The sequence below is a fragment of the Acinetobacter higginsii genome (genome assembly GCF_000369845.1).
GTDB classification, from domain to species: Bacteria; Pseudomonadota; Gammaproteobacteria; order Pseudomonadales; family Moraxellaceae; genus Acinetobacter; species Acinetobacter higginsii.
Genome location: NZ_KB850223.1, coordinates 566,678 through 624,348, shown reverse-complemented (window position 1 = coordinate 624,348; position 57,671 = coordinate 566,678). Strand labels below are relative to the sequence as shown.

The 57,671-nt window shown below is 41.5% G+C and carries 49 protein-coding genes and 1 pseudogene (1 of these 50 cut by a window edge); 21 read left to right on the top strand and 29 right to left on the bottom strand.

What is annotated here, in order from left to right; genetic code table 11:
- On the bottom strand, window positions 1–6 hold the 5' portion of the coding sequence (locus F885_RS21465) for a hypothetical protein (protein ID WP_005323051.1). It extends 1,512 nt beyond the left edge of the window; only the first 6 of its 1,518 coding nucleotides appear in the window; its start codon is at window positions 4–6; its stop codon lies off the left edge, out of view.
- A 50-nt stretch (window positions 7–56) separates the two neighbouring features.
- A pseudogene (locus F885_RS21460) lies at window positions 57–1,379 on the bottom strand (ESPR-type extended signal peptide-containing protein); the annotation flags it as partial.
- A gap of 485 nt (window positions 1,380–1,864) precedes the next feature.
- Between F885_RS21460 and F885_RS00020 the strand changes: the two are divergent.
- The 5 genes from F885_RS00020 (at window position 1,865) to F885_RS00040 (ending at window position 8,001) form a co-directional block, all read left to right on the top strand.
- Entirely contained in the window at window positions 1,865–2,452 is a 588-nt protein-coding gene (locus F885_RS00020; RefSeq protein WP_005202345.1) for a 5-formyltetrahydrofolate cyclo-ligase, read from the top strand.
- Between the two features lie 144 nt (window positions 2,453–2,596).
- Window positions 2,597–5,026: an endopeptidase La gene (gene lon / locus F885_RS00025; protein WP_005202342.1), complete on the top strand. Its 2,430-nt coding sequence runs from the start codon at window positions 2,597–2,599 to the stop codon at window positions 5,024–5,026.
- A 323-nt stretch (window positions 5,027–5,349) separates the two neighbouring features.
- Window positions 5,350–5,829, top strand: a complete 480-nt coding sequence (gene rlmH / locus F885_RS00030) for a 23S rRNA (pseudouridine(1915)-N(3))-methyltransferase RlmH (protein ID WP_004801239.1) — start codon at window positions 5,350–5,352, stop codon at window positions 5,827–5,829.
- A gap of 100 nt (window positions 5,830–5,929) precedes the next feature.
- Complete coding sequence (locus F885_RS00035; protein ID WP_005202340.1) at window positions 5,930–6,703, top strand: DODA-type extradiol aromatic ring-opening family dioxygenase; 774 nt, start codon at window positions 5,930–5,932, stop codon at window positions 6,701–6,703.
- 191 nt (window positions 6,704–6,894) lie between these two features.
- Window positions 6,895–8,001, top strand: a complete 1,107-nt coding sequence (locus F885_RS00040; RefSeq protein ID WP_005202338.1) for an META and DUF4377 domain-containing protein — start codon at window positions 6,895–6,897, stop codon at window positions 7,999–8,001.
- Window positions 8,002–8,091: 90 nt separating this feature from the next.
- Here F885_RS00040 and gdhA read toward each other — a convergent pair whose 3' ends face one another.
- On the bottom strand, window positions 8,092–9,438 hold the full coding sequence (gene gdhA, locus F885_RS00045) for an NADP-specific glutamate dehydrogenase (RefSeq protein ID WP_005202337.1): 1,347 nt from the start codon (window positions 9,436–9,438) through the stop codon (window positions 8,092–8,094).
- Window positions 9,439–9,795: 357 nt separating this feature from the next.
- On the opposite strand from gdhA, the gene F885_RS00050 reads away from it, so the two are divergent.
- A complete protein-coding gene (locus F885_RS00050) occupies window positions 9,796–10,611 on the top strand; it encodes an RnfABCDGE type electron transport complex subunit B (protein ID WP_225761804.1) in 816 nt (271 codons plus the stop codon).
- Window positions 10,612–11,298, top strand: a complete 687-nt coding sequence (gene nth / locus F885_RS00055; RefSeq protein ID WP_005202335.1) for an endonuclease III — start codon at window positions 10,612–10,614, stop codon at window positions 11,296–11,298. It abuts the gene before it with no gap.
- On the opposite strand, the gene F885_RS00060 is transcribed toward nth, so the two are convergent.
- From F885_RS00060 to F885_RS00075, 4 genes are all read right to left on the bottom strand, one after another.
- Window positions 11,295–11,477, bottom strand: a complete 183-nt coding sequence (locus tag F885_RS00060) for a hypothetical protein (RefSeq protein WP_004801249.1) — start codon at window positions 11,475–11,477, stop codon at window positions 11,295–11,297. The two genes, nth and F885_RS00060, sit on opposite strands and share 4 nt — an antisense overlap.
- Before the next feature lie 61 nt (window positions 11,478–11,538).
- Window positions 11,539–12,192 carry an adenylate kinase gene (gene adk, locus F885_RS00065; protein WP_004801251.1) on the bottom strand — a complete coding sequence of 218 codons (654 nt, stop codon included), beginning with the start codon at window positions 12,190–12,192 and terminating at the stop codon, window positions 11,539–11,541.
- A gap of 83 nt (window positions 12,193–12,275) precedes the next feature.
- On the bottom strand, window positions 12,276–13,589 hold the full coding sequence (locus F885_RS00070) for a DUF445 domain-containing protein (protein ID WP_005202334.1): 1,314 nt from the start codon (window positions 13,587–13,589) through the stop codon (window positions 12,276–12,278).
- Window positions 13,590–13,650: 61 nt separating this feature from the next.
- On the bottom strand, window positions 13,651–14,169 hold the full coding sequence (locus F885_RS00075; protein WP_004801255.1) for a hypothetical protein: 519 nt from the start codon (window positions 14,167–14,169) through the stop codon (window positions 13,651–13,653).
- Between the two features lie 239 nt (window positions 14,170–14,408).
- Here F885_RS00075 and mrdA point away from each other — a divergent pair, with 239 nt between their 5' ends.
- A complete protein-coding gene (gene mrdA / locus F885_RS00080) occupies window positions 14,409–16,448 on the top strand; it encodes a penicillin-binding protein 2 (protein WP_005202332.1) in 2,040 nt (679 codons plus the stop codon).
- The gene (gene rsmD, locus F885_RS00085; RefSeq protein WP_005202330.1) at window positions 16,448–16,996 is read left to right on the top strand and encodes a 16S rRNA (guanine(966)-N(2))-methyltransferase RsmD; all 549 of its coding nucleotides are present in this window, start codon (window positions 16,448–16,450) and stop codon (window positions 16,994–16,996) included. Before mrdA ends, rsmD begins: the two co-directional genes overlap by 1 nt.
- Here rsmD and F885_RS00090 read toward each other — a convergent pair.
- Entirely contained in the window at window positions 16,993–17,397 is a 405-nt protein-coding gene (locus F885_RS00090; RefSeq protein WP_005202329.1) for a hypothetical protein, read from the bottom strand. The genes rsmD and F885_RS00090 overlap by 4 nt on opposite strands.
- Window positions 17,398–17,787: 390 nt before the next feature.
- Between F885_RS00090 and F885_RS00095 the strand changes: the two genes are divergently transcribed.
- Entirely contained in the window at window positions 17,788–18,138 is a 351-nt protein-coding gene (locus tag F885_RS00095; protein WP_004801268.1) for a hypothetical protein, read from the top strand.
- Between the two features lie 38 nt (window positions 18,139–18,176).
- Entirely contained in the window at window positions 18,177–18,815 is a 639-nt protein-coding gene (locus F885_RS00100; RefSeq protein WP_005202327.1) for a DUF2238 domain-containing protein, read from the top strand.
- Window positions 18,816–18,840: 25 nt separating this feature from the next.
- Here F885_RS00100 and blp2 read toward each other — a convergent pair whose 3' ends face one another.
- The 6 genes from blp2 to F885_RS00130 all read right to left on the bottom strand — a co-directional run bounded on the left by blp2 (window position 18,841) and on the right by F885_RS00130 (window position 27,181).
- Window positions 18,841–20,988 (bottom strand): Ig-like repeat protein Blp2, encoded by a 2,148-nt coding sequence (gene blp2, locus F885_RS00105; protein WP_005323045.1) that lies wholly within the window; start codon window positions 20,986–20,988, stop codon window positions 18,841–18,843.
- 252 nt (window positions 20,989–21,240) lie between these two features.
- Window positions 21,241–22,203, bottom strand: a complete 963-nt coding sequence (sohB, locus tag F885_RS00110) for a protease SohB (protein WP_005202324.1) — start codon at window positions 22,201–22,203, stop codon at window positions 21,241–21,243.
- A 147-nt stretch (window positions 22,204–22,350) separates the two neighbouring features.
- Window positions 22,351–23,265, bottom strand: a complete 915-nt coding sequence (gene pstB, locus F885_RS00115) for a phosphate ABC transporter ATP-binding protein PstB (protein WP_005202323.1) — start codon at window positions 23,263–23,265, stop codon at window positions 22,351–22,353.
- A gap of 14 nt (window positions 23,266–23,279) precedes the next feature.
- Window positions 23,280–24,674, bottom strand: a complete 1,395-nt coding sequence (gene pstA / locus F885_RS00120; RefSeq protein WP_004801280.1) for a phosphate ABC transporter permease PstA — start codon at window positions 24,672–24,674, stop codon at window positions 23,280–23,282.
- Window positions 24,671–26,050: a phosphate ABC transporter permease subunit PstC gene (pstC, locus tag F885_RS00125; protein ID WP_004652128.1), complete on the bottom strand. Its 1,380-nt coding sequence runs from the start codon at window positions 26,048–26,050 to the stop codon at window positions 24,671–24,673. The genes pstA and pstC overlap by 4 nt, the downstream gene beginning before the upstream one ends.
- Before the next feature lie 99 nt (window positions 26,051–26,149).
- A complete protein-coding gene (locus tag F885_RS00130) occupies window positions 26,150–27,181 on the bottom strand; it encodes a substrate-binding domain-containing protein (protein WP_004801282.1) in 1,032 nt (343 codons plus the stop codon).
- 356 nt (window positions 27,182–27,537) lie between these two features.
- On the opposite strand from F885_RS00130, the gene F885_RS00135 reads away from it, so the two are divergent.
- Window positions 27,538–27,987 (top strand): SRPBCC family protein, encoded by a 450-nt coding sequence (locus tag F885_RS00135; protein WP_005323043.1) that lies wholly within the window; start codon window positions 27,538–27,540, stop codon window positions 27,985–27,987.
- A gap of 53 nt (window positions 27,988–28,040) precedes the next feature.
- On the opposite strand, the gene F885_RS00140 is transcribed toward F885_RS00135, so the two are convergent.
- Window positions 28,041–29,423, bottom strand: coding sequence for an amino acid permease (locus F885_RS00140; RefSeq protein WP_032859851.1), 1,383 nt, complete (start codon window positions 29,421–29,423; stop codon window positions 28,041–28,043).
- Window positions 29,424–29,561: 138 nt separating this feature from the next.
- Window positions 29,562–31,283, bottom strand: coding sequence for an alpha-keto acid decarboxylase family protein (locus F885_RS00145; protein WP_005323041.1), 1,722 nt, complete (start codon window positions 31,281–31,283; stop codon window positions 29,562–29,564).
- A gap of 135 nt (window positions 31,284–31,418) precedes the next feature.
- Between F885_RS00145 and F885_RS00150 the strand changes: the two genes are divergently transcribed.
- Complete coding sequence (locus F885_RS00150; RefSeq protein WP_004652123.1) at window positions 31,419–31,904, top strand: Lrp/AsnC family transcriptional regulator; 486 nt, start codon at window positions 31,419–31,421, stop codon at window positions 31,902–31,904.
- Window positions 31,905–31,976: 72 nt separating this feature from the next.
- Here F885_RS00150 and F885_RS00155 read toward each other — a convergent pair whose 3' ends face one another.
- Window positions 31,977–33,407, bottom strand: coding sequence for an aldehyde dehydrogenase family protein (locus F885_RS00155; RefSeq protein ID WP_005323040.1), 1,431 nt, complete (start codon window positions 33,405–33,407; stop codon window positions 31,977–31,979).
- 403 nt (window positions 33,408–33,810) lie between these two features.
- Between F885_RS00155 and F885_RS00160 the strand changes: the two genes are divergently transcribed.
- Window positions 33,811–34,866: an aromatic ring-hydroxylating oxygenase subunit alpha gene (locus F885_RS00160; RefSeq protein WP_005323039.1), complete on the top strand. Its 1,056-nt coding sequence runs from the start codon at window positions 33,811–33,813 to the stop codon at window positions 34,864–34,866.
- Window positions 34,867–34,953: 87 nt separating this feature from the next.
- Here F885_RS00160 and F885_RS00165 read toward each other — a convergent pair whose 3' ends face one another.
- Both F885_RS00165 and F885_RS00170 read right to left on the bottom strand, forming a co-directional pair.
- Window positions 34,954–36,486: a pyridoxal phosphate-dependent decarboxylase family protein gene (locus F885_RS00165; protein ID WP_005323037.1), complete on the bottom strand. Its 1,533-nt coding sequence runs from the start codon at window positions 36,484–36,486 to the stop codon at window positions 34,954–34,956.
- Between the two features lie 3 nt (window positions 36,487–36,489).
- Complete coding sequence (locus F885_RS00170; protein ID WP_004652118.1) at window positions 36,490–37,860, bottom strand: diaminobutyrate--2-oxoglutarate transaminase; 1,371 nt, start codon at window positions 37,858–37,860, stop codon at window positions 36,490–36,492.
- Between the two features lie 464 nt (window positions 37,861–38,324).
- Here F885_RS00170 and F885_RS00175 point away from each other — a divergent pair, with 464 nt between their 5' ends.
- From F885_RS00175 to F885_RS00185, 3 genes are all read left to right on the top strand, one after another.
- The gene (locus F885_RS00175; protein ID WP_005323035.1) at window positions 38,325–39,026 is read left to right on the top strand and encodes an SIMPL domain-containing protein; all 702 of its coding nucleotides are present in this window, start codon (window positions 38,325–38,327) and stop codon (window positions 39,024–39,026) included.
- Between the two features lie 184 nt (window positions 39,027–39,210).
- Entirely contained in the window at window positions 39,211–41,424 is a 2,214-nt protein-coding gene (locus tag F885_RS00180; RefSeq protein ID WP_005323033.1) for a TonB-dependent receptor family protein, read from the top strand.
- A gap of 240 nt (window positions 41,425–41,664) precedes the next feature.
- Complete coding sequence (locus tag F885_RS00185) at window positions 41,665–43,842, top strand: TonB-dependent receptor family protein (RefSeq protein ID WP_005323031.1); 2,178 nt, start codon at window positions 41,665–41,667, stop codon at window positions 43,840–43,842.
- A gap of 32 nt (window positions 43,843–43,874) precedes the next feature.
- Here the strand turns inward: F885_RS00185 and F885_RS00190 are convergent, their stop codons facing one another.
- Both F885_RS00190 and F885_RS00195 read right to left on the bottom strand, forming a co-directional pair.
- Window positions 43,875–44,336, bottom strand: coding sequence for a GFA family protein (locus F885_RS00190; RefSeq protein ID WP_005323029.1), 462 nt, complete (start codon window positions 44,334–44,336; stop codon window positions 43,875–43,877).
- Window positions 44,337–44,365: 29 nt separating this feature from the next.
- Entirely contained in the window at window positions 44,366–44,995 is a 630-nt protein-coding gene (locus F885_RS00195) for a TetR/AcrR family transcriptional regulator (protein WP_032859848.1), read from the bottom strand.
- Between the two features lie 111 nt (window positions 44,996–45,106).
- Here F885_RS00195 and F885_RS00200 point away from each other — a divergent pair, with 111 nt between their 5' ends.
- The gene (locus F885_RS00200; RefSeq protein WP_005323026.1) at window positions 45,107–45,574 is read left to right on the top strand and encodes a hotdog fold domain-containing protein; all 468 of its coding nucleotides are present in this window, start codon (window positions 45,107–45,109) and stop codon (window positions 45,572–45,574) included.
- 52 nt (window positions 45,575–45,626) lie between these two features.
- Here F885_RS00200 and F885_RS00205 read toward each other — a convergent pair whose 3' ends face one another.
- Both F885_RS00205 and F885_RS00210 read right to left on the bottom strand, forming a co-directional pair.
- On the bottom strand, window positions 45,627–46,721 hold the full coding sequence (locus F885_RS00205; RefSeq protein WP_004801310.1) for a fatty acid desaturase family protein: 1,095 nt from the start codon (window positions 46,719–46,721) through the stop codon (window positions 45,627–45,629).
- Between the two features lie 14 nt (window positions 46,722–46,735).
- Window positions 46,736–47,803, bottom strand: coding sequence for a ferredoxin reductase (locus tag F885_RS00210; protein WP_005323025.1), 1,068 nt, complete (start codon window positions 47,801–47,803; stop codon window positions 46,736–46,738).
- Window positions 47,804–47,943: 140 nt separating this feature from the next.
- On the opposite strand from F885_RS00210, the gene fabR reads away from it, so the two are divergent.
- From fabR to dps, 3 genes are all read left to right on the top strand, one after another.
- Window positions 47,944–48,639 carry an HTH-type transcriptional repressor FabR gene (gene fabR / locus F885_RS00215; protein WP_005202301.1) on the top strand — a complete coding sequence of 232 codons (696 nt, stop codon included), beginning with the start codon at window positions 47,944–47,946 and terminating at the stop codon, window positions 48,637–48,639.
- An 86-nt stretch (window positions 48,640–48,725) separates the two neighbouring features.
- Window positions 48,726–49,742: an AI-2E family transporter gene (locus F885_RS00220; protein WP_005323024.1), complete on the top strand. Its 1,017-nt coding sequence runs from the start codon at window positions 48,726–48,728 to the stop codon at window positions 49,740–49,742.
- A gap of 217 nt (window positions 49,743–49,959) precedes the next feature.
- Window positions 49,960–50,454, top strand: a complete 495-nt coding sequence (gene dps / locus F885_RS00225) for a DNA starvation/stationary phase protection protein Dps (RefSeq protein WP_004801316.1) — start codon at window positions 49,960–49,962, stop codon at window positions 50,452–50,454.
- Window positions 50,455–50,511: 57 nt separating this feature from the next.
- On the opposite strand, the gene rapA is transcribed toward dps, so the two are convergent.
- From rapA to F885_RS21445, 6 genes are all read right to left on the bottom strand, one after another.
- Window positions 50,512–53,349 (bottom strand): RNA polymerase-associated protein RapA, encoded by a 2,838-nt coding sequence (rapA, locus tag F885_RS00230; RefSeq protein ID WP_005323023.1) that lies wholly within the window; start codon window positions 53,347–53,349, stop codon window positions 50,512–50,514.
- A gap of 144 nt (window positions 53,350–53,493) precedes the next feature.
- Window positions 53,494–54,138 (bottom strand): RluA family pseudouridine synthase, encoded by a 645-nt coding sequence (locus F885_RS00235; RefSeq protein ID WP_171068239.1) that lies wholly within the window; start codon window positions 54,136–54,138, stop codon window positions 53,494–53,496.
- 142 nt (window positions 54,139–54,280) lie between these two features.
- Window positions 54,281–54,697 (bottom strand): GlcG/HbpS family heme-binding protein, encoded by a 417-nt coding sequence (locus F885_RS00240; protein WP_005323021.1) that lies wholly within the window; start codon window positions 54,695–54,697, stop codon window positions 54,281–54,283.
- Window positions 54,698–55,026: 329 nt separating this feature from the next.
- Complete coding sequence (hemL, locus tag F885_RS00245; protein WP_005202293.1) at window positions 55,027–56,325, bottom strand: glutamate-1-semialdehyde 2,1-aminomutase; 1,299 nt, start codon at window positions 56,323–56,325, stop codon at window positions 55,027–55,029.
- Window positions 56,326–56,407: 82 nt separating this feature from the next.
- A complete protein-coding gene (thiE, locus tag F885_RS00250; RefSeq protein WP_005323019.1) occupies window positions 56,408–57,019 on the bottom strand; it encodes a thiamine phosphate synthase in 612 nt (203 codons plus the stop codon).
- A 385-nt stretch (window positions 57,020–57,404) separates the two neighbouring features.
- Window positions 57,405–57,542, bottom strand: a complete 138-nt coding sequence (locus F885_RS21445) for a hypothetical protein (protein WP_407636633.1) — start codon at window positions 57,540–57,542, stop codon at window positions 57,405–57,407.
- Window positions 57,543–57,671: the final 129 nt, after the last annotated feature.

Genomic DNA, 57,671 nt, shown 5'->3' with positions numbered 1-57,671 from the left:
TTCCAACTCAGTCTTAGTGTTGTCAATTTTGGTGTTAAATTCAGTTTTGGTGTTATTGATCGTGTTGTTGAGCTCAGTCTTAGTATCTGTGATCTGATTGCTGAGGCACCATCACCCGTTGCTTGTGCAACAGCACCAAATGCAGAAGCACCTTTGCCCGCAGCATTTGACATCACACCAAAAGCAGATGAAGCATCACCTGTCGCCTTAGAGGTCATACCGAAAGCCGAAGCAAATGCTCCTGTTCCTACAGCTTGAACACCAACTGCAGTAGAGCCATGATTTGCTTCAGTTGTTGGGTATTTACCAGCTTGTAACTTTCCGCCTGTGATTTCGGTGTATTTTTGGCTTAATTCAGTATCACGAGCAATTTTATCAACATCATCACCACCAATTGCAACAGATGAGTTACCGCGTGCAATTACATCTGCGCCAATTGCAATGGATTGATCACCGATTGCTTTAGTTTGATCACCAATTGCAATCGACTGATTACTATATCCAGACGCGCTACCCGTCGCACCTTTTGTTGATGCATTACGACCGATCGATACATCACCACTACCAACTGTCTCGCTTGCACTACCTACAGCAATTGCACCAGTACCTACGCCTTTTGCATTTGAGCCAACCGCGACTGCCTCTATGCCATTAGAAGTTGTATTTACACCGACAGCAATTGAGTTACGACCTTTAGCGCCATCATTCTCATAATTGCTACCTTTCGTGCCATTATCATTAATACTAACGTAATGTGTTTTTGCTTCTGCTACGGCACTTTTAAGTTGAGATACATTCACCGCATCATTATCTTTGACACCTTCTGCGATATTTGTAACTCTTAAAAATCTATCGTCTTCCCAAGCACCTTGTTCTTTACCTTGATAGTACTTAGGATCACCTTTTTTATGCCCAAAAGACACTGTAAAGTCTTCTGTTGTACTCGCTTGACCACCAATTGCAACTGAATTATCCCCATAAGCAATTGCATCATTACCAATTGCGATAGCCCCTTTACCATCAAGATTCGGTTGTCTTGACTCAGCTCTTGAGCCACTACCAATCGCAATTGAACCTCTACCTGTTGACTGCACATCATTACCCACTGCAATAGCAAAATCACTATTTGCACAAGATTGGGTATTGCCCCCACCTACAATTACAGAGCCAGAATTATTACATTTATTCGGTGTGCTACTTCCATTCCCCAGTACTGTCCCTGCAAGTGCATTTGAAGAGAAAGTAACAGCCCCAACTAAAACTGCAGCAGATAAATTGAGAACTTTTGATTTGGTTTTTGTTTTGCTTTTTGCGAGTTCTGATGTTGCAACCCATGCGCCAATCGATGCATTCCAAACCACTTTATATACTTTATTCATAAAAATTCTCAGATAATTACTACAGTTATTGATGGTCTAAAAATGCCAATGAGCATTTTTAGTTCGGTGCTAAAAAAAGAGTCGCGGATGCTAATAAAACCAAGGAAATTGGTAAAGTATGAATAAACATTTTTATCTATAAAGTGAGATATATTTCTCATATTCACAAAACAAACAATTGATTAAATATTTGATTAAAATAATAAAAATAATTATTTGTTTCATTTTGTTTTTATTGTGTTTTATTTTATAAAGAACATGAAAAATAGAGTAATTACTCTTTAATGTATTAATAAATAATATTCAATACCTCAAACACCCATTAATTATTGGAATAAATAATTAAAACCATATTTGTTAGAATAAATACAGATTGATATATAAGTTGTTAATTTTACTTAAAAGTATAAAAAGCTTTGATTTTAGAATTCAGACAGTAAATCAGGTATGATTGCCTTTACCTCAAAACAGTTTTTTTAAACCTTATGAGTCAGACATTAAACACATTAAGAAAACAACTCCGTTCAAAAAGAAGACAACTCTCTCATTACGAACAAAAGAAAGCTGAACAACGTGTTTTGGTTCAACTTAGACAATTTACTCGATTTAAATCCGCATCAAAAATTGGACTTTATTTACATGCCTTTGGTGAAGTACATACCGATCAACTGTTAAAGCTTTGTTTTAGGCAAAATAAACAAGTTTATTTGCCCATGATTTGTAATATGAATCAGCATTTAGTTTGGGTAAAAGTGAGCTCGAGACAATATTTAAATAAGAGATTTTCCCATCACCCCCTGGGAATGAAAGAGCCGATGGCAAGTCGTGGCAAACATGTTTCATATTTAGACTTACTCATTATGCCTTTACTGGCTTGTGATCAGTTTGGAACACGTATTGGCATGGGCGGCGGCTATTATGATCGAACCTTGGCATCAGCCAAACATCGTCCTTACCGTCTTGGCCTTGCTCACACATTTCAATATGTTGACACCCCACTATTAAGGCAGAAATGGGACCAACCATTAAATGCCTTACTTTGCCCTAAAAAGTTTTATTATTTCATGCCTTAGCATGCTTTTTTTCTTATTTCCGCAATGAATCTTGAGTAATTTAGTCTTTTTTTTATATTTTCTAATCCTACCCCCTTGTATTTTTTCAAATGCACATCACTATAAAAAACATGGCAACACCGTTGTCACTCATTAGGAGTGCCCATGTCTGAATATATCTTAAACAATGAAACTAGCTTAGAGCCACAGGTTCCAAGTGTATTACCACTATTAGCGTTACGTGATGTTGTGGTGTATCCACACATGCAAATCGCGCTATTCGTGGGTCGTGAAAAATCGATCAATGCAGTGGATGTGGCTCGTAACAGTGACAATTTAGTATTTGTAGTTGCGCAAAAAGATTCGCTCACAGAAGAAATTGATCACGATAATCTCTATCAATATGGAACCGTGGCTAAGATCGTACAAGTAGTCAATCATGAAAATGATGAAAACTGCATTAAAGTACTTATTGAAGGTCTACATCGTTCTAAGTTAGAACGCATTATTGACGGAGAAGAATACTTAACAGCTGAACATCATTTAAGCCCAATGACATTACCTTTGGACGAAGAGACCCAAGAGACTCGCTTAAATGAATTACGTACCCTATTCGCTCAATATGCAGAAGCGAAACTACGTAATGCACGTGAACTCGTTGCAGCAGCAAACAAAATCGAAGACTTATTGCAATTGATGTTCTTCGTTGCAACTCGTGTACCTTTAAATATTGAAGTGAAACAAAAATTTTTAGAGCACGACGAGTTTGAAGATCACTTACAAGAGTTAATGAGCTATTTGATGAATCAATCTGCTGAACAGCAAATTGAGCAAACGCTGCATGACAGTGTAAAACGCCAAATGGAAAAGAACCAACGTGAATACTTTCTAAATGAAAAAATGAAGGTCATTCAACGTGAACTTTCCGATATGAATGGCGGTGCGGAAGATGACGTTGCAGAAATTGAAAAACGTCTTGCGGAAGCAGATTTACCTGAGCACGTACGTAAAAAAGCTGAAGCTGAGTTTCGTAAGCTGAAAGCGATGCAACCTGCTTCAAGCGAAGCTGCTGTTGTTCGCAACTATCTAGAAGTTATTTTAGATACGCCTTGGAATAAAGCCAGCAAGGTCAGTATTAACCTTGCGAAAGCACAGGAAATTCTTGATACAGATCATTACGGCTTAGATGACGTAAAAGATCGTATTGTTGAATACTTGGCAGTTCAGTCTCGTGTTAAAAAACTCAAAGGTCCGATCCTATGTTTGGTTGGTCCTCCAGGTGTTGGTAAGACTTCACTCGGTGAATCAGTTGCAAAAGCAACAGGTCGTGAGTTTGTCCGTATGGCACTCGGTGGTGTACGTGATGAAGCCGAGATTCGTGGTCACCGTCGTACTTATATTGGTGCGATGCCAGGTAAGATCGTGCAGTCATTGACGAAAGTCGGTGTCAAGAACCCATTGTTCTTACTCGATGAAATCGACAAGATGGCACAAGATTACCGTGGTGATCCTGCTTCAGCGTTGCTTGAAGTACTTGATCCATCACAAAACAGCAAGTTCAATGACCATTATTTAGATCTTGACCTTGACCTTTCAGAAGTGATGTTCATCTGTACTGCAAACAGCATGAATATTCCTGAGGCCTTGCTGGATCGTATGGAAGTCATTCGTCTTCCGGGTTATACCGAAGATGAAAAAGTGAATATTGCTGAACGTTACCTTGTTCCAAAAGCGATCAAGAACAATGGTTTACGTGCAAAAGAATTGACTGTTCACGAAGAGGCAATCCGCGACATCGTACAACGTTATACACGTGAAGCGGGTGTTCGTAGTTTAGAGCGTGAAGTGTCTAAAATTGCCCGTAAAGTCGTGAAAGAAGCGGTGAGCAAGAAGTCTAAAAACTTACAGATTGACGTGACTTCAGCCAATCTTCCTGAATACTTAGGTCCACATAAGTTTGACTTCGGTATTGCAGAAGATGAAGCACAAGTGGGTCGTGTTAATGGCTTGGCTTGGACCTCTGTCGGTGGTGAATTACTTACCATTGAAGTTGCAGCAGTCAAAGGTAAAGGTAAATTCATTACTACTGGTTCACTTGGTGATGTAATGAAGGAATCAATTACCGCTGCGATGACTGTAGTACGTACGCGTGCTGATGAATTGGGAATTGAAGCATCACGTTTTGAAGAAACAGATGTGCATGTTCACTTGCCTGAAGGCGCAACGCCAAAAGATGGTCCATCTGCTGGTTTAGCCCTGACCACTGCCCTTGTGTCGGCATTTACAGGTATTCCGATTCGTCCAGATATCGCGATGACAGGTGAAACCAGTTTAGGTGGTCGCGCGATGCGTATTGGTGGCTTAAAAGAGAAACTTCTTGCGGCTCACCGTGGTGGAATCAAACTGGTGTTTATTCCACAAGATAACGTCCGTGATTTGGCTGAAATTCCTGACAATGTCAAAGAAGGATTAGAAATCAAAGCAGTGAAAAGCATTGATGAAATTCTACCTTTAGCACTGACAGATACACCAAAGCCTTTGCCAAAGACACCGATTGTAAAACCAGTCGAAGAAGCAAAAGCAGCACGTCACTAATCAGTAAATGATTGGACATAAAAGAGAGCTTCGGCTCTCTTTTTTTGTTACACAATATGGTTGAAAAATAACCAACATGCGGCATAATAAAATAGAGTCGATAAAAACAAAGGCTAAATTTGACTCATGAACTCATTTTAGCGCCATCCGAACTCCAGACGGATGGCACTTTGATCGCAGCTCATACGCGTTTTGAGCTGCGTTTTTTATGACTATGCTACAACTGCTTTTTGTATTTTTTATGACTAGATAAACCATACTTACCTGCATGTAACAAAGAACAGCGTTTATAATAGGGCTCATTTCCTCAAGCACACACGCCTATGAAAATCCGCATTCTCACCATTGGTCAAAAAATGCCTGCTTGGGTGTTAACTGGATTTGAAGACTATTTCAAACGTATCCAGCCCTTTGTACAAACACAGGTGATTGAGCTTCCAATGGCAAAGCGTGGCAAAAATGACTCTGAGGCAGATATTTTGAAATACTGTCAAATTGAAGGTGAAAGTATTCTAAATGCACTCAAATCCAATGAAACCTTGATTGCTTTAGAAGTAAATGGTCGTGAGCTGAGTACGGAAAAGTTAGCTGATACGATGAAACAATGGATGCTTGAAGGCAATGATATTGCGATTGCAATTGGTGGTCCTGATGGGCATTCCGATGCTGTTCGTAAAGCTGCTGCTTGGCATTGGTCATTGTCAAAACTGACCATGCCGCACCCAATGGTACGTATTCTACTGATTGAGCAACTTTATCGTGCCATGAGTATTAATCATAACCACCCGTACCATCGTGCTTAAAACTGTTCTAATTTTAGAACAACATGTTGAAATTTAAGGGCTATCACTGCAGTACTGAATTTGTCAGGATAATGGTGTATTCCCTTTCAGGTGTTTATTTATGGATCTGCAAACTTTACCCGGATTATTTATTTCTCATGGTTCGCCCATGCTGGCACTTGATCCAGAGCAAGTGGGTCCTGCACTGCATCGTCTGGGCAGTAACTTGCCGAAACCACAGGCCATTGTGGTGATGTCAGCGCACTGGGAAAGCCAAGCCTTAGAAGTCAACACTTCAACACGCCCAGAAACGTGGCATGACTTCCGTGGCTTTCCGCCTGAATTATATGACATTCGTTACCCTGCGGCAGGCGCACCAAAACTGGCAGAAGAAATCCTCTCGCGCTTTGCAACAGCGGGTATTTCTGCACATGCCAATAGTACCCGTCCACGCGATCATGGCGTCTGGATGCCGCTTTTGCACATGTATCCAGATGCAGATATCCCAGTGATTGAGATTTCACTCCCCCTTTATATGAGTGCTGATGACATTTACCATGTTGGAGAAGTACTCTCACCTTTACGAGAGCAACAAATTCTGTTGATCGGTTCAGGTAGTATTACTCACAATCTGGCTGAATTGTCATGGCATGCTGATGCCGATGTACCCGCATGGGCCAGTACTTTCCGTAATACAGTGGTCAGTAAACTCAGTCATCAAGATTACGATGCGGTACTAGATTGGCCATCTTTGCCTTATATTGAGCGTAATCACCCGAGCCTTGAGCACCTTGCGCCACTATTCTTTGCAATGGGTACAGGTCATCGTTTCAATATTGTACATAGCAGCTTCTCGATGGGCTCGTTGGGTATGGATATTTATCGTTTTGATTAAATAACCAACTACATCACATAAAAATAAAATGGGCTTGCTCAAAATAACGGCAAGCCTATAAATCTGCTATATTTTTCCAAAATTTTACAAATAGAAACATTTAACAAACTTAATTGCTAAAAGGATGACATGTTCTCTTTTTAAGAATCCTTTAAGCTTATGTCTGTTATTTATTTATCGTTGTTTTGAATATGAAAATCAAATATTTAGTTCTTGCATTACTTCCGCTTTCTTTAATGGCGTGCCAAACTGTGCAAAATGTAACTGATAATGTAATTTCTCAAATTAATACAACTGCTGCAAAAAACCTAACTGAATATAATTGGACCTACCAAGGTTCTAAAGCATCTAAACCTTTAGTGTTATCTTTTAACGCTGACCAAAAACTTGCAATCCAAACTGGCTGTAACAACCAAGGCGGTACTTGGGCTGTTGAAAACAACAAGATTGTAACGTCCCCGCTTGTATCAACAATGATGGCTTGTGCTGATGATTTAATGCAGCAAGAGCGCTTATCTGCTGACATCTTCAGCGAGAAAAAAGTACCATTTGAAATCAGCACAGTAAATGGTCAAGCAATTTTGACTGTTACTGATGCCAAAGGTCAAAAGCATGTATTTACAGGTGCAAAAGTGGCAAATAGCAACGTATTAACTAACTACACTTGGTCATATCAACCTGCTAATACTAAACGTCCAATCGTATTAAGCTTCTTAGCCAATGATCGCTTATCTGTAGACACAGGTTGCAACCGTTTAAATACATCATGGAAAATTGAAAATGGTTTAATCGCTACAGGTGATGGTGCATCAACCATGATGGCATGTGAACCAGCATTGATGGCGCAAGAAAAATTCGCGGGTGATCTTCTACAAAAACGTCAAATCGCGTTTGAAGTAAATACAGCCAACCCAGAGCAACCAACATTGGTAATCGCGGATGCTAAAGGTCAAAAATATACTTTCGTTGGTAAAATGACCCCAGAAGCAAAATACCAGTCTGAAGGTAAAACAGTTTTCTTAGAAATTTCACCTGAAACTAAATCTTGCACAGGCGTGGCACCACAAACTTGTATGCAAGTTCGTGAAATCAAATATGATGACAAAGGTTTAAAAACTTACGCAGATAAAAACTGGTCATTGTACTACGGTCAAATCGAAGGTTTTGAACACAACCCACAACAACGTGTGATTGTACGTGTTAAACGTTTTGACATTAAAAACCCTGCTGCTGACCAATCAAGCATTGCAGACGTACTCGATATGGTTGTTGAGCAAGAGATTGTGAAAAAACCATAATTTCATTCAGAAATAAAAAAATCCGATGCTTTGTCATCGGATTTTTTATGGGAAGCCCCCTCTTTATTAAAGAGGGATTTCGTACGATTTTTAATAAATACCCTGCGCTAAAATTGCATCAGCAACTTTTACAAAACCTGCAATATTCGCCCCATCAACATAGTTAATTGAGCCATCTTCCTGAGTCCCGTATTTGACACAGTTACGATGGATCTCTTTCATAATCGCATGTAAGCGCTCATCAACCTGTTCAAATGACCAACCCAAGCGATTGGCATTCTGCGACATTTCCAAACCTGAAGTTGCTACCCCACCTGCATTCGATGCTTTACCTGGTGCATACAGGATTTTCGCTGCAATAAATTTTTCAACCGCTTCAAGTGTAGATGGCATATTCGCGCCTTCTGCTACGCAAATCACGCCATTCGACAATAACGTTACTGCATCTTCAGCATTCAGCTCATTTTGTGTTGCACAAGGTAGAGCAATATCGATTGGGATATGCCACGGCGTTTTGCCTTCGAAATATTCAAAACCATGCTTTGATGCAAATTCTGACATCCGACCACGTTGAACATTTTTCAATTCCATCACTTCATCGAGCAAAGCCTTAGTGAAGCCATTCTTTAAATAGACCGTACCATTTGAATCAGACAAAGTCACAACTTTAGCGCCTAAGAACATCGCTTTTTCTGCGGCATATTGCGCCACATTGCCTGAACCTGAAATCGATACGGTTTTATTGGAAAAACTATCGCCACGAGTTTTCAGCATTTCCTCTGCAAAATACACTGTGCCATAGCCTGTTGCTTCAGGGCGAGCCAATGAACCGCCAAATGAAATCCCTTTACCTGTAAATACGCAAGATGTGTCGTTACTTAACTTTTTCATCATGCCTGTCATATAGCCAACTTCTCGACCACCCACCCCAATATCCCCAGCAGGAATATCGGTATTTGAGCCTAGATGACGGTATAGCTCCAGCATCAAAGCTTGGCAGAAGCGCATGATTTCTGCTTCAGATTTACCTTTAGGGTCAAAATCCGAACCGCCTTTACCACCGCCCATTGGCAGAGTAGTTAGCGCATTTTTAAAGGTTTGCTCAAAGCCTAAAAACTTTAAAATGGACAAATTCACAGAAGGATGGAAACGCATTCCCCCTTTGTATGGACCAATTGCAGAGTTGTATTGAACGCGGAAACCACGATTGACATGGGTCTGACCTTGGTCATCCATCCACGATACACGGAATTGAATCGCTCGCTCAGGTTCAACCAGTCTTTCTAGCAAGCCATATTGAGCATATTTCGGATTTTTCTCAATGAATGGCCACAAGCTGGTCATCACTTCTTCGACCGCTTGCAAAAATTCAGGTTGATATGGATCTCTAGCTTTAACATAATCCAGAAAGTCATTTAAGCTATTGTATTTCAACATTCACCCCCGAGCTTGTGATTTATCTTGGTGCTAAAAATGCACCAAAATAGAGTTTCCATCTATTAAATACAGATTACTATTTCATCACAATATTATTTTTAAGCTTAACTATTTTTATTAATTAAAATCATTTACTTATGTTAATAAATATTCATTATTTATATAATAAATGAAGGTCAAAAATGTAGAAAAAGTCACATTCCAACAGGAAAGCAGATTTATCTGAAAACTTAATTGCACTAAAAAACATCAATAAAAGCACTATTTATAAGCACAACCTATTTTCAACGCTACGGATATTTTTCGATTGCTTCGCCGCGATAAATCATTATTTGCTATACTAAGCTCCCTGTTTTTTTGCTTCATCTTCGATACATGTCCCCAACTGCACAACATGCGCTTATTGTCCAAATTGACCAACTGTTACCACAAACACAATGTGGTTTATGCGGGCATCGTGATGGCTGCTTACCTTATGCAAAATCGATTGCAGAGGGTGAGGAAGCCAATAAATGTGTGCCTGGTGGACAACCTGTTGCAGATGCACTGGCAGCCTTGTTAGAACGCCCGCAACTCAAAGCTGAACCCAGCGTTTGGGATATTCAACTGGATGGTCGACCACAACGGATCAAAGCTGTGATTCGTGAAGATGAATGTATTGGCTGTACCAAATGTATTAGTGCCTGCCCTGTCGATGCGATTATTGGTAGTGGAAAATTAATGCACAGTATTTTGACTGACCTGTGTACGGGTTGTGAGTTATGCATTCCACCTTGTCCAGTCGACTGCATTGATCTGGTTGAAGATACCCAACCTTTACCCACCACAACGCAACGTACGGCTGAACAGGATGATTTAAGACATCGTTATTACGCGCATATCCAACGTGAAGAAAAACGTCGCTTGAGCCGTAAAGGGCCAATTGTACGTGCTGAAATTGATGTGGAGTTTTTCGCCCAATTTTCTCAGGCGCTCAATAATGTCCCCGTGATAACCTTGGCGGATAAGCCGAAAGAAAACACCACACTCGATGCGAAAACAACAATCGAACTTGCAAAAGTACGCACCCAGATTAAAAAACTTGAAAAACAACTCAGTGTTCGTGCTGATGAATCAAAGCAAGCCCAATTAATTGCTTTACAACAACGTCTAACTGAGTTGCAGGAGGTCTAAATGTCCGTAAAAAATATGACTAAAAAGCAGATCCAGACCTTTTTTGAACGTTTACGTGAACAGAGACCACATCCTCAGACCGAGCTGAACTATTCCTCTCCTTTTGAGCTACTGATTGCAGTATTGCTGTCTGCTCAAGCAACTGATGTCAGCGTCAACAAAGCCACGGATAAACTCTATCCTGATGCCAATACCGCTCAAGCCATTTTAGACCTCGGAATTGATGGTTTAAAATCATATATCAAGACCATTGGCTTATATAATTCTAAAGCTGAAAACGTGATTAAAACCTGCCGAATTTTGGTGGATCAATATCAAGGTCAAATTCCAGAAACACGTAAAGAATTGGAAGCCCTCCCCGGTGTAGGACGTAAAACGGCGAACGTGGTACTGAATACTGCTTTTGGTCAGCCGACCATGGCCGTTGATACGCACATTTTTCGTGTCGGTAACCGCACTGGTTTAGCTGTTGGAAAAAATGTTTTAGAAGTAGAAGATCGCTTGATTAAAGTAATTCCGAAAGAATTTATTATTGATGCCCATCACTGGCTGATCTTACATGGTCGTTATTGCTGTATCGCACGTAAACCGAAATGTGGTGAATGTATCGTTGCAGATGTCTGTAACTGGCCAGATCGGTTTGAATTTGGTGCAAGCAAACCAATCGCAATAAAAAACCTCAGTTAATCCTGAGGTTTTTTTTGCTGTTGCAGTTTTGGATGTAATTGGCGAGCTTTACCATTTTTTCTATTTTCCAAGGCTTGTTGCTGTTGCACATGACGCAGCATTTTCTGACTTTGGTACAAAAGAAATAACAGTAAAACGATGCTGAAAATGACCACTAAAATCAAAACAACTTTTAGCATGAGCTTCCTCCAAATAAAAAGAGCTCTGTATTCAGAGCTCTTTTAAAATCTGCAACTTAAATTATTTATCTAAGATTGCAAATAAATCAGCTTGAACGTTTTCGATGGCACGTAAACCATCTAGCTTGTCATAAGTTGGTGCATTTTCACCAGAAGCAGCACGACCTTGATAGAAACCAACCAATTGCTCAGTTTCGCTATGGTAAGACCCAAGACGCTTACGAATCGTTTCTTCTTGGTCATCTGGGCGTTGCACTAGGTCTTCACCTGTTTCATCATCTTTACCTTCCACTTTTGGTGGATTGTAAACAATGTGATAAACACGACCCGATGCAGGGTGCTGACGACGACCAGAAAGACGTTGCACGATTTCTTCGTCAGGTACAGCAATCTCAATCACGTGATCAATGCTAATTCCAGCTGTTTCTAATGCTTCAGCTTGTGGAATTGTGCGCGGGAAACCGTCAAAGATACAACCATTTTCACAGTCAGGCTGAGCAATACGTTCTTTAACCAAGCCAATAATCAGTTCATCAGAGACTAAACCGCCTGATTCCATGACGCTTTTCGCTTTTAAGCCAAGTTCAGTACCTTCACGAATTGCAGCACGGAGCATATCACCGGTTGAAATTTGTGGGATATTGTAGCGCTTACAGATCAACTGAGCTTGAGTACCTTTGCCTGCCCCAGGTGGTCCGAGTAAAATAATGCGCATAAAAGAACATCCTCATTTAAAAACAATAAATCTTAAATTGAGCAATATCATACAGACTTATCACTCAACCAACATCAAATTAATTATAAGAAAGCAACAAATAAGTGAATTAAACCAGCAAAGAAACCAGTCACCCCACCGAGTACAATTAAGATCCACTCATCTTCTTGGAACGCAGGACGCAATAAGTTTTGGAACTCTTTCGGTGTTAGTTCACGGATGCGGTCTCTAAACATTTGAAAGATCTTCTGCGCACGACTTGCATTCAAAGCTGGGTCACATACTGGTCCCATGGTAATTTCAATTGAGCGATCAATCAAGTCGGTCTTGAGTCTAGCATATTCTCTTGGCCCTAATGAAAGCTGCAATGAGGTTCTGACCAGTGGAGTTTCCATAATTTCATTGATATGACGCTTGACAATACGACGAGTTTTGTCTTTTCTACTACCATACATCATTTCAGTCATGATGGACTTTAAGGTAATTAAATCTTCAGTCACTACACTGGCAAATACATCGGAAACCTCTTCCTGACGCTTCATAAATGCGCCTTGAACGTTGTAAGTACCAATCTTTAACACAGGCACAATCCAAGGAAATTTGCGGTCTTTGGTCAGACGAAAAATCTGCGGATAACGAATATAGTGTGGTTCAATCGGATTGAAGACCATCCAGATCGCAATCCAGTTGGTTAAAAAGCCCCAGATTGCTGCCCAAAACGGAACCGTCCAGTGCCATGGCACTACAAACCAAACGATCATTTGGAATATACCAAAGAACATCCCTATTAATGCACTGATATGCCAAATAAAATTAATTTCTTTCTGACCCACTTTCAGGAACATGCGTACCATTAAACGGCGGTCACCTTCCATTTGGCTCACCACCATTTCACGCATGTCCACCAGTGACTCAACGTTCATGGTCAGCTCAGTCACAAGTTCCCTAAGTGTCGTGGGTAACTGTTTATGTGCTTGCGCGTAGATACGACGCTTAATCGAATAAGGTAGGTTTTCCCAAAGTACAGCATTACGATCAATCATCACTTCATCAATCAGATGCTCAAGCTCAAACCCTACCTGCTCACCGATGATCATCGCCATATCTTCTGGATCCATTGCTTCTAAAAACTCTCGCAATGAACCCAATTTAGATAGCGTGTTATCAGTGATGATGCCTGAAATACGTCCAGCTTTACGTGGCACAATTCCTTGCCAACCGACAGGTAATGGTCCTAAATGGAAGCCCCAAAAGTTGATTGGGTAAAATACCATTTTCAATGCCATCCATACGTGTGCCCATGTTACAAAGGCGGTCACAGGGATGATACTCAAGACTGCCAGATGGTCAGGTCGATTTAGGAAAATCTGCCACAATTCATTGACGTAATCAAACATGCATGACTCTCTGAATTATTGATACATGATGGCCTATAAAAGGATGAACGTTAATTTCCTCTTACAAACCAAAACTTAAGGTATAAGAAAACTGAAGGACAGGTTCTGATTTTTTCACAGTATTGCCATTCCCATCTTCTATTTTTTCGCGTACTCCTGCGCCTACACTGAATGTGCTGATACGCTCACTATTCAACCAGACATAAGCAAGATCGGCACCAACACCCAAGTTGCCCTTTTGTTTACCCCCATAGTTCTTACTGTCTAAATGTCCTGCATAGACACCAAGGTAATAACCATTTTTATCGGTACCAGTTAAGTAGTACGGGTAACGGAATCCAATTTGTCCACCGGGTTCATTGTCATCATTTAAAAATGCACCCGCTTTGGCGTAGGCAATCCCATACGGATTTACCCATTCAAGGTTGGCATGTAATAATTTCTTAGTAAAACCTGCACCTACATTCCACGTTGAAACGTTTGCATCTTTTAATTTAGGCTCAGGCTTAAACGGATTTTCGTCAGCATGGGCAAAACCAGTAAGTGTTAAAACCGATAATAAAAGGCAAATTTTTCTCATTATTTTCTCCATTTTCCCTAAGAGTGTATTGGAAAATCCTATTTCAAACTGTTTGTGACTTTAACAGAATTATTTTGCTTCTAATATACAAGACCATACAATTTTAATGTCTGCAAAGTCAAAAGCTGTCGCAGCATCATTTGCATGATTTGTTGAAAATTCTACAGTATGATCATGCAACTTACGTTAAAATGCGTAGCCTTTGTATTCTCTCCATCTTGTAATTAAGTCGACACCCTATGAAACAGCACTTTCCTTTAAAAAATATGCAACAAGAAAAGCGCATTTATAAGGGTCGAATCTTTTTTGCAATCTTTGTCGTGGCGATTTTTCTACTTTTATTGATCTGTCGTTATGCATATTTACAGATCGTTCATTACGATGATTTTACAACGGCATCAGATAAGAACCGTATTCGCTTACAGCCATTAGCACCCGCTCGTGGCTACATCTACGATCGTAACGGCGTGCTATTAGCAGATAACTATCCAGTTTTCACTGCAACACTGAGTCGTGCCGATGTCAGCGATATTGATGACACCATTACCCGTCTCATTCCAATTCTGGGCTTGACCCAAGATGATGTTGACCGCTTTAAAAGCCGTGTCAAAACTGCACGTAAAACTGAACGCCTTGCGATCAAATTGAATTTGACTGAAACCGATATTGCCAAATTCAGTGAAGTGAAATATGCCTTTCCTGGGGTCAAAATTGAAACCCAAATGACCCGCTACTATCCACATGGTGAATTGTTTGCGCATGTGATTGGTTATGTGGGGCGTATCAATGATAAAGAACTTAAGTCTATTGATAAGGATTTATATGCGGGTACCAACCTGATTGGTAAAATTGGGGTCGAAAAAAGCTATGAAGACCTGTTGCATGGTATTCCTGGCTATGAATCTGTTGAAGCCGATGCACACGGCAATGTACTACGTAATTTAGGTCGCCAAAATCCAGCGCGTGGTAATGATCTGTATTTATCACTTGATTACGGTTTACAAACTATTGCCGCAAAACAATTGGCAGATCGCCGTGGTGCAATTGTAGCCATGGACCCACGTACAGGTGAAATCCTCGCATTGGTCTCCAGCCCAAGTTTTAATCCAAACCTCTTCGTGACAGGAATTAGTTCCAAAGACTATAGTGGACTGCGTGACAACCTCGATCAACCGCTTTATAACCGTGCGGTTCAGGGGGCATATCCACCAGGTTCAACCATTAAACCAATGTTTGGTTTAGGTGGTATTCATTATGGTCTCGTCGATTGGAGCACTGCAATTTCCGATCCAGGTTATTTCTCATTGCCTGGTGACAGTCACCGCTTCCGTGACCATAAAAAAACGGGTCATGGTTCAGTGAACATGCATAAAGCTCAAATTGTGTCCTGCGATACCTATTTCTATGTCCTGTCCTATCGCATGGGCATTGAGAAAATGAATGACTGGATGCGCCAATTTGGCTTTGGTGAAAAAACTGGAGTTGATTTACCAAGTGAAAGCACAGGTCTCTACCCGAGTCCTGAATGGAAAATGCGAACGCGTAAATCCAAATGGCTAAAAGGTGAAACCATTTCAGTCAGTATCGGGCAAGGGGCATTTACCTCTACACCTTTACAACTTGCTATGGCAACTGCGATCACAGCCAATAAAGGTTCACATGTCACACCACATGTACTCAGAGAAACCAAAGGTGCCAAAAAATTTAGTGTCCATAACGCGCCTGATGGCAAAATTAATTTCAATGGTACAGAACAAGATTGGATCAACATGCATGATGCAATGGTGGATGTGATTCAATCTGGTACAGGTCGTGGTATTAAAGGTGGTTTGCAATATTCAATCGCAGGTAAAACAGGGACAGCCCAAGTCAAGAGTATTGCTCAAGGTAAACGTTATAACGAAGCAGCACTTTCATCTCGACAATGGGACCATGGCTTATTCGTTGGTTTTGCGCCTGCCGATAATCCTGAAATTGCCATTGCCGTGGTTTGGGAAAATGGTAAACATGGCGGTTCAGCTGCCCAACTAGCACGTCCAATCTTTGACTATTGGCTGGTGACACGTAAAAAGAATCCACTTCGTCCAGCTAGCCATCAAGTCAGTGGAGGCTTAATGACTGCGGGAATTAAACCAGGTGAACTACCAAGCAGCAGTGTTGCAACCACGGCAACACAGAATGGCCAAGCAGCATCTACACCCGTCGCTTCATCCGCTCCAGCTTCTACACCTGTTGCACCAGCAACAGGTGCTCAACCTACGGATGGAGTGACTGAATAATGAAAAATCAATTACGTATCATCGGTGGTAACTGGAAACGCCGTACTTTACCCTTTGCCAGTATTGATGGTTTACGTCCAACACCAGATCGTGTCCGTGAAACACTATTCAACTGGTTGATGTGGGATATTCAAAACGCACAGGTTTTAGACTTGTGCAGTGGCTCTGGTGCATTAGGTTTCGAAGCGCTTTCTCGTGGAGCTGCAAAAGTCGTAATGATTGAACCGAATCCAACACAAGCCAAAGTCTTAAAAGACAATATTCAACTGCTAAAAGCGGAAAATTGCCAACTGCATGTTGCAACGGCACAGCAAGCTTTAAAAAAATTAAACGCAAGTTTTGATGTGGTGTTTCTTGATCCGCCCTATAGTCTAGATTTATGGCAAGAGTTAGCTGAGCTGGCTAACCCAATGATTGCAAACCATGCTTATATTTATGTAGAAGCAGATCGAGATTTAGCTCAACTCACCCTACCGCCTACTTGGCAGAAAATAAAAGAAACCAAAGCAGGTATGGTCAGAGCCGGTTTATATCAAAAAGTCAGTTAAAAAATCCGTAACCAGAAAAATCGAATCAATTGCCCTCGGTCAAAGGGAAAACTGGAAAGATATTCATAGCCAATTCGATTGGTCTGGTTCAACTGATACATCATGCCATAACCGACTGAAATCGAAAAATCATCCAGTGACAGGCTAGTGGTATCGCCTGTCAACATCTTATGGTTAAACTGATTGGTTTGATAAGCCGTATAGTTATAGACACGCCAACGTTCATTTTGAAAAAATTGGTTATGCAAAACTGAATATGCTGTTTTCATTTCAGGATAAGCAGCATCAAACATATGTTCTGTATCTTCGCTCGGCTCTGCAAAAAAATCATAATCATCCGCATAAGCTCCAGCAGAGAGACCAATCAAAAAACAGAATAAAAAAGGGTGCTTAATGTACATAACAAGATGTGTTGATGACTTTCCTATTTAGCATACCGCTAAAAATCATTTTTTATCAATCAATTGAATGTTTTTATCTACTATTTACAAACTGCTGTTTAAAATAACCACTCCATACGGCGACCATCTGGAATTATATGGGGACTCCCCCTTCAAAGCTCGTTTCCTTGATTACCTGCAGCGCTATAAATTATAGGGTACACAGGCATCAACAATCACACAGCCGCGCTTTTCTTATTTTCATTTTACATCCAGTCTATTTAACTTTTGTACAATTAGATATGCAGAGTAAAAAAATATTAATTTTTATCGTGTTAGACATAAATAATTAATTTATAAAATTCACCTTATATACAATAATAGCACCTTTAAAATTCTACTCTATCGATCATGAAGCTTTTGTACTTGCTCATTGCCACCGTGAGCTTAACCGGTTGTATCTTTGGGAAATCAAGCGAAGTAAAACGCGCTGAAAAAGTCCTACAGAGTTTTCAATGTAACAATATTGAATCCAATGAGTTAGCAACTTCTTCTATTTCAAATTTTTATCAACAATCACTGGCGGCGAATAAAGACAAAGCAGCATCTTATATTGAACAATATAAGAATGGTGAAGATCTCTTTGACATTCCGCTCGATGAAGTTGTACAACAAAAATATCAATTATATAAGCAAGCATGTCAGGCACTCGGTGGCGTCTCTACAGCCAAAGGAACAATTGCAGTAAAGGCCACTGAGTAACAGCAATAAAACTTGCCTGACTGTATTTAGGATACAGTATGATCGAACAACAACTGAGTTTAAAACATTATATTGCACTGGCGATTGTGCTTCTGGTGGTTGCAATTGCAAGTATTCAACCGCTTGAGTTTGAGGCTTATCTACTACACCAAGCGGGTACCGTGTTGATGCTCATCGCCCTCATCGTCACGATGAAAAAGATTGGCATCAGTTTTTATAGTTTTTGCCTCTATCTGGGCTTTCTTTTGATCCATATCTTAGGGGCACACTACCTCTACTCTTATGTGCCTTATAATGAATGGATTGAAAGCCTTTTTCACTTTGACTTAAATCAAACCATGGGTTGGTCACGTAATATGTATGATCGACTGGTGCATTTTGCTTACGGTCTATTACTCTATCCTTTTTTCTATCGCTGTTTTCAAGTCTGGTTACCAACTGCCAAACCTTTGACCCTATTTCTGCTGGTTATCCAGTTTGTCATGGCATCGAGCATGTTTTATGAACTGATCGAATGGTGGATCGCCATTGGTTTATCACCTGAAGATGCTGAAAACTATAATGGCCAACAAGGCGACGTGTGGGATGCCCACAAAGATATGTTCCTTGCAACCATCGGAGCACTGCTAATCGGTATTATTCAACTGCTCAAACAAAAAACGCCTATTCAAAAATAGGCGCTATTCTCAATATGAATACCAATTAAATAATAGAATGTTGCAATACCGTAAGCTGGTCTAAAGGATCGGCTTTAATGGTCTGAGCATAATCCAGATTTGTTAAATCAGCGTTTGCTGAATGACTGATTGTAGGAGATGAGTTTTGCCCTGTAAGCAATTGGTTCAAAACCTCATCCAACTGATTTGATGTTGGTTCTGGAGAAGATAATAAGCTGCTTAAGCCCAATTTTTCAGTGTTGGTCGATTCAGAAACAGGTTCAGCTTGCTGGGTTTGCAAGGCTTCCAAATCAACCGTATCTGCCAAAGATGCTTTCGCTACAGCAGGTGCAAGCACATTAAAACTAAATGCATCACTCGTCTCACTAATATTCCCTGCTGCATCAGTCAGGGTTAAGGTGATTTTATGCGCCCCTACACTCAAATCCTGCTTAACTTCAAAACTCCATCTGCCATTATCCCCGACTGTTACCGTACCAATCGGTTGACCATTGTCATAAATCGTCAGGACGGCTTTTGCTTCGCCCACACCTGCCAAAGTCGGTTTGCTATCATCGGTATCACCTCCCGCAGCGATCGCCCCTTTTACTGCACCGACATCATCCATGACCGTTTGCAAAATAGGTTTATTGGGCGCAATGGTATCTTTTGTCCCGACCACATCGGAAGCTTCGGAACGGTTCCCTGCAGCATCAATGATATAGACTTTACCTACATTTTTATCGGTTAAAGCTGATGAAAGTGTAATGCTAAATTTTCCATCCGCACCAACAGTACCTGAACCATACAGCGTTTTCCCATCTGCACTTCTAATTTCAATTTTACTATTTGCTTCCGCTGTCCCTACCACCGAATCACCTGCTGCATTGATTTCAGCAACCGCTTTATCTGGCGCAATAGTGTCCTTTCCAGCAGTAATCTCAAGTGGCTTGGACTGGTTGCCAGCAGCATCTTCTACAATGATGGTTGCCTTTTTATCTGTGGCTAATGCGGGTGAAAGTGTAATCTGAAATTTACCCTGCGCATCTGTGACTCCACTGCCAATGATTTTTCCATCCGCATCTTTGATCTGTACCTTGCTATTCGCCTCTGCTCGACCTTGAATTGAGGAACCTTCCTTATTTACATCCACAAAAGGTTGATCAGGAGGCAAAGTATCTTTTCCGGCAATCACTTTAGAAGGTGTCGATTTGTTTCCTGCAGCATCTTCGGCAACCACTGTTCCGCCTTTGTCACTGGTTAATACAGGTGAAACTTTTATCGAATACAGTCCTTCTTTATTCGCAATCACGGTACCTAATAGTTTTCCATCAGCATCATAAATCGAGACTTTTGCATTGGCTTCTGCCTTGCCAGTAACAATTGTGCCATCTGCATTAAGTTGTGCTGTCGGCGCATCTGGTGCAATGGTATCTTTATTTCCCGTCACGACAGCTGCTTTAGAGGCATTGCCAGAACTATCGATCGCGGTCACGTTGACCTTGCCACCATTCACCAAAGGCTGATCCAGCTTAATCGTGTAATTTCCTTCGGCATCGGCTTGAGTCGTAGCAATCACTTTCCCCGCAGCATCCTTAATTTCGATTTTGGCCTTAGCTTCGGTTTTACCCGTAATGGTTTGTGTATCTGTACCCAAATTCGCTGTCGGTGTCCCTGGTGGTGTTATATCAATCGGTTGGTTACTACTTTTATTTTTATCGTCATCATCATCTTTTACTGCCCATAAATACACACCTTCTGCGACTAAAGCAGCCAAACCCACTTTCCATAATTGGGATTTACTAATCGCAGAATCATGATCAACATTTTGAGGCTGAGAAACTGGTGTAGTAACTGCATCAGTATATGCAAATTGGGTCAATGAGGTCGCTGGGGCATAACGAACAAATTTACCCGAATCATCAAACTCTGCGACCGCATAAGTACCATCCACTTTTGCGAGTGCTAGGCTGTGTTCGGTTAGATTTTCATTACTATAAAAACCACTAACAACAATCTTTTCACCATTTTTTAGTGTAATGACAAGATCATTACCTTGCTTGATAATTGATTTAATATCTGCTTGATTTACACCAATCTGTACGATCGAAGGCTGGTCTAAAACCACACTTTTTAGTTGTGCATCTTGTAGGATATTCGAGTTTTTCTTTGAAAAAACAACAACTCTTGTCATTATTATGCTCACTTATCAATTATATTTTTAAATAATTCTTCGATTAATGAATAATTAAGTAATTCATCTTGCAAATAAAATATCAAATGATTGATATGACTACAATCTCTTCGATCAGAAGTTTTGTCATGTTTGTTTAATTCACCAAATATTCAAATCTAGCCAAGTATTTTCATAGAAATCAGCAGTAAGGCACATAAAAAAACCAGCCCTATAGACTGGTTTTTCAAGATCATTTTACAGTTCCAATCATTAAAATTTTGGATCACGCATTTGTACCAATGTGCTATTTGCCTTTGCCAGACTATCGGTAATTTTACTGAGCACAGTCGGAATTAAACTCTCAGCCATTTGTGCAGCTTGCAAACCTAATTTCTCACCAAAAGTTGGACGTTTACGGGTATTAATCACATAAATATCATGCTTTGGTAATAGACTTAATAAATACTCATCTGAAGTTTGCAACTTATCTACCAAGTTCAGTTCACGGGCATCCTCACCATACCAGTGCTCGCCTGTTGCCACTTTTGTAATATCCAGTTGAGGACGATATTTCTCAACAAAATGTTTAAATAAAGAATGGGTTTGCTGCAATTCTTCTTCAAACTTCGCCTTACCTTCTGGTGTATTTTCACCAAACATAGTCACGGTACGCTTGTATTCACCTGCGGTATATAATTCAAAATCAACATTATGTTGTTTTAACAAACGATTGAAGTTTGGCACTTGTGCGACCACACCAATCGAACCAACCACAGCAAACGGCGCAGAGATAATTTCGCTGGCAATACATGCCATCATATAACCACCACTGGCTGCAACCTTATCTACACAGATGGTGACGTGAAAGCCTGCATCACGTAAACGCACCAATTGAGCTGCTGCAAGACCATAGCCATGCACCATTCCACCAGGACTTTCCAAGCGAACAACAACACGGTCATGCCCTGCTTTGGCAGTCGCTAAAATCAGGGTAATTTCTTCACGAATAGTATCTACGGCAGAAGCTTGGACATCCCCTTTAAAGTCGAGGACATAGATTTTTTGATCATTCTTTTTGCGGATCTTGGCTTCTTTGGAAAGTTGTTGAACAAGTTGTAATAACTCCAAACGAGATGCTGTCGTTTGCGCAATTCTTTTTCTTTGTTCATTCACACGCGCATTTAAATGACTAATACGAATTTCAGCAGGAAACTTAGGTAAATGGAATAACATGAAGTATGTGCTCTATAAGTTCGGCGTTATTGTTCTAAGATGTGGTCTGCTCAATAAAAATTCAATAGCGATTTTGCAAAATAGATTCATTTTCATTTATATATAAAAAAAGAGTCCGAAGACCCTTTTTTATATAACCCTAAAAAATTAACCAAAACGCCCTGTAATATAAGCTTCAGTCAATTGATGATCAGGCTGAGTAAACACTTTTTCAGTCGAGTTCACTTCAATCAGGTCACCCAAATGGAAGTAAGCTGTACGGTCAGAGACACGCGCCGCTTGTTGCATAGAGTGGGTGACGATCGCAATGGTGAATTGTTCTGACAATTCTGAGATCAATTCTTCAATTTTTGCGGTCGCAATTGGATCGAGTGCCGAACATGGTTCATCCATCAAAATCACTTCTGGACTCACCGCAATGGTACGTGCAATACATAAACGCTGTTGCTGACCACCTGATAAACCAGTGCCTGGCTGACTCAAACGATCTTTGACTTCATCCCATAAGCCCGCTTTACGTAAACTGTTTTCCACGATTTCTTCTAAATCATATTTATCACGTGCCAGACCATGTAGTTTCGGGCCATAAGCAACATTGTCAAAAATTGATTTTGGGAATGGGTTTGGCTTTTGGAACACCATGCCTACTTGCGCACGCAATAACACCACATCAAGGTTTGGATCATAGATATCTTGATCATCCAAAGTCACCTTACCTGTCACACGGCAGCTATCAATCGTGTCATTCATACGGTTTAAAGTCCGTAAGAACGTTGATTTACCACAACCCGATGGGCCAATAAATGCAATCACCTCATTCTGGTAAACATCAAGGTCGATGCCTTTGATCGCCTCAGCGTCACCATAATAAACATGAACATCTTTGGTACTGATTTTCACTTCGCTCGTTTTTGGCTTTTTATTTGAAGAAGCCGTTTCAAACTGAGAGACAAATGCAGTATTTGATTGCTGAACTTGCGCTTCAGGTGACGTAAATTCTTTTTGCTGTGGATTCACTGATTTATCCTTTTCTACGGCGTTCATAATATCAATCGTATTCATTGTACTCTCCTCAATTACCAACGCACTTCAAATTTCTTACGGAGCCAAATGGCAAGGCTATTCAAACCAATCATTAACGCTAGTAAAACAATAATCGCTGCTGCAGTACGTCCTTCGAAGAAGTTACGTAATTCATTACCTTGCCATAAATACACTTGTACTGGCAATGCGGTTGCTTGATCGAGTGGTGTTGTCGGCACGCTTGCAACGAAAGCACTCATTCCGATTAAAAGTAATGGCGCAGTTTCACCCAGTGCATGTGCAACCCCAATGATCGCACCTGTCATAATGCCCGGTAAGGCCAACGGTAATACATGATGAAAAATGGTTTGTACTTTCGATGCCCCTAGCCCCAACGCGGCTTGACGAATCGAAGGCGGCACTGCTTTTAACGATGCACGTGTCGTGATAATCACGGTTGGCAAAGTCATTAGACTCAGAACCAAACCACCGACCAGTGGTGCTGATAATGGCAATTGCATCCAGCCAATAAAGATAGCTGCACCCAGTAAACCAAACACAATTGAAGGAACCGCAGCCAAGTTGTTGATGTTGACCTCAATAATATCCGTCATCATGTTCTTTGGTGCAAACTCTTCAAGATAAATTGCACTCGCAACACCGATTGGAATCGAGATCACAATCACGATCATCATCATGAATAATGAACCCATGAATGCGCCAGCTAAACCACTTGTTGCAGGTGAACTACGAGAATCCGGACTAAAGAACAAGTTGGTGTTGAAGGTACTTTTAATAATTCCTTCCGCTTTTAACTGATCTGCAAGTTGACGAACTTCTGGTTCGAGTTGTTGCTGATCATCTGGCAAACTACGGTCAATATTACCTGCTAACCATACATCTATATTGGCATCCGCTAAGAATTTGATCTCTTCTTTGCTTCCAATCAGTGCAGGGTTTTTAAGCACCATATCACGCAAACGATATGCTTCAGAACTGGTATATAAACTGCTTAGATAATCACGTTGAGACTCTAATGCTTTATTTTTAGCAACAATCCCATTTACGATCAAGGCATCCCAATCCACCATACCCATTTCAGTTTGCCAAGCGACCATGCGTTCTTCAAAGTGAGCTGGAGTTTCACCTGCTGTTTGTTTTGGCTTCGCTCCAACATTGATGATCGCTGGATCAAAATAAACAGGAACTGTAATACTGCTTTGCCAAAAAGAAGGCAGACCTTTCGCCAAGATGCTACCAAATAGTAAAGCAACAAATGCCAGCGCGATCACGACCGCCGAGATACCTGCAAAGCGAAAGGTTTTTTCCTTACGATGTCGCTTAGCCAAAGAACTTTGGATCTTTCTTTTACGCTGCTCACGTTGTTCAGCAGCTACTTGAGGATCCAATAGGTTCGGATCCAGAGGAGATGTATTTGATGAACTCATTCGTATTGCTCACGATATTTACGCACGATATACAGTGCAATAATGTTTAGACCCAAAGTAATCACAAACAGCGTTAAACCAAGGGCAAATGCCACCAGTGCTTGCGGGCTGGCAAAGTCAGTATCCCCCGTTAATTGCTTCACAATCGTGACGGTTACTGTTGAAACTGCTTCAAATGGATTTGCATGCAACAATGGACTGTTCCCTGCTGCAAGCACCACAATCATGGTCTCACCCACTGCACGGGATACGGCGAGCAAAAACGCACCTGTAATCCCTGGTAAGGCAGCAGGCAATACAACTTGACGAATGGTTTCTGATTTGGTTGCACCTAGGCCCAAAGAACCATCGCGTAATGCGCGAGGCACCTGAGTAATGATGTCATCGGATAATGAAGAAACGAATGGGATAATCATAATCCCCATCACAAAACCTGCGGTGAGTGCACTGGTCGCATTAATATTGATACCAACACTTTCACCCACCATTTTAAAGAATGGGCCAATCACCATTAAGGCAAATACACCATAAACGATCGTTGGAATCCCTGCCAAAACCTCAATTGCAGGTTTTGCCCAAGAACGCAACCTTGGCGATGCATATTCAGCCAGATAAATCGCAACCAACAAGCCAATCGGTACCGCAACCAATAATGCGATACCACTGACCATTAAGGTTCCCCAAATCAGCGGTAAGATGCCGTAACTACCTTCTGCATTTCCTGATGTACTAAAGCCTGGATTCCATTCAGTACCAAAGAAGAAGTCAACTGGACTAACAAAATGGAAAAAGTGCAACGCTTCTCTTAACATCGATAAAACAATACCGATTGTTGTCAAGATTGCGACACCAGAACACAAGATCAAAGCAACATTAATGGTTTTTTCGACTTGGTTACGTGCACGGAATTGTTGGCTCACATGACGCTTTGCCCACACTAAACCAGCCAGTCCAGCACTAATCACCACTGCAAGTTTTGCAAATGAGCCAATGGTCTGGAATTTAGCAAGTTGTTGTGCTGCTGCAACTTCATATGCTGCTGGCTGATCTGTTACCCCGAAACCAGAAGCAATTGCTTGTACTCGACTGGTTAAAACATCACGGCCTGCCGCATCTAAAGTCGAACTTACAGATGCAGGAATATTATTGAAAATAATATGTTGTAAAATACTTGGTTCAACCAAGTTCCAAATAATCAAAATTAAAAAAGCAGGAATACCACACCACAAAGCAACCAACGCCCCATAATATCCTGGACGAGAATGTAGTGTTGCTGAGTTATTTCCCTTACCTGCTAGGTTACGGCTTTTACTCAGCCCGATTTGATATGCAATTGCCACAAGGGCTAATAACACACCGATAAGTAGCAGATTCATGTAATCTCCACTGTTTTCTCAATTTTCATGATTTGAAAAAACTTAGCTAGACAAAAAGGCTGATGATCCAACGTCTCACCAGCCTCCCTTTTAACAATATTACTTAACTGATTTACCAGCTTTGAAATCAGCTAGGATTTTTGCGCGCTCTTTGTCGCTTAAAGGAATCAAGCCCGCTTTTTCTAATTTAGAACCTTTACCAGAAATTTTCTTGTTTAAGAAGAATTCTGTGTATTGCGGTAAGCCTTTGATTGATTTCAAGTGCTCGCCTTTCACGTAGAAGAACAATGGGCGCGAAACAAGGTAGCTACCATCTAGTACAGTTTTCTCAGATGGAGTCACGCCATTTACAGTCGCTACACGTAATTTATCACGGTTTGAATCATAGAAACCTAGACCAAATACACCGACTGCATTTGGAGACGTTTTCAAGCGAGCTAGAGTTTCAGTATAGTCACCCGCAATTTCAATCACACGACCATCTTTACGGAAAGTTGAACATGCTTTCTTTTGATCGTCTTTACTTAAAGCTTTGTAGTAATCAAATGCTTCACAACCAGCATCAACCATTTTCTCTTGGAAAACTTCACGCGTACCGTGGTTAGATGCAGGAATAACTAAAGTGATCGGCTCATTTGGTAATGATTTATCAATTTGGTTCCAAGTTGTATATGGGTTTGGAACTAATTTACCATTTGAAGGAAGCTGTGCAGATAATGCAGTGAATACATGGATTGGTTTTAATTTATACGCTGCTTTTTTAACATTTGATGCAAATACGATACCGTCGTAACCCACTTTAATTTCTTGTACTTGGTTTACGCCAGATTTTTTACATGCATCAAGCTCTGTGTCTTTAATTTGACGAGAAGCATTTGCGATGTCGATAGTGTTATCACCTACACCTTGACAGAATTGCTTCAAACCACCGCCCGTACCACCTGAACCAACAACCGGTGCTTTGAACTGTGGGAATGTGTTGCCAAACTCTTCAGCAACAATACTTGCAAACGGTAATACAGTAGATGAACCAGCAATTTGAATCGTATCACGAGCTGCATTCGCAGTCGTTGCTACAGTTGCCCCAGATACAGCTAATGCAATTGCGATGTGACGTGGATTTAAGCGCATTCTGTTTTCTCTCATTTATGCAATTTGGTTTACAACTCTTTTTAAGTTAAGTGTTGTACTTTGGTTAACTGCATTTTGAGCAGATAATATGACAATTAAGTGACAACTTTATGACGCTTTTGTGATAGCCATTTCTTAAGCTCATTTTTTAGAAAATTATTGGTCATAAAGTCATATTTTCTGCTTTATTTTTTGCAGCTCAGAACTCGATTACACTCAGAAAATAGCGTTTAGATATTGAATTTTATGGGATTTAAAAGAACACTCGCGCATTCAGCTTAACAAAAAGCATCTTGGGCAGAGCAACCAGTTTATATATGTTTTATGACAATTCCCTATCAAAAAGAACAGATACAATGCTAAATCCTGTCATAATTGAAACACAAATGCTGATTCGTAAACCGGCCCACAGCGTTTTTGAAGCATTTATTGATCCAGAAATCACCTCAAAATTTTGGTTTAGTTCGGCAACATCACCACTTGAACAAGGAAAAACGGTTGAATGGACTTGGGAAAAATACCAAGTTTCGGCAAACGTAAAGGTGACAAAAATCATTACCAATGAATTGATTCAGATTCAATGGGGCGAGCCGAGCAGTACGGTTGATTTTATCTTTGAAGCGATCAATGACGATCAAACCTATCTCAGAATTCAAAATTATAATATCCCCTTACAAGGTGATGAGCTGATTGCCTTTATTATTGATAATACGGGTGGCTTCACTACCGTTGTCGATAGTCTGAAAGCCTATTTAGAACATGGGATTCAACTCAATCTGGTTCAGGACAAGTTTCCACCCTTCTAGATCAATACAACATCGATGCAATAAAAAAGGCACATTGCTGTGCCTTTTTTGATTTAAAGATTGGACTGCGCTTCGGGCAGAACCAGCATTTTTTTACGATATTTAAAGATATACATCGCCGCTAAAATCGCCAACCAGATCGGTCCGAGAATAACAGCCAAACGCATATCAGGGGTCATCGCCATAATAATCAAAATAAAGCAGACAAAGCTGATGGTGAGATAATTACTCCATGGGCTCCAGATGCTTTTAAATTTGGTTTGATGTTGTTTCAGGCACATTGCTTTATTAAATTTCAAATGGGTGACGGAAATCATTAACCAGTTAATCACCAGTGCCGCAACCACCAGCATCATGAATAACTGAAAGGCTTCACCTGGAATTAAATAGTTGACCAACACACATACCGCCGTGACCGAAGCAGAGACAATCGCTGCAGGTACTGGAATTCCTCGCGCATTCACTTTTTTCAATATCGCAGGTGCATTGCCCTGTTCGGCCAAGCCATGCAACATACGGCTATTACAATAGATACAACTGTTATAAACAGAAACCGCTGCAATCAACACCACAAAATTGAGGACATTGGCAACCCCATTACTATTCAAGGACTGGAAGATCAATACAAAAGGGCTGCCCCCTTCCGCCACCATATTCCACGGATAAAGACAGAGTAAAATCCCGATTGCACCGATATAGAAAATCAAAATACGGTACACAATCTGATTCACCGCCTTAGGAATGGTGGTTTCAGAATTTTTGGTTTCTGCTGCGGCAATTCCGATCAGTTCAAGTCCACCAAAAGCAAACATGATCACGGCAAGCGCCATAATAAAGCCATGCGTGCCATGTGGAAAAAAGCCACCGTGCTGCCATAAATTGGCAATACCCGCCTGTGGACCCGCAGAACCAGAAAGCAATAAATAAGCACCGAAGCCAATCATACTTAAAATCGCAACAATCTTAATGCAGGAGAACAGAAATTCGGACTCACCAAAGAATCTGACATTGACCAGATTAATGGCATTAATCAGTACAAAGAACACCAAGGCTGTCAGCCATGTGGGCACGTCTGGCCACCAAAATTGAATAAAAGTCCCGATGGCGCTCAGTTCAGCCATACTGACCAACACATACAGTACCCAATAATTCCAGCCCGACATAAAGCCTGCCATGCGGCCCCAGTATTTATTGGCAAAATAACTAAATGAACCGCTCACGGGTTCTTCAACCACCATTTCTCCTAAATGGCGCATAATTAAAAACGCAATCACCCCTGCAATCGCATAACCTAATAAAATAGAGGGCCCTGCCAGCTTGATGGTTTGCGAAAGACCCAGAAATAATCCTGTCCCAATTGCCCCGCCTAGCGCAATCAGCTGGATATGTCGATTGGACAATCCTTGCTTTAACTCATGTTTATTGTTTACATCCATCATGTTATCTCCAATGTGTGTGTCACATCCTGTACACCTTTTTATACAGCGCATGATTCGAAGCTCAGCATGAAGCTCCGAATCTGATTCGCTCTCTTATCAATTTATAAAGTTGAAGATTTTCCAATTTCCTTCTGATCAGGAGGAAATTGCTTTTTTACTGGGTAATGCTTGGGAGCGTTGTTTTAAGATTTCATAGCCTCGATCGCCATAATCAAAGCGCGCAATCACTGACGCAAATTTTTTCAAACTGGATGGTGCATCCATAGCTGGGAGTTTTAACTCGATAAAGGTCAGACCATCGAACTGGTCGATACCATCCAAGGTTTGTTTAAGTTGACCTACGGTTTCTACCACACAACTTTGATAGGCTTTCGTACCATTGAAGACATTTGGAATTTCGGCATATTTCCAATTTTGCACATCATTATAGGCGGCATTTTCGCCCATGATCAGACGTTCAATGGTATAGCCACCATTATTGAGTAAGAAAATAATCGGCTTAAGGCCTTGACGAATAATGGTCGAAAGCTCCTGTACGGTAAGCTGAAATGAACCATCACCAATAAACAGGATTTGGCGGCGTTCTGGTGCAGCCAACAAACTACCTAATAAAGCAGGCAAGGTATAACCAATCGAACCCCACAATGGTTGAGCAATATATTTCGCCGTTGCCGGTAGCTTGAGCCCTGCCAAGGCTGAGTTAGAAGTCCCGACTTCACCGATAATCACATCATCATCTTTAAGAAAGCCCGCAATATAACGCCACAAAACATCCTGACTAAGCTTTTGCTGTTCAGGCACCTCAAGTGTCTGTTGTGCTTGCTGCTCCAACATCGGCTGGCTTAACTTCCGTGGTGCAACCTTCTTATTCAGCTCCACCAGAAGTTGTCCAATTTCGATGCCGGGGAAATCCTGTCCAAAAATCGTCAAACCATAAGGTTTGATTTCAATGTAATTTTCAGTGGCAATTTGATGGGTAAACACCCCAGTTCCGACATCAGTAAAACGTACCCCGATGCCCATCAAGCAATCAGACTGCTCAATGGTCTGACGCACATGCGCTTGGCTTGCGCCACCAACATAGGTTCCCACATAACGCGGTGAACCCTCATCCATAATATTTTTAGCGGTCAGCATACTTGCAAAAGGAATCGAGCATTTTTTGGATAAATCATCCAGTAGTGAGGTAATCCCAAATACAGAGGCTTCATTATCAATCAGCAACGCTGGTCGCTTGGCTTGCGCAATCACCTCACACAGTTTAGTGACTGCGCTTTGTAACAGCTCAGGCTCAACCCTCGGGTAAGATAAATCGAGTGAACGATCTGTCACTTCAATTTTGACGTGAGTAATATCCGATGCCAACTGGATATGTACAGGTCGACGTTCAAGGAAACATTGACGTAACACACGGTCAATTTCAGAGACGGCATTGGCTGGGGTTAGACGGGTCTGTGCAACCGTGAACTCTTTCATGCAGTTCATGATGTTGTCGTAGTTACCATCCACCAGAGTGTGATGAACCAGAGTTCCTTTCTGAACCACATGTAAAGGCGGAATCCCTGAAATATGCACCACTGGCACATTCTCAGCATAAGCACCTGCAATACCATTAATCGCACTTAAATCACCGACCCCATAGGTCGTTGTCAAAGCAGCAAAACCGTTGATGCGTGCATAACCGTCAGCAGCATATGCCGCATTTAATTCATTACAATTACCAATAAATTCGAGTTGGGCATCCGCCTCAACTTGTTCGAGATAAGAAAGGTTAAAATCACCAGGTACACCAAACAGATGTTGGATACCCATTTGTTTTAGACGAAGATTTAAAAAATCACCGATTTCTATGAACATTGCTCTACATCCTTTCAAGTCAATTTTTTATTCCATAGAAAAATAATATTTCATCTACCTGTTAAATTTCGTGCATAATAAAAACGCATTTTAATAAAAATACAATATTTGTGTATCATAAAAGGATTTTATGCAATGGATAAGTTCGACTGGCAAATCATTCAGGCCCTACAAAAGAATGGACGGCTCACCAATCAGGAAGTTGGAGATTTAATCGGTTTATCGGCTTCACAATGTTCCAGACGAAGACAGTTACTGGAGCAAAAAGGCGTGATCTTGGGTTATGCCGCCCGCATCCACCAACAGGCTTTAGGCTTGGAGGTTACCGCGATGATCCACATTAACTTACGCATTCACGAGGCCAAGTCACAACAGGCTTTTCAGGACTTAATTGAAGCTGAGGACAATATTCAAGATGCTTTTTCAATCAGCGGCGATGCTGATTTTATTTTAAAAGTCGTCGCAGAAAATCTGGAACAGCTGTCCCAATTCGTGACAGAGCGACTACTGTCTTATGGTTTTATTGGCCATATAAAATCTTACATTGTGTTAAAAAAAATCAAAGAACAGAATCACTTTCTCAGCAAATCCAAAGGCCACAGCTACCATCCAGCCACTTAAACCCCATTTTAAGCAGCCTCATGCATAAAAACAAAAAGGCGGATATTAGATCCGCCTTAAAAATATGAAGGTTTAAATTTTATTGATATGCACAGTTTGTCCTACTGTATTTTCCAGCAAACCTTCCATGCCAAACTCAGCACCCACACCCGACATTTTCCAACCACCAAACGGCGCATGCGGAACAATCTCTGCATGGGTATTCACCCATGCAGTGCCGCATTGTAGTTGTGAAGCGTAGAACTGTGCAGCTTTTAAATCAGAAGACCAGATTGAGCCACCTAATCCAAATTCACTGGCATTGGCTCGTGCAATTGCATCATCAATATCACGATATTTTAGAATCGGTAACACGGGGCCAAACTGCTCCTCTTGTACCACTCGGCAGCTTTCATCCAGTCCAGTTAAAATCGTTGGCGCAATAAAATAGCCTTGCTCAGGTATCGTCTGATCACCCGACAACGCCTTGGCACCTTGCTCAAGCGCATCGGCAATTAAGGCTTTTACTTTTTGATATTGCAGCTGATTTTGCACAGGTCCAAAGGTAGTCTCTGCAGCCATGCCATCTCCAACATTTTGGGCATTGGCAATATCAGCCAGTTTTTGTGCTAGCGCGTCATATTGGCTTTCGTGCACATATAAACGTTTTAAAGCAGCACAGGTCTGCCCAGCATTTAAAAATGCCACGTTAAAAATGCGCTTGGCTATTTGATCAAGATCGGCATCAGGTAAAACAATCCCCGCATCATTGCCACCCAGCTCTAGAGTCAGGTGTTTTAAGGTTTTTACTGCACCAGACATAATATGTTGGCCAGTTTTAGTTGAACCTGTAAAAACCACCTTGGCGATATCAGGGTGACTCGATAACGCCTCACCAACGTCGCCTTTACCCAGCAAGATTGAGATCACACCCGCAGGTACTTCTTGTTGAATAATTTCACAGAGTTTTAACGTCGCTAAGGGGGTAAATTCAGATGGTTTATTAATCACCACATTGCCCGCACGCAAGGCAGGCATGATATGCCACACCGCAATCATCAACGGCCAGTTCCACGGCGTAATCGAAGCCACCACACCTAAGGGCTGATAATGACGTTCAATTCGTTTCTGTTCACTGTCTTCAATAATATCAACCGGCATTTCTAAACTTGCAGTATAACGTGTCCAGCCAATCGCACCCTGCACTTCCATTTGTGCCAATGCCAAAGGTTTGCCTTGCTCAACTACAATCAACTCTGCCAGAGTTTCGGCATGTTGTTCAATTCCATCCGCAATCTTATTGAGTATGCTTTTGCGTTCCTCATGAGAACTGCGTTGCCAGCTTCCAAAAGCTTGCTTTGCCGCCTCAATCGCTTGATTCACCTGTGCAATCGAAGCCTGCGCACACTTTGCTGCAACAGCAGCTGTTGCAGGATTGATAATCTCAAGTTCGCCTGCTTCACCGAGACAAGATTGACCATTAATAATGAGTTTAAATTGGTTTTGCATATTCAAGTGTTGCATGCCTTGTTCCTTCTATTCATTGTAATCATGATGTTTTGCCTGATCCGACCTCAGCTCTAGGTCTCAAGTGCAAAAGTGATGACATCTATCCATCAAAATATTGAGCATCTCTCACTACAATATGGAATTTGTGCATCACAGTTTATGCATAATTATTTCTGATTTAGATTAAAAATGCACAATTTGTGCAGAACAGCGACAATTTTCTACCTTGTCATTATAAAAAACCATCGTAGAGATGCTGGACAGAATGCAACTAAACAGCAAACCAACTACATGCCTTTATGTAATTTCATCTCAACTTCTGTGTTCTAAAAGTTACGACACTTCATTCAATTAATTGAAATTTCTTAGAACAGCTGGCTTCGCTATATTCAATACCAATGAGCCAGAAGATAAGAAGATGAACAGCAAAGTGATTACAACGTTTAAGCATACGGATTTACCTGTACACATGACCTTTTCAGAGCATGATTGGCAACTGCTTGCTCAGCACTGGTATCCGATTGCGCTCGCCCGTGATATTTCAGAGCAACCAACAGCAGCCATGTTGCTGGATATGCCATTGGTTATTTACAAAATGGGAGATGAACTGATTGTTGCAAAAGATGTTTGCCCACATCGTGGAGTTCCTCTTAGCTTAGGCCGTCATGACGGACAAGGCATTGTGTGTCGCTATCACGGATTACGCTTTGGAAATGCGGGCAAATGCAACCGTATTCCAGCACATCCGCAGCATAAAATTTCGGAGCGCTTTCATCTAAGCACCTATGCTGCCACTGAAAAGTATGGACTGATCTGGTGTTGCTTAGCAGCTCGCCAAGATGATAAACCTGTTATTCCTGACATGCCCTACTGGAATGATGCAGACTATCAGCAACTGGTATGTCCTTTTGTAGATTTGAATTGCTTTGCCGGTCGACAACTGGAAGGATTTATTGATGTCGCCCATTTTGCGTGGGTACATCCTGATACTTTTGGTGATCCTGATAATGTTGAAGTACCAGACTATATAACCACAGAAACCAGTTATGGCTTTGATGCAGATTATATCAGCAGTGTTGGACGCTATCCGATCGGGACAGCGCAACGCGGACAAGATAATTTTAACTGGCTCAGACATTTTGAAATCAGCCTACCTTTTACTGCAACGCTCACCATCCATTTCCCCAATCAAAGCAAACAGGTGATCATGAATGCAGCCTCTCCTGTAAGCGCGCGACAAACTCGCCTGTTTGCACCAATCTGCCGTAATTATGATAAAGATTTACCTGTTGAGGATGCTTATGCATTCAATTTACAGATTTTTGAAGAAGATCGACTGATTGTCGAAACCCAGAAACCTGAATATCTCCCCCTAGATTTATCGATGGAAGCGCATTTTCCAGCAGACCGTAGCTCAAGTATGTATCGTCGACTTTTAAGAAAAATGGGATTCAATGCTATTTTTGCGGCCTAGCTGATTTATAGATTCAGTTCCAAGACGCAATAAAAAAGAGGTCTGTTCAGACCTCTTTTTTATTTTGATGGATGTGCCAGATTGAAATTAATCAATCGCTGGAACGTAAGTTCCTGCAGCGATTGCATCTTTAATACGATCAGCTTCTGCCAACACAAGTGCAAGCAAGTTTTGAACGTTTTCAAGCGTTGCAACTGGGCTTAAAGTGGTCATCTTCAATGATTGAACATTACCCACTTTGGTTACACCAATATTCGCTTCACCACGAGCAAACAATTCATCTGCCACGTTTTGGTTTAAGCTATCGATAAATTCAGCAGGATAAGCTTCTGGTACGACACGGAACAGGACTGAAGCGAATTGTGGTTCAACCAACAATTCAAGACCCGCTGTTGCTTTAATATAATCTGCAACTTCACGTGTTAATTTCACACCATGATCAATCATTGAACCATAAAGCTCTTCGCCTAATGCTTCAACCGTCATCCATAATTTCAATGCATCAAAACGACGTGTCGTTTGTAATGATTTAGACACAAGGTTAGGTACACCATGTTCTTCATCATAAGCAGAGTTTAAATATTCTGCTTCATAATGCATAAAGCGATAGTTTGCTTCGTCTTTCAACAAGAAAGCGCCACAGCTAATGCTTTGGAAATAATGCTTATGGAAATCAAGCGTGATTGAGTCTGATAATTCAATTCCATCCAACATTGAACGATGGTCATTTGAAAGAATCAGTGCACCGCCCCAAGCTGCATCAATATGCATCCATGAACCATACTTCGTGGTAATTTCACGGATTTTCTTGAGTGGATCAATCGCACCAGCATCTGTCGTACCTGCAGTTGCAACAACACAAGCTACGATTTTGCCTTCAGACTGAAGATGCGCCATGGTTTTTTCCAGTGCATCAACATCCATCTGTGCATTTTCATTCACAGGAACAGTGACAACAGACTGGAAACCCATACCCATCATCGCCATGTTCTTTTGCACAGAGAAATGTGCATTTTCAGAACAGATGACTTTGACGTTTTTCATTGCTTCTGCTGGAATACCATCACGCTGAACCGACCATGGCTTACCATTTTCGTCTTTCCAATTTTTCGAGATGCACCAGTCACGTGCCAGCAATACACCCATCAAGTTTGACTGTGTACCACCAGACGTGAACACACCAGCTTGACCTGCACCATAGCCCACTTTTTGGCGAAGCCAATCAATGAGTTGAACTTCCATCAAAGAGCCCGCTGGGCTTTGATCCCATGAGTCCATCGATTGGTTGGTTGCATTGATCAACACTTCCGCAATTTGGCTCATCACCATGGTTGGGCAGTGTAAGTGTGCAAGTGAATGTGGGTGATGTACTTTTAAGCTTTTGTTGAGAAAAAGCTCAACCATACGTTGTAACGATTGCTGTACACCTAAACCTTGTTTTGATGGATTAAAAGAAATTGCTTCACGCAAATCTTTAATGCTACCACCCGTGTACATCTTATCATTTTGCAACCATGCTGAAACGGCAGTTACCGCCTCGCCCATTGCTGACTGATAGTCAGCAATGGATTGAGCATCATTGCAGAGTAACGCTTTACGATGTTCTGCAAAATCAACCATGAATTAGCCTCGTACTGCTTTTAATGCTTCAGCAACAGCTTTCTTGAAGCGAGCAACCGCTTCTACGCACTCTTCTTGATTGATAATCAACGGGCAAAGTAAACGGATAACTGTACCGTTACGACCGCCTTTTTCAAGCAATAATTTATTGTTGAAACAAGCAGTTTGAATTGCAGCAGCCAATTGAGCATCAGCAGGTAATGAACCCATATGATCCGCAGGTTTACGCTCGTCAACGATCTCAACACCGATCATCAAACCACGACCACGCACGTTACCAATACATGGGAATTCTTGGGCAAGTTTCTTGAACTCTGCTTGTAAGAAATCACCACGCTCTTGCGCATTTTGAGCAAGGTTTTGTTCTTTGATCACTTGAAGTGATGCCAAACCTGTACCCATCGCAAGTTGGTTACCACGGAAAGTCCCCGTGTGACCCGCAGGCTGCCAAGCATCAAACTTACGTTTAATACCCAATACTGCAAGTGGTAAGCTACCACCTACCGCTTTAGACATCACCACAACATCAGGCTCGATTCCAGCATGTTCAAAGGCAAACATTTTACCTGAACGTGCAAAACCAGCTTGAACTTCGTCCAAGATTAAAACGATGTTGTGCTTTTCAGTCACTTCACGGATTTTTTGCAACCATTTTACTGGCGCAGTAACAACACCACCTTCACCTTGAATCGCTTCAAGGATTACAGCTGCAGGCTTGGTTACACCACTTTCAACATCTTCAATGAAGTTTTCAAAGAAGTAAGTTAAAGCGTCAACACCTGCTTCCCCACCTAAACCAAGTGGGCAACGATATTCATGTGGGTATGGCATAAATTGCACGCCTGGCATTAAGCCATTCACCGCATTCTTCGCTGACAGGTTACCTGTCATTGCAAGCGCGCCGTGCGTCATACCATGGTAGCCACCAGAGAAACTAATCACTGTGCTACGACCCGTATAAGTTTTCGCTAATTTAATCGCTGCTTCTGTACCATCTGCACCAGATGGACCACAGAATTGTAGGCAATATTCTTCTTGACCGCCTGGCAAATAAGCCAAAAGCGCTTCAGTAAACGCATCTTTTAAAGGAGTCGTTAAGTCTAAAGTATGCAATGGCAAACCGCTTGCCAATGTGTCTTGAATACTTTGAATCACCGCAGGATGATTATGGCCCAAAGCCAATGTTCCTGCCCCAGCTAAACAATCAAGGTACTCTGTACCTTCAACATCAGTAACCCAACAGCCTTGTGCTTTTGCTATCGCTAACGGTAATTTACGTGGATAACTACGAACATTCGATTCCATCTGACTTTGGCGAGTCAGATAATATTCGTTAGTTGCATTAGCGGCAGGATTTACGGAAGTAACGCTCATATCGAATTACCATCTCTGATATGGGTAAAAGAAATAAGTCTGGTGACTTGCGGTCGTTTGACTCGGTGCTTTTTAGAATCTAGTGCAGACACTTGTTTATATCTTTCAACTAGGAGCGAGATGATACCTAATTTTGAAATAAAATAAACACTTTTTGTGTCTTACATGCATCTAAATTATTGAAAAAATATTTCATTCCAATAACTATGATGGATTATCATCATACTATGTGACAAGCTAAAGAAAGTAAGCTTTTTTTAATCCCACCTGCGTTTTTAGATAAATGGTCAAATTAATAGGCTTAATAAACTGATTTTAAATATTTTTTGTTTTATTTTTCTGTTGCAAAACACTGCTAATCTCTTACAAAGTCACCACAAAATATGCAGAAGTTCGACATCAGTTCTTTTTAATATCGAACTGGTAAAAATAAATTTTCGATACCAAATTCTAAGGACATTTTTATGCGTACTTTAGCACTTGCTACATTAATGATCGGGGCAGCATTGAGCCCAAGCCTTTTTGCTCACGAGACTGATAACTTGAACTACAACATTGTGAATATCCAAGCGGATGCATCACGTCAGGTTGCCAATGATGAAATGCGTGCCGTACTTTATGTCGAGAAAAGCAATAAACAACCTGCAGAACTCTCAAATCAAATCAACCAACTGATGAATCAAGCACAAGCGATTGCACGTAAATATTCACAGGTCAAAGTCGAAACAGGCGCACAAAGTACCTATCCTGTATATGACAATGACAGCAATAAGTTGAAAGAATGGCGTGCACGCGCGGAAATCCAACTGGAAAGTAAAGATTTTAAAGCCGCAAGTCAGCTCATTAGTGAATTACAGCAGAGCTTCCAGACCCAATCGATTAACTTCACCGTGTCAGATGAACAGCGTAAAAAAGTTGAAAATGAGCTGATGATTGAAGCATCGAAGAACTTCCAGCAACGTGCACAAGCCATCACCCAAGCATGGAATAAAGGCCAATACAACCTTGTGAGTTTAAACCTGAATACCAGCAACTACTTCCCGCAACCGATGATGCGCGGTGGCATGGCCAAGTTTGCCATGGCTGAAGCGGCACCTGCACAGGACATGGCAGCAGGTGAATCAAAAATTACGGTCAGTGCCAATGGTTCAATCCAATTTAAATAATAGTTCTGACAACAAAAAGCCGTGCTTAAGCACGGTTTTTTGTTGTTTGAAATAGCCAAAAATATCTTTAGCAAAAAAACAATTAACTTAACTCATTCCATAGTTATAAGTGATAATCGTTCTTATTTCATTCGATGCAATAACTGATTAATATTCGGGAAATTTACAGCATTTGCCTCCTGATATGAAAATTGCATCCTGCTCCGCTGCGTCTTTGATTAAATTCCAACCCTCTTCTCTGAGTCTCGCCATTGCCATTTCATTGAGTGGCATATCTCATGTCGCTTTTGCTGATGAAGGACAACCCGCCGAAACGCAGACACTTGCAACAATTTCAATTCAGGCACAAGGCAATTGGCTGGACAATGCCAATGCAGAAAAAGTACAGCAACATGCAGGCGCACGCAGCATTATTGACCGCAAACGTTTGGATGAAATTGCCACCACCTCAATCCGTGATGCTTTAAAACAAATTCCCGGCGTACAAGTTCAAGACAGCAATGGTACGGGTGGCAGTGATGTTTCTTTAAATATTGGCGTACGAGGTCTTACCTCACGCTTATCACCGCGCTCTACTGTACTTATGGATGGTGTACCGCTCTCATTCGCTCCTTATGGTCAGCCGCAATTATCTTTAGCCCCAGTTTCTATGGGTAATATTGAATCGGTCGATGTGGTTCGCGGTGCGGGTTCCGTTCGCTTTGGGCCACAAAACGTGGGTGGGATTATCAACTTTACAACACGGGCAATCCCCAAAGAATTTTCAGGTTCAGTCGGTTTAACCACAGAATTTGCAACAGGTACGGACCAACTTAAGTACACACCGAATCTGTTTATTGGTGGCACACTCGACAATGGCTTGGGTATGGCTCTGCTTTATTCAGGCAGCAAAGGTGATGCTTATCGAGAAGCCAATAATAAAATTGATATTGATGATGTCATGTTAAAAACCGCCTACCAATGGACTGATCAGGATGCCATTGCATTCAATCTGCATCATTATGAAGGCCGTGGCGAGATGCCTGAAGGTTTAACAGCGGCACAATTTGCAGACAATGCCTATCAATCCAATCAAAGTCGCAACTATTTCGCAGGCCGTCGTTCTGATGTTTCTGTGAAATATAGCCATAAAGATGAATTGAATAACTTTGAAGTACTGGGTTATTACGTTGATTCTTTCCGGACCAGTGACTTAGAGTCCGTTGCCAATAATGGTACCAGCCGTATTAGTAACTCTCCTCGCGATTATAAATATTTTGGGATTGAACCACGTTATTCACGTGCTTACAGTTGGGCGGGTATGGATAATGAAGTGACTGTTGGGTATCGTTATTTACAAGAAGAAAGCTCTGAATTCTCAGGACGCACGGCTTCTTACAACACCCTCACAGGGACACCCAGTGAACGTATCGCCAATACCACCAGTGAGGGCGGTACCAAAGCGCACGCCATTTATATCGACAACCGTTTTGGCCTCGCGAATTGGGTGATTACGCCTGGGGTTCGTTTTGAATCGATTGATACTCACAACGATTTTACGGCGTATCAAAATGGTGTCGCCACCAATACCGTTTATCCAAAAATCAAATCTGACGAGTTTTTACCAAGCTTATCGGTGCTGTATAAAGCCAATGAGAACTGGAATATTTTTGCCAATGCTGGTGTTTCATTTGGTCCACAGCAATACAACCAACTCGTTACGACTAAGTCTGTTGGTGGTGTGAATACTGCTGCAACGACGCTGGATGGATTACATCCTGAAAAATCTAAAAACTATGAAATTGGAACTAAATATTTAAGCAATGGTCTAAGCGCTGAATTAACAGTTTTCTATTTAGATTTTGATAAAGAATTGATGTTAGAACGTCCAGATAATATCGGTACAGGGATTTGGACCGATTTGGGTGCAACCAGTCATAAAGGCGTTGAAACAGGAATCAGCTATGATTTCGGTCAACTTGCTGATGCGCTAGAAGGTCTCAAAGTTTACGGGAATTACACCTTTACCAAAGCAACATCTGAAGCAGGTAAGTTTGAAGGCAAAGACCTCCCCTTTTACTCACGTCATGTAGGTAATCTAGGTCTGGCTTATCATGTAGATCAATGGTCTGTGAATGCGGACATGTTTGCGCAGTCCAAACAACATGCACCAGGTTCTGGGGATGTTTATCAGACTGAAGAAACAGCAGATGGCCGCACGGGTGATATCCCGGGTTATTCAACCTTTGCCGTACGCACAGGCTATGACTTTAGCAATCAACTCAAAGGCTTAAAAATAGCGGGTGGGATAAAGAACGTGTTTGACAAGCAATACTATACCCGCTCATCTGACTCCACAGGCGGTAAATATGTGGGCCAACCACGAACCTTTTTCCTGCAAACATCCTATGATTTTTAAATATAAAACGCCGAACCTTTAAGTTCGGCGTTTTATCTCTTTCACAGTGAATATCACCCATAAGCTACAATCTAAATTAAATCAGAATCTTGATTCAGTTTATCTGACAACATTTCACCCCTTAACAAAAAAAATTATATATTTTATGTGAAACTTTAATTAATTTTAGCTAAACAATAGCTATAAATGAGAATTATAATCAATTAATATAACGGCGCAAAAATAACTCCTCCAATTCAGATGCTCGGCAATCAACTTATGAAGTGTTCGTTTTCTCATCCTGTTTCTTTTTCAAAATTTAAACCCTCTACCCTAAGCTGTGCCATCACAGCACTGATCAGTTGCGTTGCAACGACAACATTTGCAGATGACAGCCAAAGCAATACCACACAAACACTGGCAACCATTTCCATCCAAGCTGAGGGCAACTGGTTAGAACAAGCCAATGCCAAAAAAGTGCTCAACCATCCCGGCGCCCGTACTGTGGTTGATCAACAAAGTTTAGAAGCACGCGGCACAACCTCAGTGAAAGAAGCGTTGCGTACAGTTCCCGGTGTTCAGGTCTCTGAAAACTCAGGCACCTCTGGCAGCGATGCCTCTTTAAGTATTGGTGTCCGTGGCCTAACCTCAAGATTTTCACCTCGTTCGCAACTGATGATCGATGGTGTCCCTTTAGCCGTAGCACCCTATGGACAGCCTCAGCTTTCATTGGCCCCAACCACCTTGGGCAATATGGAATCGATTGATGTGGTTCGTGGTGCTGGCTCCGTCCGCTTTGGGCCACAAAACGTCGGTGGGATTATCAATTTTAATACACGCAGCATTCCAGAGAATTTTGCTGCCAGTGTCGGTATGACCACAGAAGTGGCTGAAAATGGCAATTTAAAAGTCAATCCAAACCTGTTTGTAGGAACCACTTTAGACAATGGCCTTGGTCTGGCTTTGCTCTATTCTGGGGTGAATGGCGATGGTTATCGTGATCAAAATGATTATTCAAACATCAATGATCTGCGTTTGAAAGCCAGCTATGCCCTAGATGATTATTCAAGCATTGAAGCGAATCTACATCGTTATGAAGCAAAGGTGGATATGCCTGGTGGTTTAACGCCTGCACAGTATGCGCAAAATCCATATCAGTCTTTACGTAACCATGACTATATGGAAGGCAATCGTAATGATATCTCGCTCAAATATAATTATAAAAAAGACAACAATGCCTTTGAGGTGCTCACTTACCACCTCGATAGTTATCGTGATGCAGGTGTAGAGCGCAGCGGTTCCAGCCTCTATCAGATTGCCCCACGTGATTATAAAGTGACTGCCATTGAACCACGTTATTCACATGCATTTCAGCTCGGCGATACGCTGAATGAAGTGTCTGTTGGTTACCGTTATTTAAAGGAAACGAGCAGTGAATCCGTTGATCGCGCCAATTATAACCGTGACACAGGCCCAAGTGATTTTTATGGCTGGACCAAAGCGGATGGCGACACTGAAGCGCATGCCGTCTATGTCGATAACCGTACTGATTTAGGCGCATGGTCCTTCACGCCTGGGATTCGTTTCGAGCGAATTAAAACCAATGAGAACATGTATAAGTTAAACCGTGATTATTCAGTTCTGAATGGCGTCAATGCCAGCAAGTCCTATGACGCTGTACTGCCAAGCTTTGCGGTGATGTACAAAGCCAATGATCAATGGAATATTTTTGCCAACTACGGTAAATCATTTGCTCCACTGCAATATAGTCAAATGGCCAATACCAATGCCAGAGGTGCTTATTTGACTATGGATGGTTTAAATCCTGAAAAAGCGGATAATTATGAAATCGGCACACATTATCTGGACGATTATTTATCGCTTGAATTTACCCTGTTCTATATTGATTTCGCCGATCAGCTCAAGCGTGATGATGCCACACAAACTTATTCAAATCTGGGGGCGACCAAGCATAAAGGCGCTGAACTCGGCTTTAAATATAATCTAGGCGCAATCAATGATGACCTAGCCAATGTCTCGATGTATGCCAATACCACCTATACCAAAGCAACCGCATCGGCAGGCCAAGACTCAGGCAATGAACTGGATTTCTATTCAAACTGGGTTGGCAATGCGGGTGTGGACTACAAACGTGATCAATGGACCTTCAACACCAATGTCTATGCACAGTCGCGTCAAACTGCCTCTGGAAATAACAATGATGGTACGGGTCGTTATGGCAATATTCCGGGCTACGGTATTGTTGGTGTTCGCGCCGCTTATGACTTTGCCGATACTTCACTGTCAGGCTTAAAAGTTGGATTAGGTGTGAAAAACCTATTTAATCAAGACTATTACACCCGTTCCGCAGATCAGGTTGGTGGCATCTACGCAGGCCCTTCTCGGACCTACTATTTACAGACCTCGTTTGATTTCTAATACCCTAAATCCGAATGTCCGCATTCGGCTTTTTATTGATTGATTTCAAAATAATGTGTCAATTCAATCATATTCGGCAACTCATCAAATTCAGTAAGTTTTTGATGCGTTGCCGCCCAACTCACTTTAGAGTTGACACAAAAATTTAGCTCGAGCTCTGGGCTAAAATCTTCCTGAATCAATCCCAAAGGAATCCACATCACCTTTGGGTTGATCGTTAGCGTATTCGGTACAGGTGATCCACATTGTCTACAGAAACTACTATTAAAACCGGTATCTTTAATATAAGTCTGAATCAACTGCTCGCCTTGCTGCCATTGAAATGATTCCGTCTGCACAAAGGTGGAGGCATTCGATGCAGCACCACTCTGCTTGCGGCATAGGCTGCAATAACAACGATACATCATTTTGATTTTTGCCAGATGGAACTGAAAGCTGATCGCCCCACACAAACAAGCCCCTGTAAATTGTATCTTCTGATGATTTGCTCTCATCAATAATGATCCTGATTGTTGTTATTTGATTAAGCTTGGCTCAAATGCTGTAATGAATCCCAAGCCGCTTGTGCCAGTATTTCCCGATAAGCCGTTGGGCTGGTCAACACTTTTTCAGACAACCAAGCACGGCAATAACTTTCACTGGCACCAATCACCAAAGACATCATCAGCTCTGCTGGCACTGACTTTAATACACTGGCATCGGCATAGTTGGAAATATGCGCGATGATGAGTTGATTTCTGAGTTTATTTTTGTCATTTAAGACTTGTCGATATTCACCCTGTCGCACACTCAAATGAGCGAGCAAAAGAAATTGCGCAAACTTGGGCTGATCAGAAACCCAGTCGGTATAACTATAAATCAATGCATAGAGCAATTCTTTGAGTGTTTTTGCTTGTTGTAAATACTGATCACGTAGCTGCGCCTGATCATCCAATGCGGCAAACACCAGTGCTGCAATCACGCCTTCTTTGTTTTTAAAATGATGATAAATCGCACCGACACTGCTCTCTGACTTCGCTCGAATCATGTCGATACTGGTCGTTTCCAGACCATATTCAAGAAAACAGGACAAGGCATCCGATAAAATCTGGCGTTTTAATAAGGATCTACGTTGTGGATATAAACGTTCTAATAATTGCTGAGCTGCCTGCATGCTTTCATCAAAATGACCAATAATCGGAACTATTGTGTATGACTTGACCACAGCTTGTAAACAGAATTATATTCTGTAAAAGAATTTAATTCTGTCAAAGGAAGCTTCATCATGGCCTCAACGCTAGATCTATGGAACAAAGTCTCTGTCTTACCTGCAGGTAAATGGACATTCACCCGAATGTTGTGCCTTAAAGCGCCGTATTTCAGTAGTATTTCCCCGCTGTTTGAAGAACTTAAACCTAACGCCTGCAAAATTAGTATCAAGAAAAAACGGAGCGTGTTGAATCATATTGGTACGGTACATGCAATCGCGATGTGTAACATGGCAGAACTTGCGGGTGGAACCATGACTGAAGTGACGGTACCCACAACCCATCGCTGGATTCCCAAAGGCATGACGGTTGAATATTTAAAGAAGGCTGAAACTGATCTGATTGCGATTGCTAGCCCTGTTGATGAGCATTACGATTGGGACAAAGCAGGTGAATATCTGGTGAATGTTGATGTACTCGATCAACACAATGAAAAAGTATTCCATGCCACCATTACCATGTGGATTTCCAAAAAGAAGAAATAAAATAAAAAAGCCCTGAAGTATATGCATTCAGGGCTTTTCTAGGTGTTATCGCTTACTTTTTAAAAGGCAATGCATATTTAAAAATACGTCCAACCACTTCACCAAACTGCTTCACAAAGCTGGCGTTGTTATAATGCAGGCCATATTTCTCACACACCGCCTGTACTTTCGGTGCAACTTGACGATAGCGACGTGCAGGAATATCTGGGAATAAATGATGCTCAATTTGATGACTCAAATGTCCCGTTAGAATATGAAAAGCTTCTGAACCAGTCAGATTGGATGAACCACGGATCTGACGCATATACCAATGACCACGGCTTTCATCTTGCAATACTGCTTTCGGGAATACTTCAACATCTTTAGTAAAGTGACCACAGAATATAATACTGAATGTCCAGACATTGCGAATCCCGTTCGCCACTAAATTGCCTGTAAATACTGGAATCGCCGCAGGTCCCGCAATCAATGGAAAGAACACATAATCCTTAAACATTTGCTTGAGGATTTTCTTTTGCGCAGGCTGCCATTCGCGTTTGAATTGTGCCATGGTTTTACGCTTATACAGCACCTTACCCAATTCAAGATTTTGAACTGCGACCCCCCATTGGAATAACAGGCTAAATGGCACAATATAGATTGGCTGAATTAAAGTGAACTTTGACCAGCGTTGTTCAGGGAACAAACGGAATACGCCATAACCGACATCATCATCCATGCCTTTTACATTGGTATAGGTATGATGCTTATAGTTATGGGTTTGACGCCAGTTGTCTGAAGTCCCCACCGTATCCCATTCATAGGTTTGACCATTAAACTTCGGATCATTCATCCAGTCATACTGACCGTGCATGACATTGTGACCCAACTCCATATTTTCCATGATTTTGGCGAAACCGAGTAAGCCAGTCCCGAGTAACCATGCTGGAGGAAACCAGCCTAGAAATAAACAGGCACGTCCAGCCAGACTGCTATAACGAATGGTGGAATAGACACGGCGAATATATTTGGCATCTTTCTCGCCTAAATCGTCTAATACTTCTTGTTTGATTTGATCGAGTTCACGAGCAAAAGCATCTAATTCTGCAGCAGTTAAATCACGATTTTTGGGATTTTTAAAAAATTCCATCTTAACAGGCATGTTCATAATCAATTACTCTCTTATAGATCAATCACAAGATCAGACTGGGCTGAATTGACACAAATTTTTAATAGCTGTGTTGGTTCATTATTGGCAGCACCATTCAATAAGTTTTTGGTTGCGCCTTGTGCTTTATTACAGGCACATTTATTACAAATCCCCATACGGCAACCATGATTTGGCTTGATGCCTTGATGTTCTAAGCTAGACAGAATCGATTGGCCTTTAGGAATGGCGATGGTCTTATTCGATTGCGTCAACGTGACATTCACAAAGCCCGTGTCCGTCGCATCCACATCAAATTGACTCAAGCTAAAAGCTTCTGTTTGTAAGGCTGCAGCACCTTGGAACAAACGTTCTGCTGTTGCCGCAAAACCCGATGGTCCACAGGCATAGACTGTGGTTTCAGCTAAATCACGGATTTGATCAACATGGCTTTGATTTAAACGTTGATCTTGTTCTTGGGTATAAAAAATTTGGGCACTAAAATTTGAAAAATTTTCAGATACTTCTTTCAGATATTCTGCATAAGCTGCATCGGCATGGGTTTTGACCCAATACATCAATTGGACAGATGTTGTATTCAATTGTTTTGACTGACATAACGCTTCAATCAAACTCAGCATCGGGGTGATACCACTCCCCGCTGCCAGCAATACTAAATGAGGGGTTGCAACGGTCTGCTGCATCTCACCATAAGGCTGTCCTAAACGTAAGATATCTCCGGTTTGACTGCCTTCAACCAGCCAAGAACTGACTAGACCTTGATCCACTTTTTTTACGGTTAAACAGAGATGATCGGCATCCACCTGCATCAAGCTATAGGTACGCTCGTAGTGGCGACCAGCAATATCAACCGTCACAGGATGATGCTGCCCCGCAACTCCACGAGCAACATGTCGGTTACATTGCAAAATAAGACTGACGGTGTCTTTTGCCACGATTTGTTTTTTTACGATTTTGGCAAGAGACTGATTAATCGACCACAATGGATTGATTTTCTGTAACCAAAAATTGGCGTCATGGCTGTTCATCACACTGTGAGCCAACGAATTAAATAGAGAGTTTCTCTTTTCAATTGCTTGCATGAGCAGGTTTACTCTGGTTGTTTGTTAATTATTATACATATGTATATATATTTGTATATACACTCGTATAAGAATTTACATTTCACAAGTCCACTGACAATCGCTATAATCCCGAGTAGCTTACTTATATATTGAAAACAATGGTTCATTCTTCTTTTTTACCGCTCGGTCATGACAACTTAAACGAACAAGATGTCATTCCTATGAAATCTCCTGTGCGCTCAGTAGGTAGAAAAGCAACCATTACCAAAGAAGAGTTGTTTCAAGCCACGCTCAACTTGATTGGCCCGCAAAAAAGTATCGCTTCGCTCAGCTTACGTGAAATTGCACGTGAGGCAGGCATTGCCCCAAATAGTTTCTATCGTCATTTTAAAGATATTGATGAACTGGCAATTGCCCTGATTGATCAATCGGGTTTGGTACTACGCCGTATTATTCGTGAAGCACGTTTACAGGCTTCAAAGCAGCAAAGCATTATCCGCAGTTCGGTTGAAGTGTTTATTCAACAATTGAATACCGATGAAGGCAACCTGAGTTTGTTATTACGCGAAGGTTATACTGGATCGACCTCATATAAGGCAGCAGTTGATCGTCAACTCAATTTCTTTCAGCAAGAGCTTCAAGAAGACCTGATTCGTTTAGAGCGTTTAAATAACAGTAAGCTCAGTCATGCTGATCTTGCAGCCAAAGCCATCACCCAATTGGTGTTCAATATGGGCGCAAAAGTGTTGGATTTGCCTGCGGAACAACGTACTGAAGTGGCAGAACAAACCATGGTCATGATTCGTATGATTTTAGAAGGTGCGCGTCATATCAATGAAATGGAAATTGATTAATTGTTCGCAGCGCAATAGGATAGATGTCATCAAAATCATATGTTTGTTCTTTAACATAACAACAACTTAAACTAGGCATCTAGATCATGAATCTACTCAGTGACCGTCAAAGCATCATCGCCAGCTTTATCCTGATGGCTTTGTTTTTAATGATGGTCATTCCCCTGCATTTACTTCCGAGTTTTTTTGCAGGTTTTCTGGTCTTTGAAATTATTAACAGTTTAAGTTCGATTGTTGAAAAACATATTGATGGTCAACGTGCACGTATCTTTATCAGTATTATTCTGGGTATTCTAACCACGTTCCTGATTGGCTTTTTTATTACCAGTCTGATTAGTTTTGTGATCTATGATTTAAAAGGGACTGGACTGAATTCCTTTAATTTTAAGATCGATCAAACACTGATTAAATTCCAAGAGGAAATGAGTCATTACCTGCCGGGTTATTTGCCGCATAGCGTAGCGGATATCAAAAACCAGATTCTGTCTTTTATCAAAAATAATATTTCAATCGTCAAAAATACGGGAACCGACATTCTGCATAATCTGGCGACAATGGTGATTGGTCTGATTGTCGGGATTTTGGTGTCGATCCAGAATTTTAAACAGCATGCGCCACAACCTGCATTTAAAGCGGCTGTGCTGCATCGTATTCAAAAGCTTTCCGTTTCGTTTAAAAATGTGGTCTTTGCTCAAGTGAAAATTTCGCTGATCAATACCGTATTGTTTATGATCTTTGTCTTTATCGTTCTGCCGATCTTTAATATCCATTTACCTTTTGCCAAGACCCTGACCATTCTGACCTTTATTTTTGGTCTACTGCCGATCATTGGCAATTTGATTTCAAATACCTTGATCATTATGGCGGGCTTGACCATATCCTTGTCTGTGGCAGCCATCGCATTGGCCTATCTCGTGATCATTCATAAGCTGGAATACTTCGTCAATGCTAAAATCATTGGCACCAAAATCAATGCCAGTGCATGGGAAGTATTATTGGCGATGCTCATTTTCGAGTCGATTTTTGGACTCAGCGGTCTGATTGTTGCGCCTATTTTCTATGCTTATATCAAACTGGAATGTAAGGATGCAGGGCTGATTTAAGCCATTTTTTAACAATTCGAAAAGAAGTCTAACAGATGGAAGCATCATTCCATCTGAATCAAAACCAACAAAATCAAAAACAGAATTGATGATAAGCAAACTTACAAAAGCCTAGAAAACAAAAACACTCAAGCTCCAATTCAAGCGATAAGCTAGCCATGAAATGAATGGTTTTTATTCACGATGTTTCATCACATTATAATTGAATGAGGTAACTATGAATTCTTCAACAGCGAAAGCTTTAAAAGTATATACACGTAATAATTTAGATGACTCAATTAAAGAGTCCACGGTAAAAATTTTAAATCAAATCCTTGCTAACCTGATTGATCTGTCTTTATTGACCAAGCAGGCGCACTGGAACATGCGGGGTAGCAACTTTATTGCAGTGCATGAAATGTTAGATACCTTCCGCACTTCGCTAATCACTCATTTAGACAATGTTGCAGAGCGTGCGGTACAGATCGGTGGAACCGCATTAGGAACAACACAAACAGTTGCAGAAACATCACACCTCAAGCCATACCCTGTTGCCATTCACGCAGTACAAGACCACTTAAAAGAATTGGCAGATCGTTATGGTGTGGTTGCCAACCATCTGCGCGATACCATTGATGAAATTCAAGACCCAATTTCCGAAGATATTATCCATGCTGCATTAGAAGATCTGGATCAATATTTATGGTTCTTGGAAGCCAATATTGATCACTAAATCAATAGACAATAAAAAAGAGGACCTTCATTGTCCTCTTTTTTATTGTCGCTTCAATTAAGGCTTAACCACAACCAAAACTTGAATTGCTTCTGGTGTCACAGACAGACCATCTAACAGACCTAAGCCTTCTTTCTGGAATTTCTGTAAGCGCTCGATTTCATCTTGGCGAATACTTGGATTGAATTGCTTGAGATAACTTAAACGGTCAATTTCATACTGCCATTTACCACTGTAGTGCTCTTTAGCCTGTTGCATCAATTCAGGTAAAGATGTTTTAGCAATCTCTAGAGCTTGTGCATAACGTGACTCAATCACATCACGACGCGCTTTCACTACTTGGCGGCAACTATTGCCATCTAGGTGATGCAGATATGGACGTAAAATGCTTGGGTCAATCTTGGCAGATAAGTCCTGACCATTTTCACTAAGCAATACGCGAATCAATTGCTTCGGTAAGCTTGATGGTAAATTTAAGGCTTTTGGTGCAACGACATCAACCTTAAACCACACCTCCAACAAGACTGAACCTTGTTTCAAGGCATTTGATTTCAGTAAGGCCACATTGGTACTACCGAATGATTGTGTGCGTATCATTTCCATCACACTTTCAATGAACGGATGTTCCAAAGTCAAATATTGTGCATCTTCACGGATTTGTGCCTGATCACGATAGAAGGTCGCAGTCATGCCTTCTTCATCCAAGGTAATTCCTTGAACTTGCATCTGATCAGTCGGCTTGATGATCACCGTACCATTGCTTTGCTCATCAAAGTCAATATTGGTGGATGACATGAAACGCTTCACGAACATTGGCAAAGTGGTGTTGTCATCATAATCTTCAAGTGCTTGTACAATGCCCTGCGCAACCACTGGACGGCAAGAGTTATACTCGAGCAAACGGTCACGACCTGCTTGTAATTCAGCTTCCAAGGCTTGACGTTGTACATTCACTTCTTCAAGTAAATCTTCAAACGTCTGACCTTGGTCTGCCAATAAGCAATCTTTTAATTCAACAATAAAATTTTCTTGTAGCGTTTGCGCTGTCGGAGAAATACTGCTGAAAATATTAAGCGCTTCGTTGTACCAACGGAACATACGCTCTTGCGCTGTACCCATCAGATACGGTACATGAATCTGAATACGGTTCTCTTGACCAATACGGTCCAAACGACCAATACGTTGTTCAAGTACATCTGGGTTTGCTGGCAGATCAAATAAAATTAAATCGCTGGCAAACTGGAAGTTACGCCCTTCTGAACCAATTTCTGAACAAAGCAGAATCTGAGCGCCATAACTTTCTTCAGCAAAATAAGCCGCTGCTTGGTCACGCTCTAATAGACTCATGCCCTCATGGAACATGGCGGTACGAATACCTGCATGTAAACGTAGAACATTTTCCAATGCTTCTACTACTGGCCCGCTGCGTGCAATCAACAACACTTTTTTGTGTTTTAATTCTTTACGCAGCACTTCCATCAACCAAGGCACACGCGGATCATTTTCCATCCATGCGCCATCCAGTTGACCTTCTTCTGGCCACATTTGCTCACGCATTTTGCCATCAAATGACCAGTCTTCTGGTGCTGGTAAAGGTGCTGGCTGGCAATCACGACCAGGGAAGCCTTGAATCGCTTCACGGGTGTTACGGAACAGGATACGACCTGTGCCGTGACGGTCTAATAATTCATGAATCGCACGCATACGCTGTTCAGGCTGATCATCAATACGATGACCCAATAAACCGTCCAGTGCAGCAAGATGCTCTTCTGTTAATGCTTGATCTGACATCAACACTTCTGCAATTTTTGCAGTATGTTGATATTGTTCTTCTTCATCAAGGAAACGATCGAGACTACTGAAACGTTGCGGATCGAGTAAACGAAGGCGGGCAAAATGGCTTTCAACGCCTAATTGCTCAGGTGTTGCGGTGAGCAGTAACACACCTGCTGTTTGTTCAGCCAATTCTTCGACTAGATCATAACGATCATTACCGCCTTCTTCTTCACTCCACATCAAATGATGGGCTTCATCGACCACCAATAGATCAAAACCAGCTTCCATCGCCTGCTCACGCAAGTCATCGTGGTCAACCATTAAGTCGACGCTGGCAATAATGCATTGCTCAGTCAGGAATGGATTCAGATCAGGATCATGCTCTTTGATCGAAGCAGTACGGGTTAAGTCGAACAGCGAGAATTGCAAATTGAAACGGCGGCGCATTTCAATCATCCACTGATATTGCAATGAATCAGGGACTAAAATCAGGATACGTTCTGAACGGCCTGTTTTTAGTTGTTGATGAATGATTAAACCCGCTTCAATGGTTTTACCCAAGCCCACTTCATCAGCCAATAAAACACGCGGAGCAAAACGCTTACCCACTTCATGTGCAATATAAAGCTGGTGTGGAATCAGGCCGACACGCGCACCAAGAAAACCACGTAAAGGGCTGGTGTGCATTTGTGCTTGCAGCAACATCGCTTCAATACGGAGGTCATACCACTCTTTATAATCAACTTGGCTGGCTAATAGACGCTCTAAAGGTTTTGACAGCTGAATCTGCGCACCGATACGGGTTTCATTCAGTGACTTACGTTCTTGTTCGCCATTTTCAAGGCTACGAACCACATCATAACGCAGTACGCCATGACGATCTTCAATCGACTCAACAGTCCACTTGATGCCTTCTTGGTCTTGTACTTCATCATTAACATTAAAGATGATGCGAGATAAAGGCGCATTGTTACGTGCATAGACACGAGTTTCATCACTTTTAGGGAATAAAATGCTGATAGAACGTTCATCTACATCAATAAGAACCCCTAAACCGAGTTCAGTTTCAGTATCTGATAACCAACGTTGACCAATAGCAAACTGCTGCAATTTTTCCACCTTTATCTCAAGTTAGCCTACATATTTTATGCCCTGACCTAAATAAAAGTTAAGGCATTTTATGTAGTTTTCAACGATGTATTTTGACACAAAGCGCAATCAAATAGCGTGCATCACATCGTGTTTCATAAAAAAGTTTTTAGACTAAAACGGCACTGTACAATCAAAGCTGAGTTGTGCACCTGTTTTAGGATGCGCAAAGCTCAATTGCGTTGCATGTAAACATAAACGCGAATAAAGCTGTTGCTGTTCTGGCGTGGCATATAAGGTATCGCCTAGAATCGGATGACCTAAATATTGCATATGCACACGAAGCTGATGTGAACGCCCTGTAATCGGAATGAGTTTAACTCGAGTTACAGCTTGTCCTTGAATTTCTAGATGTTCGATCGCTTGCCATTCGGTTAATGCCGGCTTGTGATAGGAAGCATCCACAATATGCAATGGCGGGCGGCTTGGATCATAAATCACAGGAATATCGACTGTGCCCTGACCTTGTAAATGTCCAGCTACCAAAGCTTGATAAATTTTTGAGGTTTGACGATCTTGAAATTGGCGTGAAATATTGCTTTGTCCAAATTTGGATAAACCAAACACCAAGATGCCAGAAGTATCGCGATCTAAACGATGAATCAGTAAAGTTTTTGGTTCTAATTCTAATAAACGATTGATTAAACAATCTTGTAAATCAGGTGTTTTCCCCGGCACAGTGAGTAAGCCTGCAGGTTTATGGATGACCATAAAATCTTCATCACGATGAATCAAATGTTCACTTAGAAAATCATTCAAGGTAGCCTTCCAACGACTGGATGAAAACAAGCGGGCAATCATAAAAAGCTTGGCGCTGAATTACAATGCATGACACGTATTTTTACTATTTTTTTTCGTGTTTCTCTCGATATTTCATCCAGAATCGAAGTTAAATGATGATTTAGGTCTGTTGCTCTAGAAATTGTTGAATCGCACGTTGAGCAATTTCTGCATCTTGAAAAGATTGTACACCCGACACACCCACAGCCCCGACAACCTGCCCTTGATAGACAATCGGCTCACCACCTTCTAACATGCCTTTTGCTGCATTGATCGTTAAAAAGCCGATCTTACCATCACGAATCATATCTTCCGATGCCTTGGTGGTTCTTCGGCTGACCGCAGCAGATTGTGCTTTTTCTTGGCAAATCTGTGTCGATAATACCGAGGCGCCATCCATACGCTTCATCATTAATAAAGTGCCTCCGTCATCGACAACTGCAATGCTGACATTAAAGCTGTGCGCTGTTGCATATTGCAAGGCTGCGTCAACTAAAATTTCCACATCAGCGGACGTTAAATAATGTTTAGTTTTCATGTTTTACTCCATTCCTATGGGTTTCTTATAAAAAGCTTTTAGATATGATACAACTGCAATCTACAGCCTACGCAGGCCCAAAGCACAGCCGAAGACCAACGAAAATATAGTTTACTATTCAAGCATTATTTCATCTTGCGGTACAGTAAAGATTGTTTATCTTTGCGCTTCGTCGTGGAGGTTTAGCATACAAACTATTGGGAACTCTTTAACATTCCGTTACGATCATCTATTATTTTTTAAACCCGTTAAGTTCTCTATTCAGCTCAAGCTAAAATTCGTCCATAAAAAAAGCCCGAACAAATCGGGCTTCTGTATAGATCACAGGGTTATTTCATTTCTGCAAAAGTTTCTTTTGCTGCCTGAATGGTCTCTGCAATATCTTGATCTGAATGCATCGATGAAATAAATCCTGCTTCAAATGCAGATGGTGCAAGATAGACACCACGCTTTAACATGCCATGGAAGAATTTCTTAAATGCTTCAACATCACAAGCCAACATTGAATCAAAGCTGGTAATGTCCTCTTGATCGGTGAAATACAAGCCGAACATCCCCCCCACTTGCTGGGTTTTAAATGGAATACCAGCTTCGTCTGCCGCAGCCTGTAAACCTGCAAGTAATTTGGCTAACTGTGCAGCCAGCTTGTCATAAAACTCTGGTTCACGAAGGTGTTTGAACATCGCAATACCTGCGCGCATTGCCAATGGATTCCCTGACAATGTACCTGCTTGATAAACGCCGCCTAAAGGTGCGATGCACTCCATGATTTCACGTTTACCACCAAAAGCACCGACTGGTAAGCCCGCACCAATGATTTTACCCAACGTGGTCAAGTCAGGTTTAACTTTATAGACTGATTGTGCACCACCTAAAGCAACACGGAAACCTGTCATTACTTCATCAATGATAAAGACCGATTTGTATTCATCACAGACATCACGAATCGCTTGCAAGAAACCATCGATTGGCGTCACTAAATTCATGTTGCCTGCAACAGGTTCAATGATTACCCCAGCAATCTCATGACCGAACTTGCTAAAGCATTCTTTCAATGCCTCGATATTGTTATACGGTAGCGTTAAGGTATGTTTGGCGAAATCGGCAGGTACGCCTTTGGAAGTTGGCTCACCTTCACCGAGCGTCAATAAACCTGAACCTGCTTTCACCAACAGCGAGTCTGAATGACCGTGGTAGCAGCCTTCAAATTTTACAATTTTGTCACGGCCGGTATAACCACGCGCCAAACGAATCGCGGTCATGGTTGCTTCGGTACCCGAGCTGGTCATACGTACCAATTCAATAGATGGCATGATCTCGCAAATGGTATCTGCCAAAGTGGTTTCATATACCGTTGGTGCACCAAAACTTAGACCATCTTCCGCTGCAGTTTGTACCGCTTGAATAATATCAGGATGTGCATGACCTAAAATCATTGGTCCCCATGAACCGACATAGTCCACATAACGCTTACCATCGACATCCCACAAGTACGCCCCTTTTGCCTTTTCGATAAAGACAGGCGTACCACCAACACCGTTAAATGCACGTACAGGTGAATTTACGCCACCTGGAATATGTTTATTTGCTTGTTTAAATAGCTGTTCTTGCTTTGGAGATAAGCTCATAAAAGACTCAACCTAGAATCGAGGACGAGGAACGTTGTGGTTCCGAGAAACAATAAAAGTTCCGCGAAGCGGATACATATAATTAGTCAAATAACGTTGCCCATGCATTTACACGAGCAGGAATTTCGGCTGTTGATCGTCCTAATATATCACTAATTACCGCACAAAGGCTCGCCCCAGCCTCAATCACCACTTGAGAATTTTCAACGGTCAAACCACCAATCGCACAAATCGGCACAGCAAACTTTTGTTTCGCTTGTTTAATCACTTCAATGCCTACATTGCCTGCTTCTGGTTTGGTTGAAGTCGCATAAACCGCACCAAAGGCCACATAAGTTGCACCATCAGCAATCGCCTTTTCCGCCAACTCTAATGAGTTTAAGCAAGTTCGACCAATAATTACACCTTGTGGTAAACGTGCGGCCGCATCACTAATTTCACCATCGGACTGTCCAAGATGTACCCCTAATCCAAATTGCTCTGCCAGTGCCAAATCATCATTAATCACAAATGGGACTTGATGCTTTTCACAAAGTACTTTGATCTGCGCGACTTCACTTGGCTGATCTGCTTTTGCCACTTTCTTACGACGGTATTGCAGAATCACAATCTGTCCTGTTGCTAGAGCCACATCTAATTTTTCTAATAATAATTGGATTGGATCATCGTTGGTAATGAGGTATAGACCGCGCATGAACGTTTCACTATTCACTATAATTACATTAACTTCAGGGTATATTTTCTTGGTTAAAAATTAAAGAGAGCGAGTGTATAAGTTCTTATTAATTAACCTATCTACTCTCTGCCTCACAAATAAATGGCGTATGCCGCCATGAACTGCCCCTGCTCATCAAACTTCTTGCAATTTTTTCTAAATGGCGTATGCCACTATGAACAACTGCTTCACGAGTTGAGGGTCTTTTACTTTTTTCTAAATGGTGTATACCGCCATGAACTTTTGGTTTGTTTGCGAACTGCTCACCCAATTTTTCTAAATGGCGTATGCCGCCATCAACCTTAATTTGGCGTAAGCGTATGTGCTGCGCATTTTCTAAATGGCGTATGCCGCCATGAACAAATCAATGGGCTATGAAGTCTTTTTGGATGTTTTCTAAATGGCGTATGCCGCCATGAACTGCTGCATCAAGCAAAAACATACGATAACGAATTTCTAAATGGCGTATGCCGCCATGAACGGGAAAACAGATCTCAGCCATTAACCTTTGCTTTTCTAAATGGCGTATGCCGCCATGAACAGAGACAAAATCTACAGTGATTCGGTTGTTGCTTTCTAAATGGCGTATACCGCCATGAACTTGGAATTTGTGTGATCTGGAGTGGTGCTA

Excerpts from the sequence above, each read along its gene's own strand:
- F885_RS00210 (WP_005323025.1), bottom strand. The coding sequence starts at position 47,803 with ATGCAAGCAATTGAAAAGAGAAACTCTCTATTTAATTCGTTGGCTCAC.
- sohB (WP_005202324.1), bottom strand. The coding sequence starts at position 22,203 with ATGTTATTCCATTTACCTAAGTTTCCTGCTGAAATTCGTATTAGTCAT.
- thiE (WP_005323019.1), bottom strand. The coding sequence starts at position 57,019 with ATGCGCGGTCTATACCTCATTACCAACGATGATCCAATCCAATTATTA.
- F885_RS00130 (WP_004801282.1), bottom strand. The coding sequence starts at position 27,181 with ATGCGCTTAAATCCACGTCACATCGCAATTGCATTAGCTGTATCTGGG.
- F885_RS00220 (WP_005323024.1), top strand. The coding sequence starts at position 48,726 with ATGAATCTACTCAGTGACCGTCAAAGCATCATCGCCAGCTTTATCCTG.
- F885_RS00240 (WP_005323021.1), bottom strand. The coding sequence starts at position 54,697 with ATGAAAACTAAACATTATTTAACGTCCGCTGATGTGGAAATTTTAGTT.
- rlmH (WP_004801239.1), top strand. The coding sequence starts at position 5,350 with ATGAAAATCCGCATTCTCACCATTGGTCAAAAAATGCCTGCTTGGGTG.
- nth (WP_005202335.1), top strand. The coding sequence starts at position 10,612 with ATGTCCGTAAAAAATATGACTAAAAAGCAGATCCAGACCTTTTTTGAA.
- pstC (WP_004652128.1), bottom strand. The coding sequence starts at position 26,050 with ATGAATCTGCTACTTATCGGTGTGTTATTAGCCCTTGTGGCAATTGCA.
- F885_RS00200 (WP_005323026.1), top strand. The coding sequence starts at position 45,107 with ATGGCCTCAACGCTAGATCTATGGAACAAAGTCTCTGTCTTACCTGCA.
- pstA (WP_004801280.1), bottom strand. The coding sequence starts at position 24,674 with ATGAGTTCATCAAATACATCTCCTCTGGATCCGAACCTATTGGATCCT.
- adk (WP_004801251.1), bottom strand. The coding sequence starts at position 12,192 with ATGCGCATTATTTTACTCGGACCACCTGGGGCAGGCAAAGGTACTCAA.
- F885_RS00135 (WP_005323043.1), top strand. The coding sequence starts at position 27,538 with ATGCTAAATCCTGTCATAATTGAAACACAAATGCTGATTCGTAAACCG.
- F885_RS00075 (WP_004801255.1), bottom strand. The coding sequence starts at position 14,169 with ATGAGAAAAATTTGCCTTTTATTATCGGTTTTAACACTTACTGGTTTT.
- F885_RS00035 (WP_005202340.1), top strand. The coding sequence starts at position 5,930 with ATGGATCTGCAAACTTTACCCGGATTATTTATTTCTCATGGTTCGCCC.
- F885_RS00205 (WP_004801310.1), bottom strand. The coding sequence starts at position 46,721 with ATGAACATGCCTGTTAAGATGGAATTTTTTAAAAATCCCAAAAATCGT.
- mrdA (WP_005202332.1), top strand. The coding sequence starts at position 14,409 with ATGAAACAGCACTTTCCTTTAAAAAATATGCAACAAGAAAAGCGCATT.
- rsmD (WP_005202330.1), top strand. The coding sequence starts at position 16,448 with ATGAAAAATCAATTACGTATCATCGGTGGTAACTGGAAACGCCGTACT.
- lon (WP_005202342.1), top strand. The coding sequence starts at position 2,597 with ATGTCTGAATATATCTTAAACAATGAAACTAGCTTAGAGCCACAGGTT.
- F885_RS00155 (WP_005323040.1), bottom strand. The coding sequence starts at position 33,407 with ATGCAACACTTGAATATGCAAAACCAATTTAAACTCATTATTAATGGT.
- F885_RS00165 (WP_005323037.1), bottom strand. The coding sequence starts at position 36,486 with ATGGTTGATTTTGCAGAACATCGTAAAGCGTTACTCTGCAATGATGCT.
- F885_RS00170 (WP_004652118.1), bottom strand. The coding sequence starts at position 37,860 with ATGAGCGTTACTTCCGTAAATCCTGCCGCTAATGCAACTAACGAATAT.
- blp2 (WP_005323045.1), bottom strand. The coding sequence starts at position 20,988 with ATGACAAGAGTTGTTGTTTTTTCAAAGAAAAACTCGAATATCCTACAA.
- F885_RS00070 (WP_005202334.1), bottom strand. The coding sequence starts at position 13,589 with ATGTTTGATTACGTCAATGAATTGTGGCAGATTTTCCTAAATCGACCT.
- fabR (WP_005202301.1), top strand. The coding sequence starts at position 47,944 with ATGGTTCATTCTTCTTTTTTACCGCTCGGTCATGACAACTTAAACGAA.
- F885_RS00095 (WP_004801268.1), top strand. The coding sequence starts at position 17,788 with ATGAAGCTTTTGTACTTGCTCATTGCCACCGTGAGCTTAACCGGTTGT.
- F885_RS00040 (WP_005202338.1), top strand. The coding sequence starts at position 6,895 with ATGAAAATCAAATATTTAGTTCTTGCATTACTTCCGCTTTCTTTAATG.
- pstB (WP_005202323.1), bottom strand. The coding sequence starts at position 23,265 with ATGAATACGATTGATATTATGAACGCCGTAGAAAAGGATAAATCAGTG.
- F885_RS00060 (WP_004801249.1), bottom strand. The coding sequence starts at position 11,477 with ATGCTAAAAGTTGTTTTGATTTTAGTGGTCATTTTCAGCATCGTTTTA.
- F885_RS00160 (WP_005323039.1), top strand. The coding sequence starts at position 33,811 with ATGAACAGCAAAGTGATTACAACGTTTAAGCATACGGATTTACCTGTA.
- F885_RS00150 (WP_004652123.1), top strand. The coding sequence starts at position 31,419 with ATGGATAAGTTCGACTGGCAAATCATTCAGGCCCTACAAAAGAATGGA.
- F885_RS00195 (WP_032859848.1), bottom strand. The coding sequence starts at position 44,995 with ATGCAGGCAGCTCAGCAATTATTAGAACGTTTATATCCACAACGTAGA.
- F885_RS00145 (WP_005323041.1), bottom strand. The coding sequence starts at position 31,283 with ATGTTCATAGAAATCGGTGATTTTTTAAATCTTCGTCTAAAACAAATG.
- F885_RS00100 (WP_005202327.1), top strand. The coding sequence starts at position 18,177 with ATGATCGAACAACAACTGAGTTTAAAACATTATATTGCACTGGCGATT.
- F885_RS00140 (WP_032859851.1), bottom strand. The coding sequence starts at position 29,423 with ATGGATGTAAACAATAAACATGAGTTAAAGCAAGGATTGTCCAATCGA.
- hemL (WP_005202293.1), bottom strand. The coding sequence starts at position 56,325 with ATGAGCTTATCTCCAAAGCAAGAACAGCTATTTAAACAAGCAAATAAA.
- F885_RS00175 (WP_005323035.1), top strand. The coding sequence starts at position 38,325 with ATGCGTACTTTAGCACTTGCTACATTAATGATCGGGGCAGCATTGAGC.
- gdhA (WP_005202337.1), bottom strand. The coding sequence starts at position 9,438 with ATGTTGAAATACAATAGCTTAAATGACTTTCTGGATTATGTTAAAGCT.
- dps (WP_004801316.1), top strand. The coding sequence starts at position 49,960 with ATGAATTCTTCAACAGCGAAAGCTTTAAAAGTATATACACGTAATAAT.
- F885_RS00190 (WP_005323029.1), bottom strand. The coding sequence starts at position 44,336 with ATGAGAGCAAATCATCAGAAGATACAATTTACAGGGGCTTGTTTGTGT.
- F885_RS00020 (WP_005202345.1), top strand. The coding sequence starts at position 1,865 with ATGAGTCAGACATTAAACACATTAAGAAAACAACTCCGTTCAAAAAGA.
- F885_RS00180 (WP_005323033.1), top strand. The coding sequence starts at position 39,211 with ATGAAAATTGCATCCTGCTCCGCTGCGTCTTTGATTAAATTCCAACCC.
- F885_RS21445 (WP_407636633.1), bottom strand. The coding sequence starts at position 57,542 with ATGGCTGAGATCTGTTTTCCCGTTCATGGCGGCATACGCCATTTAGAA.
- F885_RS00090 (WP_005202329.1), bottom strand. The coding sequence starts at position 17,397 with ATGTACATTAAGCACCCTTTTTTATTCTGTTTTTTGATTGGTCTCTCT.
- F885_RS00185 (WP_005323031.1), top strand. The coding sequence starts at position 41,665 with ATGCTCGGCAATCAACTTATGAAGTGTTCGTTTTCTCATCCTGTTTCT.